The organism is Lysobacter antibioticus HS124 (assembly GCF_000336385.2).
GTDB classification, from domain to species: Bacteria; Pseudomonadota; Gammaproteobacteria; order Xanthomonadales; family Xanthomonadaceae; genus Lysobacter; species Lysobacter firmicutimachus.
The window spans coordinates 1-44,133 of sequence record NZ_HG424542.1 but is presented as its reverse complement, the minus strand read 5'-3'; the positions used below and the strand labels follow the sequence as shown (position 1 = coordinate 44,133).

Sequence of the window (44,133 nt, the reverse complement as noted above, 5' to 3'; positions counted from 1 at the left end):
TTCTTCTTCGTCAACGGCGGCGGCGGCTACATCGGCCTGCAGCCGGAACCCGCCAGCAACGGTCGCCAGCGCCTGCATGCCATTTTTTCCACTTTCGACGCAGGATCGACCGAAAACGATCCCAACTGTACCAGTGGCGCGGACGGCGATCCGGACGGAGTGAGCTGCGGCTTCAGTTTCTACGCAGAATACGGCCATCCATATGCGATGACCATTCAGATGACGGGTCCCAACACTTGGACCGGCACCGCGACAGATACCGTCACGGGCGTGGAAACCCATATCGGCACTTTCACCGAAGCGCCGGGACGGGGCAGGCTTGCCGGTAAAGGGGGCGGTTTCATCGAGCATTGGTACTCGACGGTTCCGTCCTGCCTTCAAATGCCGCGGATCGTAACGACCCTGGCCGGCCCGTTCACCACCGCAGCCGGCGGCCTGAGCGGAACCGTCCGCAATCCGAACGTCTCGGGCAGCACCTGCGCAACCAACGAAACCGGATACTCGGTCGCCCCCATCGGCAGCGGCCTGCGCATCGGCCGCGGCTGGATCAGCGAAACCGCGGTCCTCAAGGGCAAAGCCTCGGGCCGATGCGTCGACGTGCCGAATGCGAATGCCGTCGACGGCGCACGCCTGCAGATTTACGATTGCAACTTCGGAATTGCCCAGCAATTCCATATCAGCACAGCCAAAACCCTAATGGTGATGGGCAAGTGCGTCGATGTCGTCAACGGGTCCACCGCGCTCAAAGCGCCGGTGCAGATCCGTCAGTGCGACTCGTCTACGTCGCAGACTTGGGAGCTGCTCGGCAACGGATCGTTCCGCAACCCGAAGTCGGGCTATTGCCTGGACGTGGCCAACAACGGTCTGGCGAACGGCACCCAGTTGCAGCTCTACACCTGCAACGGCGGGCCATCGCAAACCTGGACTCGTCACGACTACTGATCCCATCAGCCTGCCGCCGCGGCGGCGGCAGGCTACGACCGTTGTTTTTTCCGACGCCGTTCGAAGAGGGTCCGCAGATGCGCTTCTGATCGGCGAAACGCGGCCGGCGCTCCGATCGCTCCTGTTTGACGCTGCAGCGACAGTCCCCTCGCAGGGCAGCAGACGTCTTGCCGTCGCGCGATACCGCGACGGACCAGCTACCGGGCGCAAGAACGGCACTGCCGGCCCACACCGAAGTCAAAGCGGCGCGGTTGGGCTACTGAGCGGAACCCGGCGCCGCGCAGCGAGCGCGCGCCGCGCTCACTCGCGGCGTTTGCGCGGCTTGTCGCGGACGCGCTTGCCGTTGCCGGGCGGGCGCGGCGCTTCTTCCGGCTCGATCACGCCGTCGGCATGCATGTGTTCGATCCAGGCCAGAGTGTCGACGTACGACAAGAACTGCTGCAGATACTCCGGCGAGGCCTCGCGCATCAACAACAGCGCGCGATGCACCAGTCGGCCGGAGTTGAGCGGTCCGGCGTTCTCCGGCGCCTGCTCCAACGACTGCCGCAACTGGCTTTCGGTGCGCAGCCCGGCCCACAGCCTGCGAAACCCGGCCAGCGCGCCCAACTCGGGGAACGCCGACGCCGACGCGCGGGCGCCGGCGCCGGCGCCGAGCGCGCGTTCGCGCGCGCCGGCCGCGTCGGTCATGCGCTGGGCGAGCGCCGCCAGCGACGCGTCGGCGGATGCGGGCGCGACGGCGGGCGCGGCGACGTCGGCGCGCGCCCGCAGCGCGGCGGCGAACTCTTCGGCCAGTCCGGACAGCCGCGCCTCCAGCAAGCGTCGCGCTTCGCCGTCGCGATTGCGCGCGTGCCGCGCCAAAGCCGCGATGCGATGGAAGCGCAAGGGCTGCACGCGATCGGCGCCCTGCGCCCGCCAGACGTCCAGCAGGCCGGCGATCTCGGCGACCTTATCGCGCACGGGTTGCCGCGCCGCGCTTGGAGGGCTTCGGCACCGGTGCGATTTCCACCCGGCGATTCCTGGCCCGTCCGGCCTCGTCGGCATTCGAGCCGACCGGTTGCTCGGCGCCGAACGCGGCCGCGAACAGCGACGACGACGGCACGCCCTCGGCGATCAGCGTCCGGGTCACGGTCAACGCGCGCTGCGCCGACAGTTCCCAGTTGTCGGCGAATTCGCGATTGCTTTCGCGCACCTGGCGATCGTCGGTGAAGCCGCTGACCATCAGGATCTCGTCGCGCGAACGCAGATAGCCGGCCAGCGGGCCGGCCAGGCTCTTGAGCAGTTCGCGCCCTTCCGGTTGCAGCTGATCGGAATTCAGCGCGAACAATACGTTGCCGCTGATGCCGATGCGGCCGTCGATCAGGGTGACCCGGCCCGCCGCCAGCGGTCCGGCCAGCGCCTGTTCCAGGGTCTGGCGACGCTGCGCCTCCTGCTGGCGGCGCTTGACCTCCTGATCCAGCCGGTCGGACAGCTGCAGCTGCATGCCGATCACGCCGACCAGGATCAGCACGAACACGCCCAGCAATACCGACATCAGATCGGCGTAAGCGGCCCAGACCGGCGCCGCGGTGCCGGCGTCGGCCTCGTCGAGTTCCACGCTCATGCCGCTTCGGCCCCGGCGCTGCGCTCGGCCAGCTGTTGCAGGTTCTCGATGATCTGCTTCTGCGACAACATGCTGAGGTCGATGACCTCGCGCGCCTGCGCCACGTAATAGCCCAACTGCTCGTCGCTGCGCGCCAGCGACTTCTCCAGCGCGTTCTCGACCCCTTGCAGGCGTTCGGCCAGTTGACCGTTGGATTCGCCGAACAATTGCACCGCCGCGCCGAAGGCTTCGCCGAGGCTGGCGATTTCGGCCGCGCCGGCCGATACCTGCGCAGCCATGCCGCCGAGCTTGCCGGTTTCGGCGTCGACCCGCTCGCTGAAGCGGCTGCCGACTTGCTCCAGGGCCTCGCTGGAGGCGGCCAGCAAGGCGTCCACGGCCGCGCGCTGCTCGGTCGACGCGTGGTTGACCGCATCGAGCAGGGTTTCCAGAGTCGCCAACAGACGATTGCGTTCTTCCAGCATCGCGGTGTCGCGGACCATGCTGTCGGACAGCTTCTGGCGCAATTCGGCGACCACGTCGGCCGCGGCCTTGGGCGCTTCGGCGGCGGCGTCGACCAAGCGCGAGATCTCGCCGATGGTGTCGCGGGCGTGGGCCTGGGCCTGGGCGGAGATCTGCTCGGCGGTGCGCGCCAGGGTGTCGCAGATCGCCTGCTGCCGGTCCGCGGCCTGCTCGCCGGCGTGCTCCCAGCGCTGGCTCAGATGGGCGGCCATGGTTTCGAAGGCCCCGGTCCAGGCGGCCAGGCGCTGCTCGTCGCGCGATTCCAGCACGGCCTGCAGTTCGGCATGCGACGCCTGCGCCTCGCGCACCAGTTCGGCCACGGCCTTGGGCGTCTGCGACGCCGCCTCGACCAGGCGCGACACTTCGGCCAGGGTGCCCTCGGCATGGGTACGGGCCTGGGCCGAGATCTCGTCCGCGGTCCGCGCCAGGGTGTCGCAGATGCGTTGCTGGCGCTCGGCGGCCTCCTCGCCGGCCTGCTGCCAACGCTGATCGAGCGCGGCGCGGAGGGTTTCGAAACGCTGCGACCAGTTGGCCAGGCGTTGCTCGTCGCTTGCCGCGAGGCTGGCTTGCAACCGCGCATGCGAATCGTCGGCGCCGCGCACCAGCGCCGCGGCCTGGGCCTGGAAGGCGGCCGTCGCCGCGCTCAGCGCTTCGCGGTTGCGCGCCGCCAGCTCCTCGTGCGCGGACGATTGACGCTGCAAGGCGTCGTTCCAGGCGTGCGCCGTGCGCTCGGTCTCGGCCTCCATGCGCGCCGAAACGGTTTCCAGCAGCCCGTTCGCGCCGCGCTCGAAGGTCGCGGCAACGCCGTCCAGCGTCTGGCGCAGATCGCGCACCAGCGTGTCGTTGGCGCGGCCCTGGTCGGCCAGGGCACCGCTCCAGATCCGGGTCACCGTATCGGCGGTGGCGGCGAAGCCCGCCGCCAGTCCGTCGGCCTGGCGTTGCACCGCCTGTTCGACCGAGGCGTGCAGCGCGCGGGTCTCGCCGGCGATCGCGTTCATGGTGGCGTCGACCATCGGCTGCAGCGCCGCGCTGCCGGCGCGCACGCTTTCGCCGATGCTGTCGCGCAACGACGCCTGCACCGAGGCGGCCAGACGCGTGTAAGCCGCTTCGGTCCGGTCGTGGAAGGCCTGTTGCGCCGCGGCCTGGCGCTCGTGCGCGGCCTGGCTGTGCTGCTCCAGCGCGGCCATCGCCGCCTGCAGCCGGTCGATCAGCGCCGGCATGGCGTCGGCCTGACGCTGCATCAGCTTGAACGCGTCCTCGCGCCGCTGCGCCTTCGAATAGCCGCGCAGTCCGGTAGCGATAGCGGCGTCCAGGCCCTGCACCGCCTGCGCGCGCTGGCGTCGGCACAGCGCCGACAGCAGGCCGAGCATGGCCGAGGCGGCGACGCCGGCGATCGAAGTGCCGAACGCGAAGCCCAGGCCGGCGACCGGCGCGGCGATCGAATCGCGTACCGCCTGCAGGTCGGCGGCGCTTTCCAGCGCCAGGCCGGTGCCGCGCAAGGTGACCATCATGCCCAGCAAGGTGCCGAGCATGCCCAGCAGCACCAACAGCCCGACCAGGTACGGCGTCAGCGCCGGCGCCGGCAACGCCACGCGCTCGCCTTCCACGCGCAGGCGCACGGCCTGGCGCAAGCCGGGATCCAGGCGCTCCAGCCATTCGCCCAGGGACGGGGGCGGCGCGGACAGGCCGTCGAGCGCACGCTGCAGCGACACCGTCGCCTCGCGGTAGCGGTACAGCTCGAACGCGCCGACGCAGTAACAGGCGCCGATCAGCAGCGCGACCGACAACGCCAGCGGATGATGGCCGACATAACCGGCGGCGACCCAGGCGATAGCGGCCAGACCGGCGAAAAAGATCGAAGAATGCAGCGGGTGCTTGAGCATGTTGTTTTTATGCGCGGGTGCGAAGGGCCGCGAGCAAACCCTCGGCCGGTTGAAGACGGACATCCAGTTCGGCGAGCAGCAATCCGCGCATGTCGCGGCGGAAGGCGTCCAGCCAGGTTTCGACGCGCGGCGCGGCGGCCGCATCGTCCTGCGCCGCCAGGCGCAGCCGTTCGAAGTGTTCGCCGAGCAGGGCCGGCGCCGAGCCCAGCAGAGCGCGCTCGCGCCGTGCCAGCGCGCGCTCCATCACCTGGTCCACGGCCGCCAGCCGCGCCATCTCCGGCGTGCCCAGGCTGAGCCGGTCGCGCAAGCGCTCGCGCAGGCGGCCGGCACCGGCTTCCATGGTCTGCTGCAAGGCCAGGTAACGCTGACGGAAGAATGAGTAATCGGCAGGCTCGTCGGCACGCGGCGGTGCCGCGTCGGGCGCGGCAAAGGCGCGATCGCCGACGATCGCCTGGCTCAGCGCGCTGCGGACTTTGGCGCACTCGGCCGCCTCGCTGTCGGCGCAGACGCGTTCGCCCGGTGCGGCGGCCAAGGGGGTCGCGTCGAGCGCGGTCGACAAGGTCAGCGAATGCGTCCAATCGACCCACTGGCTCAATCGGTCCGACAGCGGCTGGCTCGGCTGCGGAATATCGGCGTGGGTCAGGCGGGCGAGCAAGCGAATGAACGTCGGGCCACGGACCGTCGCCCGTCGTGAAGCTTCCATCAGTTACTGCAGGCTAAAAAAGGCGGTCATTTTACACGGCGCAGGCGACCGTTCGCTGTATGGCGGCCGGGTCGCACACTGCCAAACCCGGTCGATTCAGCGGATTCATATTGATTCGCCCGGCGTTGGGCCGGCCGGTAAATAGCCATAGGGGACCGTGCGCCCCGCCTCCGCCTGCAAGCAAAAATCACCGCCGGCCGGCCGCGATGCGGCTCGGGCGATGCCACGATAATCCTTCGCTGCGGCCGATAATGGGCAGGCACATATTCCAGGGCGCGGTCGCTGCGGCGGTGCGGATAATCCCGGCGGCATCCGCACCGGCGCGGCGGCCGGTCCGATGCCGATCGTCTCAACCCCGCACCGCCAGGCCCAGACCGACGATCGCCAACCCCGCCGTCCAGCCGTGCCGCGCGGCGGGCGTGCCGATCCGCTGCGACACGGCGGCGATCCCGCGGTCGAGGCCGGCGGCGACCGTCCCGGCGACGGCCAGCATCGCGGCCAGATGCACTCCGACCGCCAGCAGCGCCGTCGCCACGCCCCCCGCAACCGATGGGCCGGGCGCCACGCCGGTCGTGCACATCGGCGTCAACGCGGGCAGCAGCATCGTCCCGGTCCCCTGCCCGGTGGCGATCAGGCACGACCACAGCGCCAGACCGGCGTGCGCGCCGCACCGGCGGCGGTCGGTGCCGGCCGACGCGCGGCGCGCGACCGGCCCGGCGGGACCGGCCAGCCCGATATCGCGCAAGCCGCGATGGGCGGCGATCGCGATCAACAGGCCCGCTGCGCATCGACGGCTCAAGCCGGCGTCCAGGTACAGGCCGTGGGCGTAGGCGACGACGGCGAGCATCAGCGCAAGCGCATGCCCGACGGCCAAGGCCAGCAGCCCGCGCACCGCTACACGCTCCGGGCCGGGCCGGCGACCGGCCAACAGCAACCAGCCGTTGGCCGGACCGAGGCCGTGCATCGCGCCGGATGCGGCCATCAGCCACCAGGGCGACCATGCGTCCACACGTCGGCTCCGGCCGGGCTCAGTCGTGCGAGCCGCAGCAACCCGATGCCGCAAGGGACGCCGCATCCGCCGGGTAGCGATCGTGGTGGCGCACCCAGGCCATGGAGTACTCCAGGCCGTCCTCGTCGCGCCCCTTGGGGGTGAGGTCGAGCAACTGATAGGTGTGCATCATCACTTCCACGCCGCGGCCGTAGCGCGAATAGGTATGGAACACCGCACCCGACGGATCGCGGTGGAACACGCTGATGCCCGGCGCTTCCTCGTGCGGAAACGGTTGGCGCACGTAGTTGTAGTCCACCTGCCCGGCGGACAGGTCGTCGACGGCGAAGTTGACGCCGAAGTCGCGGTTGAAGGCGTTGCCGTAAGAGGAGACCCAGGCGAAGCGCCAGCCCATGCGGCGGCGGAAGCGTTCGATCTGCTCCAGCGGCGCGCGCGAGACCGCGACGAAGGCGACGTCGCGTTGCGCGAGATGGGCGATCGCGCCGTCGTTGTGATCGGCCATGTAGGAACAGCTCTTGCAGCCCTGCTCCCAACCGGGCGCGAACATGAAGTGCTGGACCAGCAATTGGCTGCGCGCGCCGAACAGTGCGCCCAGATTGCGGCGTCCCTGCGGAGTATCGAATACATAGTCCTGCTCGACCCGCCGCCACGGCAGGGCGCGGCGTTCGCGCGCGACCTGGTCGTGCAGACGGGTCAGCTCTTTTTCGCGCTCGAGCAGGCGGCGGCGCTCGGCCAGCCAGCGTTCGGCGGACACCACGGGATGTCCGGCCAGGCTCGATTCGGCGGTTGCTGCATTCATGGTGCGCTCCTCGGCCCGCGGGCCGTCGTGGGAAAGGGACCGATGCGGATCGGCGAACGCCGGACACGGCCTGCCGTTCCGGCGCGAAGGCCGGTGGCACGGGAGATGGGTGGCGCGCGGCGGCGACGCATCGTCCGTCGCCGTGCGCCCGGCTAGCCGGCGCGCGTTTTCGGCCGGCGCACCGCGCGCACCCGGCCGCTCGAACCGCCGCCGCAATAGAACAGTTCCGCGCCGTCGGATTCCAAGCCGCTGACGAAGGTGTCCGGTGGCATCGCGAGCCGCTCCAGCACCGCACCGCTGTCGGGATCGACATGGCGCAGCTCGCTGGCGTCGCCTTCCCAGGTGGCGTGCCAGAGATCGCCGTCGACCCAGGTCACGCCGGTGACGAACCGGTTGGACTCGATCGTGCGCAGCACCGCGCCGGTGGCCGGATCGATGCGATGGATCTTGCGCTCGCGGTACTGGCCGACCCACAGACTGCCTTCGGCCCAGGCCAGGCCCGAATCGCCGCCAGCGCCCGGCGCCGGGATCGAAGCCAGGACGTCGCCGGTGGCGGGATCGATCTTGTCGATGCGCGCCTCGGCGATCTGGTACAGGTAGGTGCCGTCGAACGCGGTGCCGGCATCGGCGGCGCGTTCGAGCCTGCGCTCGACCCGGTCGCTGGCGGGATCGAAGGCCAGCATCTGCGCCCCGGCGGCGGCCCAGACGCGGTGGCCGTCGTAGGTCACGCCGGCGATCTTGTCGGCGCCGTCGAACGGGCCGTATTCGCGCACGATCTGCGCCGGCAGCGGCTCCGGCGAATGGGCATTGCGGGACATGCTCCGACTCCGAGGGCGCTCGTCGCGGCGCCGTGAACCCAATCTACTCAGCCGGCAGCGCAGCGGGGAGTAACAAGATCGTCGTGAATCCCAGCAGCGGCGGCGCCAACCAGCGCTGCGCCCGGGCGCGGCCGACCGAGCGCACCCGGCCTTCGGTTTCCAGTTCCGCCAGGGCGCGCTGCACCGAGCGCTGGCTGGCGCCCAAGGCCTGCGCCAGTGCCGAGCTCGACCAGGCCGCGCCGTCGGCGAGCAAGGCCAGCAACGAGGCCGAGTCGCCGTCGATGGGCGGCGCCAGCACCGCCACCCTGCGCCCGGATCGCGGTCGCAGGACGAAACCGCCGGCGGTGGCCTCGATCCGCGCCGACGGCGCCAGCAGCGCGCGCAAGCGACCGATCTCGACCCGCAATCGCGAACGGTGGCTGTCGTCGGGATCGCGGGTGCGGAACACGCGCGCGATCAGCTCGCCGCGCTCGGCCGGTTCGGGCCAGGCTTCGGCCAGTGCGCGCAACAGGGCGAACAGCACCGGCCGGCGCGCCAGCGACCGCCAGCCATCGCCGGCCTGCCATCCGCGCCGGCAGGCGTCGACCACCAGCATGTCCGCGGCCAGCAAGGCTTCGACTTGGTCCAGGCGCAGCGGTTGCTCGTGGCCGGCGCGGATCAGCCGCGCCGCGATCCGATCCAGCGCGGCGCGCGCATCGGCCGCTTCGGCGAGCAGCGACGCCACGCCGGCGCGGCGCGCCGCTGTTTCGGCGCGGTCCAGCGCCGCGCGCGCGGACGCGGTGCGCAGCGCGCGCAGAGCCAGTTCGGCTTCGGCCAAGGCCGCCACTGCCGCCAGCGCCGGCGGCAACTCGGTACCGGCCAACGTCGCCAGGACCGCGGCGGCTTCGTCGACGCGGCCCAGCAACAGCGCACGACGCGCCGCGATCAGCTGCGCCTGCCAGGCGTTGGCGCGGTCGCCGCGCGCGGCCAACACCGCCGCGGCATCGGCCAGCGCGCGCGGCGAGCCGCCGAGGTCGCGCATCGCCAGCGCCGTTTCCGCCTCGGCGACCACGCAGCGCGCCCGCGCAATGGCCTCGCGCGCGCCGAACGCGCGCGCGGCGCGGCGCAGCAGCTCGCGCGCCCGCGGGTAGTCGCCGAGTTGGGCCATCGCGATGCCGCGCAAAGCCAGCGCCGGCGGATCCTCGCGCAGGGCCACGCGCTTGAGCGCGGCGAGCGCGTCGCCGACGGCCAAGGCGCGCCCGGCGGCGGCGATCAGCGAGTCCATCGCGACACGCTACGCCGGCGACGCGATGGCGTACAGAGACGATGCGACGGTCGCGCGAGCGACGGCTCCGGATGCCCGCGTCGGCCGGCACGGCGGTTTGCGGCTCGCCGCGAACACCGGCTCCCTCGGTCGGGCCAGGCTCGAACGAGCGCGGCGCCCTCGCCTGCATCGTTCCCGCCGCTGTGCGCGCTTGAGCCCTTCGTCCCTGCGTGGCAGGATCGCCCGCGATGAGCCCCCGCCCCACCGCAGCCGCCGCCACGGTGCACTTGCGCGATCTCGCGCGGCTGCGCCGCGTGCGCGATCGGATCGACCGCGAGTACGCGCTGCCGCTGGACGTGGAAGCCCTGGCCCGCGCCGCCGGCATGTCGGCCGGACACCTCAGCCGTCAGTTCAAGCTCGCCTACGGCGAATCGCCCTACGCTTATCTGATGACCCGCCGTATCGAGCGGGCCATGGCGCTGCTGCGCCTGGGCGAGCAAAGCGTGACCGACGTCTGCTTCGCGGTCGGCTGTTCCTCGCTCGGCACCTTCAGCACCCGCTTCGCCGAACTGGTCGGCATGCCGCCCAGCGTCTATCAGCGCCAGCATGCGGCGGCGACCGTCGGCCTGCCGCCCTGCGTGGCCAAGCAAGTGACGAGACCGATCAGGAATCGAGAAGCGCCGGTTGCCGAGCCGGCCTAGGATGACGGCTCACTCACCCGCCGAGACGGCCATGAACCTCAGCATCCACTCCAGTTTTCTCCCGCACAACGATCCGGAAGCCTCGCTGGCGTTCTACCGCGACACGCTCGGCTTCGAAGTGCGCAAGGACGTCGGCTACCAGGGCCTGCGCTGGATCACCGTCGGCCCCGGCGGCCAGCCGGCCACCTCGATCGTGCTGTATCCGCCCAACGCCAGCCCCGGCGTCACCGACGAAGAGCGCCGGGTCATCGCCGAGATGATGGCCAAGGGCACCTTCGCCATCCTGATGCTGGCCACGCCCGACCTCGACGGCGTGTTCGCCCGGCTGCAGAGCGGCGACGTGGAAATCGTGCAGGAGCCGACCGATCAGCCTTACGGCGTGCGCGACTGCGCGGTGCGCGACCCGGCCGGCAATCTGATCCGCATCCAGGCCCAGGGCTGATCCGGCGGCATCGCCGCCGGGACGTCACGCACCCGGCGGCGCCGCGCCCCTGCGCCAGCGCCGTTTCAGCCCCCCCGGCGTCGCGCCGGGGTCCCATCGGTCGTCCCGCTCAGGAGCGCTCATGAACGCGAATCAATGGATCCGGCAATTCCACCGTTGGACCTCGATCGTTTTCACCTTGACCGTCGTCGCCACCTTCATCGCCCTGGCCCAGGAGAAACCGATCGTCTGGATCTCCTACATCCCGCTGTTGCCGCTGGCGCTGCTGGTGCTGACCGGGCTGTACCTGTTCGCGCTGCCGTATCTCAACAAACGCCGCAGCGCGCGGCCCGGCGCAGGCGAATGAGGGATCAGGAGGCGTCGGCCGCGCCGTCCATCGCGGCGGCCTCCTCGCGCAACCAGCGACAGAACGCCTCGCCGGCCGGGTGCGCATCCGCGCCCGGCCGGCGCACGATCCAGAACGCATAAGCGTTGCCCAGCGACAGCGCGAACGGCCGCACCAGGCGTCCGCGCAGCAAATCTTCGGCGACCAGCGGCGCCAACCCCAGGGCGACGCCGTGACCGGCGACCGCGGCCTCTTGCGCCAGATAGATGCTGGCGAACAGCGGCCCGCGCCCGGCGTCGATCCGGCCGACGCCGGCCGCCTGCAGCCACGCGCGCCAATCGGGCACGCCGGCACGCCCGGCTGCGCCTTCGTCGTGCAACAGCGTGTGCCGGCGCAGATCCTGCGGCCGTTGCAGCGGCGCGGCGGCATCCTCGCACAGGGACGGCGCGCACACCGGAAACGCCGGCGCCTGCATCAGGGGTTCGACGCTGAGCCCGGGATACGCGCCGGCGCCGTACCGGATCGCCACGTCGATGCCGTCGCGGACGAAATCGGCGTGTTCGTTGCCGGTTTCGATGCGCAGCTTGAGTTCGGGATGCGCGCGGTGAAAACGGTGCAGGCGCGGCGCCAGCCATTTGGCCGCGAACGATTCCATCGTGCTCACCCGCAAGTCCGCCGCGGCCGGCGCGGCGACCCGGTCCAGGGCCAGGTCGAGCAGGCCGAACAATTCGCCCAGGGAGGCGGCCAGATTCGCGCCCTCGCCGGTCAGTTCGATCGAGCGGTGGCCGCGATGGAACAGCCTGACCCCGAGGTAGGCTTCCAGGCGCTTGACCTGATGGCTGACCGCGGCCGGGGTCACGAACAGCTGCGCCGCCGCGTCTTGGAAGCTGCGGCAGCGCGCCGCCGCCTCGAAGGCGCGCAAGGCGTTGAGCGGAACGGGATGGCGCGGCTTCACGATCGCCTCGGGCGCTGGACTCGTGCGCGGGAGCCGGCATCGTATCAAGTTAGTTTTTCTAATGTTGGCGCGAAAACATCTCGTTTGTCGCCGCCGCAGCGGCTGGCCACCATGGCCGCCTCGCCATCGCAGGCCCGGACCATGAAAGTCGAACCGCTGCACCCGGACGTGGTGATGTTCGTCGGCGACGAATACGAGTCGGTCGCCACCGCCTTCTTCGACGGCGACGACGCCCTGCTGGTCGACGCACTCGCCGGCGAAGAGGATGCGCGCCAACTGCGCGAGGTGTTGTGCGGGCAGTTGGGCAAGAACGTGCGAGCGGTGGTGTCCACTCATCGCATGAGCGACCACATGGCCGGCCTGACGCTGTTTCCGCAGGCCCTGAGCATCGCCCAGCGCCATCACCGGCACACGTTCTTGTCGCAGAACCGGCGCGTGGACGCGTACTACCGCGAACCCAAGCTGGTGTTCGACGGCGCCCTAAGCCTGCGCTGGGGCCGGCACGAACTGCATTTGCTGCACAACCCCGGCAAGACCCTGGACCACGTCAGCGTCGACGCGCCCGTCGCCGACCTGGTCTGCGTCGGCGACAACATCGTCGGCCGCATCGTCTACCTCTCCAAGGCCGATCCCGCGCAGTTGCGCGGCGCGATCGACCGGATCAAACAGCTCGGCCGCGGCACGGTGATCGGCGGGCATATGGGCCGATTCCCCGCGGCCGTGCTCGACCAAGCCCTGCACTATCTCGACCGCTTGCGCGAAACCGTGGTGCGGATACGCAGCCAAGCGCCGCCCGCGCTGACCGAGCGGCGCATCCGCGCGATCGCGATCGAGGACTGCGTTGCCGCGGGGGTGGAACCCACGCCGTTCGAGCGCGAATGGCACGGGCACAACCTGGACGTCGTCGTCGGCCAGTCGGTGTTCGCCCTCGACGCCGCGTTGGCTGCACGCGAGGCACGAGCATGAGCATCGACCGCGCCCCGTTCGCACACCGCTCGCACCGACGCCGCTTCCTGCTCGGCTGCGCCGGGCTCGCCGGTGCCGCACTCGTCGCCAGTCGCGCCGCGTTCGCCGCCGGCGAAGACCTGCGCATACAACGCCTGGCCTGGGCCGGCCTCCGCCTGCAACTGCCGGGCGCGGACCTGTTCGTCGATCCGCTGATCAATCCCGAAGAATGGGGCAAGGCGCTGGCCGACCCGCTGATCCCGGTCGAGGCCGGCGGCGATGCTTACGTCCTGGTCACTCACGCCCACGGCGATCATTTCGATGCCAAGGCCGTCGCGCAGGCCTTGCGCAACGACGGCGTGCTCGCACACCCGGCCGGAACCAACCCATTGCCGATCCCCGCCGGCGCGCGCACCCGACCGAGCACGCCGTGGGAGCCGCAATTGCTCGGCGACTTCACCGCCACCGCCGTGCCGGCTTCGGACGGCTACGGCGATCCGCAGGCCTCGTGGGTGATCTCGGCCGGTGGGCGGCGCATCTTCCACGGCGGCGACACCCTCTGGCACGGGCACTGGTGGCGCATCGGCCGTCAGTTCGGCCCTTTCGACGCGGCGTTCCTGCCGGTCAACGGCGCCCGCTTCGGCTGGCGCAAACCGGTCAGCGGCCAGCCCGGCGTGCTGACCCCGGAACAGGCGGTGGCCGCGGCGACCATCCTCGGCGCCAAACGCCTGGTGCCGATCCATTACGGCGTGTCGGGCATCGCCGAGTACATCGAAGTCGAGGACCCGATCGGCCGGTTGCGCGCCGCCGCGCGCGACAAACCGGTCGAGATCCGGGTACTCGCGCCCGGACAGTGGCTGGATTGGGGCTAAGCCCCCCTGGATCGGCGCAAGCCTACTGCAAAAGCGGCGCGTCTCGGCGGCCCTGACGTCGCTGGGGCGGGCGACCTGCCTGGCTGTCGCAGGACCGCACTCACGCGGCCCTCAAGCGGCCGTTCAGAACGGTATCGGCCCCCCGGTCCGCTACTCGTCGAGCGAAGCCGTGTCCTCGAGCTATCCGGCGCTGGATCGCGCCATCACTGACTCCCTTTCCGCGCTTCCGGCCGACGACGAGGCAACCAGGCAGCGCCTGACCGCGTTGAGGGAAAGCATCTACCGCATCGTCGCAGCGCCCCCCCACGACGGAACGCCCCAGCCGATCCTGGCCCAGCAACTGGAAGCCGCGGTTCAAGCGCGCCGGCTGGCCCGGTTCGAACTTGAAAACAACCCGGCGTCCCCGAGTCCACTCGGACGTTTTCGTCCGCCCAACCGCTTCGTCGTTCCGGCCGCCCAGATCGGCGACGACGACGCACTGCATGCGACCCTGGCAATGCTCGACTGCGCCAGCCGACTGTGCGCGAGCGAAGCAGGCCGGACGATGCACGAACCGTTCCAGGACGTGATCGCGGCGAGTCCGCCGATCGTTGCGCTGATTCGCGGATGCCTGCGCTCAGGCAAGCTTCTGGCCATCGCAGCGCGGCCCGTCGCGACGCCCGTCTTCGACTACCACGAAGACTCCGCAACGCTCGTCGTTGCGATCGGGACAACGGCCAAGGACGCAGCCGCCCATTCGGCGATCCGCGACCGCCTGGCCGCGGGACTGCTCTGCTGCACCCTGCCGTTGACCGCGCAGGGCAGGCAGACGGCGATGCGGAGAATCATGCTGACCCTCCGCCTGTCACCGAAGCTCCTCGGCGGGGTCGCAGGCGCCGTCGTACGCGGCACGCTGAAAACGCTCGGCGAGCTGCGCTCCCGTCCGGGCACGATCGCGCTGTATTCCCCGCAACTCGAAGCCATCCACCTGGACATCTCCGCCATCGCCAAGCACCGCAGCGGCTCCGGCGATGTTCCGCTCGAAACGCTGGTGCGAATCGCCCAAAACTTGGGGCATGAGGCCCAGCACGCCCTCAACATCTGCGTATACCGCCAGGCCCGCCAATCCTATTACGAGCGATACGCACAACATCCGACGCTGACGGCGGGCGCGCTGCCGGACTATACGGAGTGGGTCCATGCCTACCTCAGCCTGCATCGCTGGGACGAGGCCCACGCGGAAATAGCCGGCTGGAACGCGGGCATCGGTTTGGCGCAGCGGCAACTGCGCGACCGCGACAAAGCGCTGAATCTGTGCTACCGCTGCGCGCTTCCCCTGGCCCGACGATACTTCCAGCAGCCCGCGTCGGGCCCAGCCCCCATCGCGTCGGTCCCGCCCCCCAGAGAGGGGCTGCAATTCGACGCGAACTACCAGTTTGCCCCGCACAAGGACAACGTCGAGGCCATGGGCCGCTACTTCTACGACGAATCGGCCGCAGCGCCCGGCCGCTTGCCCTACTACCCCAACCTGTACGCCCATTACGCTCTATTCGAAGCGATCGACCACTGCCGCCGCGTGACGCGCACGAGCACGCCGCGCCTGCGCATAGACTTCAAGCGGCTGCGCCTGGACCCGCGGCGATGCGTCGTGGAAGAACCGACCTTGCCCAGCCAGGTCAACGAAGTCGAAATCGAAGACCGTAGCGGCCGCGACACGAAGCGTTGGCGGTTTTATCGGCACGGCGGCGACGTCGTCGTGGAGGAAATCCGGCAGGAACAGATAGACCTGGCGCAGATATTCGGCGTCGATTTTGCGCGTCAGAAGCGAAAGCGCTCGTCCGACCGGGACTGATCGACCCGGGTCGTCGCGTCCGCCACGCGTCGATCGGGCCGCGGACACGACGAGCCCCCGGCCGAAACCGGGAGCCCGTCGCCGAAGCGACTCCTTGATCCGTTGCCGTCGGGCCCGCCCGACACCGCGCCCGGACGGACGACGTGAACGGCCGCGGCACGGCCGTCGCGGGATCGGCGCGGCGGACTTACTGCGCGGTCACGCCGACCTGGGCGAAGGCATCGATCACGTCGGCGGTGCTATAGCCCAGATCGCTGGCGGCCTGGCGCACGCCGACGCCGCCCTGGTTGAAGGTCGTGCTCGGGGTCCAGTAGTCCTTGTTGGCCTTGGCGAAGGCCTTGAACGCCTTGACCGTGCCCCAGTTCGGCTTGTTCGCCAGCAGATAGAACGCCTTGTTGAACACGCCCGAGGAGTAGTGCACGTCCAGGCCGGCGCGGTAGTCGCGGGCGTGGCCGATCGAGCGGCCGTCCTGCGGCGGGTTGGCGAAGTAGCGCAAGGCGCGGCCGCTGGCCTTGAAGATGTCGGCGCCGACCAGGAAGTCGTTGCGGCCGCGGTGGTAGAACTCGGCCGCCTCGCCGGCGATGTCGGAGAACGACTCGTTGATGCCGCCGGACTGGCCGGAATAGATCAGGCCCGACTGCTGCTCGGTGAAACCGTGCGAAGCCTCGTGCGCGACCACGTCGAGCGAGACCAGCGGATGGAAGGTGGTGCGGCCGTCGCCGAAGGTCAGGGTGCGGCCGTCCCAAAAGGCGTTCTCGTAGTTGTTGCTGTAGTGCACGCGCAGGTTGAGCTGGAAGTTCAGCGGCGACACCCCGACATAGGCTTGGTAGGTGTCGAACACCACCTTGCCGAAGAAATGGGCGTCGTTGAGCGGCGAGTAGGCGCCGTTGATCGGCTTCACCGTGTTGCGCGGGCCGGTGTAGGAGTACGCGGTCGATCCGCTGGTGCCGTGGTTGAGATTGATGGTTTTGACGTTCGGCGTGTTGAAAGTGTAGGTGCTGCCGCTGCGGGTGACGTCAATGAAGCGGCGGCCGCCGCTGCCGTACTCGTACTGGCCGATCTTCTGGTTGCCGCCGGGACCGGTGCCGATCTCGGCATGGTTCAGCCCCTCCCACTGCTTGAGCACCTGGCCGCTGACGGCGTCGACGATCGCGAACGGCCGGGTCGGCTCGCCGCCCTTGGGGGCGTCGGCGAAGAAGTCCACCGCATACGCCAGATGGGCGCGGTCGGCATCGTCGAGGTAGATCACCTTGCGGCTGTTCTGCTGGCCGACGCGCAACGACGCCGCCCGCTTGCCCAAGGTCGCGCTCTTCGCCAGGCCCAGGGCCTGAGCGCCGTCGAGCTTGGCCTGCACGCTGGGCAGGTCGGCGGCGACGCCTGAGACCGAGCGGCCGAACAGCGCGCGCACGTTGCCTTGGGCGTCCTCGCGCACGATCACGTGCTCGCCGAACACCGGAATGCCGCGATAGCTCTGTTGATAGCGATAGTTGCGCGAGCCGTCGGCGTCCTGGCTGCTATTGAGCTCGGCCAGGCTGGATTGAGCGTCGAGCGCGATCAGTTCGGCGTGGCGCACCGGCGCCTTGGCGATGGCGCCGGCTTTGGCCGTGGCGGCCTGGTACTGGCGGTTGAGTTTGGCCACGTCGACGCTGTGCAGGTCGATGCGTTGCGCGGCGCCGGCGCCGCCGGCGGCGAGGACCAGGGAGACGGCGAAGCTGAGGACCGATACGTTGCGGTTCATTGGAATACCCCGAAGGTCGACGATGGAGGGACGGCCGCGGGCGCGGCCGCGGTGCGGCGTTCCGCTTCGGCTCCGGGCAGTGCGCACGCGCGTCGGAACATCCGATCTCCGGCGGGATTACGCGACTGCCGCGGACGACCACTGCGGCGGAATCGACGCTAGGGGGCGAGCGAAAAACGAAGCAAACCCGATTGCCGCGATCACGTCGCGGATGAGACGGCGATTTTCCCGATCCCCGGGGGCATAGGACGAAATTCCTTGGCCGTCCGACACTTCGGAATTTCCCTTGTTTTCGCACCGAAAAACACGCGCGCCGCTGGCGACCCAGATCTATGTTGCAGCGCAACATGATCCGGGCGCGACGCTTGCGCCGATTCCGTTCGATCGGCACGACTGCGACGTGATCGAGTGGGTAATTCGAGTCGGCCGAAGATCGGCGGCGTCGGCGGCAAGATCCGCTCCCAGCCAAGGTTCATCGCGTCGCCGATCCGTCAACCCAACTTCGTGACCGACGTTGCCGCGCGACTGCGATATATTCGAACACTAATCGAAATCGGCGGCCGCCATAACGTTTCGTCATGGCAGGGGCATAAGCACCGCTACCGTTCGACGGCGGTCCCGACCGATGCGCCGCACACTCACCCGATCGCCGCTTGATCGGCTCACCGCAATCGCCGATATCCGTTCCCAATGAAACACCCCGACGAGAAGACTCTGCTAAGCCACGTCCTCGCCGAGTTGGATGGTAAGGCCAAGCACCCCAGCCGGTCCGCGCACGTCCTGACTACGCTCTCCCTTTGGCTGCTGACGTTCTCGGTCGCCATGCTCTACTTCCGCTACGGACAGTCCGCGCACTGGACCGACGCCCTACTGGCGGCAGTCGGCGTCTGGCTCACTCACGACCAGTACCGCAACACCTCGCGCCGGCAATGGCCGCAACTGGCGCCATACATCGATCGTGCCAAGCTGGAGCAGCGCTTGCGGCGGCTCGATATGCCGGAGACGGAAGGCCCGGCCCCGACTCGCCCCTCACCCGACGACAAGACGCCGCCATGACCCGAAAACGACTGCAAGCCATCCTCGTCGCGCTGTTTTCAGCCGGCTGGCTGATCCCGCTCGCGTTGGGGGTCGATATCTGGCTAAACTTCTGGCAACTCGAAGCTTGGCCGTTGTTGTCCGGCGTCCCACGCGGTAATTCCTTTCCCTTCATCGACGCGGCCAAGGACTGCCTGCGCTGGGCCTTGCTCTGGCTCGGCGCCGTGATCGCATTCTGGTCCTATCGAGCTTTTACAGCGACTGCGCGGACTGGCGCCCCATGAAGCCGGCGCCGGCTCGGCCGCGGGCCAGGCCGCTCATTACGCATGCCCAAGGGCTCGCCCCGATCGCAGCGCTGTCAGCCGCGCTATCGTGCGCGGCGACGCCCAGCCTGCCTGCATGTCCAACCTCGCTAGCCCCGACGTCTACCCTCGCACCATAGCTGCCGGCCCGACTGCATAACGAATTCGAAGGCGTCGCCAGCGTCGTCCTGACGGTGCAGCCCTCTGGTCGGGTTGGCACGATTCGGATCCTCGCAACGCAGTGGAAGCCGACAGGCCGTGCCTCTGGCCGACCGGTCGGCTATGGGGATGCGATACGCGCGGCCGTATCCCAATGGCGCTATCGACCACGGCGACAGGCTTGCGTTCACAAGACGCGGATCGATTTGCGCCACGACGTAGCGCGCTGACGGGGCCGTGCTGCAGGCAATCTGCGCTCCGCCGCGCATCAAAACGCACACATCCACCCAAGTCCCGGCACCCGCCGCATCGAACATGACCGAACCCGAGTTTTTCGACATACCCAGCCACAGCCGGTTTCTGGATGGCTACCTGGATGCCGTAGGCCGCTCGCTGACGACCGGCGTCGAATCCGTCCAGATCTGGCTTGCGCCGGATCCCTACGTGGACTCGGCCGCGGATGCCGGCGAGGAATGGACCGAAGTCCGCAGTTGGAGCGCCGAGTTCGGCGCCTTCGTGGAAGGATTCCTGCGGATCGACCAACGCTCCAGTCTGGGCTTCTATCTGATCGATTACCTGTGTTGGTACCGGGAGTTCACCGAAGCTGCGCTCTGCTTCCGCAGCAGCATCGGCACGGCCATATACGACATTACGTATCGGATCGAATGGCCCGATGGAACGCGGGTGCTGCTGATGGCCAGGCGGTCGCTCCTCGATCACGCGAACTGCGGGCCGACCCCGGCCCAGGCCCGCTGAGCCGCTAGTCCGCCGCTGCGTCAGCAGCCGACGGATGCAGATGCACCGCCAGCCACAACGCCCCCTGCGAGACCCGCCGTACGATGTGCGGCGTCCCGGCGGGCAGGAACAAGTGATCGCCGGACCGCAGCTCGAAGGATTCTCCGGCCACCTCCAGCGTCGCCTCGCCCTGCAGCAGCGCCACCCATTCGTCCTGGGGCTGCACGTACTCCACCGGTTCGATCGCCGCCGAGCTGAGAATTCGCTCCACCACCAGATTGCGGTGACTGAGCAGAGGCTCGAAGCGCTCGCCCGCGGCGGGCGCTTGCGATCCGTCGAACAAGTTCCCGATCTTCATCTCTTCCGCTCCCGTCGCACCGCCCGTCATTGCATTCGGTCTAACCGCAACAGGCGAATTCCGCTATCGCGCAGCAGCGCATTTTCTTCGAATCCGGGCATTTTGCCGGATTTTTCCGAAACGGATAACGCGGTCACAGCGTGCGATCGGGGACAGGAAGCTGGCGGCGAACTGTGATGCCGCCAAAGGAAAACTTCCGTGGCGCAGCATTAGATTCCATCCATACCGGTCGTCATGCCCACCCGATTCGCCAGGCGCACCGCCCGGTGCGCGAAGCGCGCGGAGCCGACGCCCGGTCGATCCGTTGCAGCGAAACCCACGCTGGCCGAACGGCCGCCGCCGCGGGTCCGCAGCGAGTGCGGGCCGACGCCCGTTGCGCCTGGCGCAGCGGGACACGCTGCCGGCGGGACGCTCGGACATGCGACATCCACCGCCAGAAGAGGCTGCGATTCACCCATGAGCACGCGGGCGCCGATCGCCATCTTCACCATCGGGACGCAAGGCGACATCCGTCCGTTGGTCGCATTGGGCCAGGGCCTGCGCAGCGCCGGCTATCCGGTGCGCATCGTCACCAGCGGCCACTTCTCCGAACTGGTACGCGGCGCGGGCCTGGAGCACTACCCGCTGGCCAGCGACTTCCACGCCATGCTTCACGCCGACCGCAGCATCGCCGACCGCGGCCTGAACATGCGCGAGATGGCGCGCGTGTTCCGCCGCCAGTACGCGCAATGGGCGCGCAGCTGGGTCGCCGAAGGGCGGGCCGCCATCGAAGGCGCCGGCCTGCTGATGGGCGTCGGCAACAGCACGCTGCTGGCCAAGTCGCTGGCCGAGGCTCACGGGATTCCATTCGTCGCGGCGCAACTGCAACCACTGACGCCATCGCGGCTGATGCCGCCGGTGGTGCTGGCCGGCAAGAAGCGGAATCTGCCGCCGCTGCTCAACGTCGCCAGTTACCACGTGCTGCGCCACCTGGTCTGGCACGTGATGAAGCCGGCCCTCAACGATATCGTGCGGCCGCAACTCGGGCTGAAGAAGTATCCCTGGTACGGGCCCTACTACAAGAACGCCGGCACCCGCGTCGTGTACGGCTTCAGTCGCCATGTGGTGCCGCGGCCGGCCGACTGGCCGCAGAACGTCCAGATCGCCGGCTACTGGTTCCTCGACGAGGCCCAATGGCAGCCTTCCGATGCCTTGCGCGCGTTCCTCGCTGCCGGCCCGAAACCGGTCTACATCGGCTTCGGCAGCATGGTCTCCAGCGACGCGACCGGATTCACCGCGACCGTGATCGAGGCCGTGCGCAAGAGCGGACGGCGCGCGCTGCTGGCGACCGGCTGGGGCGGACTGGACCATCCCGACGGCGCCCTGGACGAGCAGATATTCTTCATACGCCAGGCCCCGCACGACCGCCTGTTCCCCTTGATGTCGGCCGCCGTCCACCACGGCGGCGCCGGCACCGCCGCAGCGGCGGCGCGGGCCGGCATCCCGTCCGTCATCGTGCCGTTCTACGGCGATCAGCCGTTCTGGGCGCACTCGCTCAACCGCATCGGCGCCGGGCCCGCCGCGCTGGACCGCACTCAACTCAGCGCCGAGGCGCTGGCCGACGCGTTGGAACAGGCGCACACGCCGTCGATGCAGCAGGCCGCCGCCGACCTGGGCCGGCGCATCCGCGCCGAAGACGGCGTCGCCGAAGCGATCCGCCATCTGCGCGGCTGGGGCCTGTTGGAGCAGGCGCCGGAGGAACGCGGCAACGCGTCGCTGCAATGGCTGGGACAGAGCGCATGACCGGCGTCGTCGCCGTGGCCACTGCCGCCCTCGGCGCGACCCTGAAGCGCCCGCTGAGTTTGTTCGAACGCGGCATGTACCTGGACGGCCAGGTGCCGGTCGCCATCGTGATCCCCGCGCGCATCGAAGGCAGGATCGCCGAAGCGCGCCTGCGCCAGGCCCTGGCCCGCCTCCAGCAAAAGCATCCGGTGCTGCGCAGCGTGGTGGTCGCGATCGACGGGCGGCCCTGGTTCGAAGAGCGGCACCCGGCGCCGCCGATCCCGCTGCGTATCGTCGAGCGCGACGACGACCGGCGCTGGGAACGCGAAAGCGAGCGCGAACGCGGCCAATTGTTCGATGCCGGGTGCGAACCGCTGATCCGCGCCACCCTGGTGCGGGGCGCGGAACTCAGCGAACTGTTGCTGACCTGCCACCACTGCGTCTGCGACGGCGTGTCGGTACTGACCCTGTTGCGCGAATTGTTGCTGCTGTGCGACGACCCGGAGCGCGACATCGGCCGCCACGAGGCCATGCCGGAGGTCGACGCGCTGCTGCCGGAAGCCGTGCTCGGCGACGGCGCGATCCGGCGGCGGCTGCGCTGGAAGACCGCCTTGTTCAAGCTGTGGGTGCGCACGCGCCGGATCGGCCCCGCGGTCGGCTACGGCACGGTCTATACCCTCCGCTGGCAGCTACCGACGGACGACTACCGGGCCTTGGCGCAGCGCTGCCGGCAGGAGCGGGTGACGGTGTTCAACATCGTCGGCCTGGCCTTGATGCTGAGCTTCCGCGACACCCTCGGCAAAGGCGCGATCGAACAATTCTCCCTGCCGGTCGATGTGCGCCGGTTTCTGCCCAAGCTCGGCGCCGACGCCCTGTTCGCGATGGCGCCGACCATTCAGTTGTCGCCGGCGATCGTGAAGAGCTTCGGCGGCGACGAAGGCGAGTACTGGACCGTGGCCCGCGGCATGCGCAAGGACATCGACGCCAAGATCGGCGAGCTCGGCCCGCAGGTGCACGAGAACCTGCTCGGCATGGAGCGGGTGCACCCGCTGTTCGACCGGCTGATCGCCTATTCGCGTTCGCGCCGCAGCGGTCGCGGCGTGACCCTGTCCTACCTCGGCAAGCTCGACCTGGCACGCGAGTACGGCGATTTCCGGCTCAAGGCGGTGCTCAGCCCTACGGCCGCACTCGCGCCGACGCCGGCCAACCTGGTCACTATCGTCGGCGACGAAGAAGCGCTCGATTTCGCCCTGACGTCGGACGATCAGTCGCTGCCCCGCGCCCAGGCCGACGCCATCCGCGACCTGACTCTGCAACGGCTGCGCATGCTGGCGCGGCAAGGCAGCCCATCATGAGCGAGCTCCAGCACGAGTCCGCGGCGCTTGCGCGCACCGCGCCGCAGACCCCCTCCCCGATCCCGGACGAGGGCGCCGACGAAGCCGTCGCGTTCGGCCTGATCTTCGTGCTCTACCAGCCCACCGCCGAATTCCTGCACAACCTCGACAAGGCGCGGGCGCAATGCCGGCATGTGGTCGCGGTGGACAATTCTCCGCAGATCGACCCGCAACTGCACGAGGCGCTGCAGCGCGGCGGCACCACGGTGATCGCCAACCACAACCGCGGCGGCCTGGCCGGCGCCTACAATCGCGGCACCGAAGCGCTGCTGGCGCGAGGCTGCGAGATCGTGTTCCTGCTCGACCAGGACTCGGACATCGCCGACGGGTTTTTCGCCGACATGCTGCGCGCCTGCGCCGAGACCGGCAGCCCCACCTTCCTGGTCGGGCCGAAGATCTACGAAATCAACCTCGGCAAGTGCATGCCCTCGATCCCGCCGGGCCGGCGATTCCCCAAGCCGCGGCGCATCGACGACGAGCCACGCGGCCTGTTTCCGTCGCTGTTCGTGATCTCGTCCGGCTCGGCGTTCTCGGCCGAGACTTTCCGCCGGCTGGGCGCGTTCCGCGAAGACTACTTCATCGAGTACATCGATATCGAGTACGGCCTGCGCGCGTCCGACCATGGCATTCCCGTGTACATGAACGCCGGCGTGACCATGCGCCAGACCACCGGCGCGATCAAGCGTCACGGCAAGATGTTCACCACCCATCACGTCGCCTGGCGCCGCTACTACGGCGCCCGCAACGCGGTGCATGCGCTGGGCCTGTACCGGCGCAAGTGGGCGCTGCATTGGCTGCCGGGTTTGTTGGCCGTGCACCAATCGGTCTGCGTGCTGCTGTTCGAGCCGCGAAAGCTGGCCAAGGTCGCGGCGATCTGGTGCGGCTATGTCGACGGCCTGTTGGGACGCCTGGGCACGTTCGAAAGCCGTCACCCGCGCATCCACGCCTATTGCACCCGGCGCTGAGCCGCCGGATCGCAGTTCCACCCGCGAGGACGACGATGAAGCGCAAGATGTCCACGATCGAACGCATGATCGACGGCAACGTCGTGTTCGCGCTCAGCCTGGCCGGCGAGTTGGACGAGCCGCGATTGCGCGCCGCGCTCGATCGCGTCCAGGGCAAGCACCCGGCGCTGCGCATGCTGATCCGCGAGCAAGCCGGCGAACTGCTGTACGAGATGGACTGCGCGCCGCCGGTGCCGATCCGCATCGTCGAAGGCGCCGACCACGACACCCTGGCCCGCGAGTGGCGGCACGAGGCCTACACGCCCTTCGTCCACGACCTGCCGCAGCTGCGCCTGACCTGGCTGCGCTCGGACGAGGAGCACGAACTGCTGGTCGCAGCGACCCACCGCATCTGCGACGGCATGAGCCAGCTGACCATCGTGCGCGAGTTGCTCGACGGCCTGCATTCCGAGCAGGCGCTGGTGCCTTACCAGGCCATCGCTCCGGCCGACGTGATCGGCGACTTCGACGACGGCAAGCGCTGGAAGCGCCGTGCCGCCGCCTGGCTGGTCAATGCCGTGTTCGCCCTGCTTCCGCCGACGCGGCGTCCGGTGGACAAGCACGAGATCCACATCCATTGGAGTCTCGGCACGGAGTTCACCGAGGGACTGCGCCAGCGCTGCAAGGCCGAAAGCGTGTCGCTGCACACCGCGCTGTTGCTGGCGCTGAGCCAGGCCCAGCAGGCCACCTTGCAGCGCAAGATGCCGGACTGGATCGAAAGCCCGATCGACGCCCGCCGCGAACGCCTGTCCATGCTCAAGAGCGACATGCTGTTTTTCGGCGGCGGCAGCTTCAAAGTGCCGGCGCGGCAGAGCGTCGCTCCGGATTTCTGGACCGCCGCGCGCGAACTCAACCGGACCATCCTGGCCCAGGTCGCTCAGGGCATCGACGACATCCCGGGCAAGTATCAGTTCTGCGAGATGATCCGCCCGCCCTCGGCGGCCAAGATCCGCTCCCTGGTCCGCCTCGGCGATGCGATCAGCCGCAACCGCAACTGGAACCTGTTCTCCTTCTCCAATCTCGGCAACATCCGGTTGCTGCAGGCCGATTCGCCGCTGCGCGTGCGCCGGCTGCGGATCTACGTGCATTCCTTCGCCAGCCGTGTGCTCGGGGTGATCGCTTACACCTTGAACGACGAACTGAACTTCATCTACACCGGCGACGACCAATGCCTGAGCCGCGCCGAAGCCGACGCCTTGCGCGTGGCGTTCATGGCCGAACTCGCGGCCTGCCTCAGCCGGACCGATGCGGTCCTGCCGGCCGCGACCACGCTGGATGCCGAAGTCGCCTGAGCCGGCCGTCGCCTCGGCGACGGCCGAGGCTTGCGGCGGCGCGGTCAGGGACGCTCGCCGCCGGAAGCGGACGGGCGCAGATGCCTCTTGAAGAAATCGACATAGCCGGCGAATGCGGCGCCCGGATCGCCCTGGTAGCGCGAATCGGCATCGTAGGTGCAGCGCGCGCTATTGCCGAATGCCTGTGCGTAGGTCGTGCACAGCGCCGGCCCGAAGTCCGGATAGTGGATCGGGTCGCGCTGGCTGATCTGCTCCAGGGTCAGCAGCCGCCCGACCTCGGGACTGTCGTAGATCAACCGCAGCGGCGGGTCCGGTTTCTGGCCGGCGCTGACGCTGGCGATGGCGCTGCCGAACTGGGCGTGCTTGGGATGCTGGCGGTTGAACGCGGCCACGAATTTCGCCCGGTCGGCAGGCACGATGAAGCGCTCGGCGAACTCCGCGCCGGAGTAGGTCGTCTGCGCGTTCACCGCATAGACCGCGTTGACGCGGGTGGACTGCCGCGCGACCGGGTCGGTGCTGTCCGGGTCGCGCAAGTCGTCCTGCAGCGCCGTCCACACCGCCAGGGTGCCGCGCGACTGTCCGACCAGGAACACGTTGCGCTTGTCGATGTTCAGCGCCTCGGCGTTGGCGCGGATGAATTGCAGTGCGTAGGCCAGGTCGTAGTGCGGCACGCGCGGGTCGACATCGCTGTTCGCCAGCGCCTCGTTGGTCACCGGGTGGCGGAATTCGACCGAGGCGAACGAGAATCCGGCCCGCAGCGCCGGGGCCACCAGCGCCTGATGCATCGGCGAGTTTGCCGGCAAGGCCTTGCTCATGCCGTTCGGATGCGCCCAGACGATCAGCGGGGTCGGCGTCGTGGCCGGCGCCCGATAGAAGTCGAACTGTTGCTGCAACTCGCGTCCGCCCAGGGTCGGCTCCGACCAGGTTCGATCTGCGTAGCACAGGTCCGGCCCCTGTGCGCCCATCGGCAGCGGCGTCGGCGTGCACGCGCCGGCGGGCGCAGCGAACAAGACCAGCGCCGCGGCGGCGCACAGCAGGCCGATGCGCAGGCGGCAACGCGCCGCAGGCATGGCTTCATCCTTTCCGAGCATCGTCGTTGAACTCCTGGTTGAGTCGTCGGCGCACGGTGCGCGGGCGACGCCGATGCCAACGCGCCGGCATGCGTCCGGTTGACGGTTCTCGGCTGTTTTATGCCGCGCCGGCGGCGGATCGGATCGAAGTGTGATCGGGTGGATGGTTCGCCCGCGATTACGGCGAACGGTTGCGATGCCATTCGAAGCGCGGCTGAGCCGCGATGCGCCGGCTCAGCCGATTCGCACGCGCTCCAGCGCCGCTCGCAGTTCGTCCGGCAGCGGCACCGGTCGCCGGGTCTGCGGCGATATCGCGACCTGGGTGATCGTGCCGCGGAAGGTGGTCCGGCCTTCGGCGTTGACGGCCGCGATCGCCAGGGTGAAGGAATGCTCGCCCACCCGCTCCACCGTCACGTCGATATCGATCGCCTCATCCCAGGTCATCGGATGCAGGAACTCGATCGAAAGCGCTCGCGCCGGCGGCAGGATGCCGAACGAGAACAAACGGCGTTCCGCCGGCGCGCCCAATGCGTGCGAGAGGAACGCCAGCCCCGCTTCCACCACGAAATGGGCGATGCGCGGCGTATAGACCACGCCGCCCGGATCGCAATCGCCGAACAGGATCGCCCGACGGGTTCGAAACTGCATGTCGCCTCCTCCTGCTGCCTCGTGGACCGGCGACGGCCGCACTCGCCGGCTCGCGAATTCCATCGGATCGACGACGACGCGCCGCCGGTCCGAGCTCGTCCCATGATGCGACGCATCATGTGCTAGCGTCGCGCTTTCCCGCCGCCGGGGCCGCCGCCGCTTCCGGAAAACGGGAGACGCGTCGCGTTGCGCCGCCGTTCGTGCGCGCGATCGCGGTTTGGCCGGGACACCCACCACGGCGGCGTTCAATGGAGGAAACCGCATGAAGGGATGGATTGCAAAAGCCGCCGCGCTCGCCGTTTTCGCCGCGGCCCTCGGTTCGGCCGCGCCGGCCGCCGCGGAACCGACTTACGCCTGCACCGCGGCGACCGAAGGGCATCTGTTTCAGGTCGCCTACGATCATCCCTACGATCCGGGCTCGTTCTACCAATGCCGCGCGGGCGCCTGGCGCCTGATCGGCGTCTGCACGCCCGAGCGCGGCTGCCCGCCGCCGCCGGACCCGAACGGGCCGATCGTGGAGATGTAACGAACCACCGGCGCCGGGCGCGACATCGCGCCCGGCGCCGGCGTTCATGCGCTCGGCGCGGACGCAGCCTGCGCGGCGGCGCGCACGCCTTCCATCGCGGCCAGGTACGGGCCGGGGCCGTAGCTCACCCGGGCCACGCCGGCCCGGGCCAGGGCCGGCAGTTCCGGCAGGCCCGGGCCGACCATGACGTTGACCGGCAGTTCGACCGTTTCGCACAAGGCCGCGATCGCGCGGGCATCGACCAGCCCGGGCACGAACAATCCCGAAGCGCCCGCGGCGGCATACGCCTTGGCCCGCTCCCGCGCCTCCTCCAGCCCGTCCATCGGCGCCAGATCCGGATCGAAGAACAGATCGGTGCGCGCGTTGATGAACAAGTCGACGCCGCGCGCGCGGGCCACGCCGCGAATCGCCGCAATGCGTTCGGCCTGCGCCTGGATCGCGTGCAGACCGTGGCCGGCAACGATGCGGTCCTCGAAGTTGATCCCGACCACGCCGGCATCCAGCAGGCGCGCGACGTTCGCCGCGGCGGTCGCGGGGTCGTCGCTATAGCCGCCTTCGAAGTCCACGGTCACCGGTACGTCGACCGCGGCGGCGATGCGGCCGACGATGTGTTCGACCAGCGACAGCGGAATCGCTTCGCCGTCTTCGTAGCCCTGCGCGGCGGCGACCGCCCAGCTGCTGGTCGCGACCACCGGCGCGCCGGCGCCGGCAATCGCCTTGGCGCTGCCGGCGTCCCAGGCGTTGTAGAGCCGCAGGGGGTCGCCCTTGACGTGGAGAGCGGCCAAGCGTTGAGCGAGTTCATTGCGTTGCATGAGCGGGGTTCCTTTGGAGTAGGACGAACGGAAGCGCGTCGGATCAGACCGGGTCGAATGCCGTCGCGAGATGAGTGGGCGTCAGGGCGCGCAGAAAGTCGCGAGCGTCGAACGCTTCGCCCAGCGCGAGCGCGCCGGAGCGCGGGTAAGCAGGATCGAGCAAACGGACGACGGCTTCTGCGATCAAGGGCGCCGATACCGCGTAAATGTCCTGCCCGCGGGCGACGGCGCGGCGCGTTCCAGCCGGCCCGGCGACGACCACTTCCATCGCGAAGCGTTGCGCGGAGCGCCCTAGCGCGTCGCGCGCGCTCGGCGCGGGCGTATCGGCGTCGCGTACGTCCGCCAGCGCGCTCGCGCTCAGGTAGCTGCGCAGGCTGCGGACGCGCAGGTGCCGCGACAGGGTGACGATTTCGCTGAACGGCATCTCGACCACGGTCTGCGCGCCGTGCGGCGCGTCGAAACGCCAGTCGATGCTCGCCGCGGGCAAGCCCATCGGCACCAGCCGACCGTCTTCCACCACCACGCGCGGCACGCGGTTGCGCTCGCCGGTGCGGCGGGTTCCTTCGGTCGGCCACCAACGATCCAACGCGACCGCGGTGGTGATGCGCTCGACCGGCTCGGCACCGGCCAGGGCGCTGGCGAGCAAGTCGGCGAGTCCGCCGTAGAAGCCCGCCGCGGGAATGACCGCGACGCCGGCCGCGCGCGCCGGGCCGTCGTAGGCCTGGAAGGTCGCCTGGGCGCTGGCCTGTTCGGCGGTCACGTCGAGATAGGAGCAACCGGCGCGCACCGCCGCTTCCACGACCGGCGCGGCGGTGTCGAGGAACGGTCCGGCGCAATTGACCACCACGGCGCAGCCGGCGAAAGCCCGATCCAGCGCCACCGGATCGTCGATCGCGGCCTCGCGGCCGGGCACGCCGGCGGGCAGGCGAGAGGCGTCCCGGCCCACCGCCACCACGGGAATAGCGCGCCGGCGCAGCTCGGCGACGACGAACTTGCCGGTGTGTCCACCGGCGCCGTACACCGCAACGGCGGGGATCTGCTGGTCGTTCATGAGCCCTCCCAAGGGCGATACAGACCGGTCTGTAGCTCAAAAACTACAGACCGGTCTGTATCATGTCAACACCCGATTCGACCGGAGCGCTGCCATGGCGACCCACGCCCCTACCCCGCCTCCTGCTCCCGCCCCTCCGAACCGTCGCCGCGCGCGCGGCGCCCAGCCGCAGGACCTGCGCGAGCACCTCTTGCGGACCGCCTCCGCGCTGTTCTACGCACGCGGCGTGCGCGCCGTGGGCGTCGACCTGGTAATCCAGGAAGCCGGGGTCGCCAAGACCAGCCTCTACCGCCATTTCCCGACCAAGGACGACCTGATCGTCGCCTTCCTGGAACGCGAGGACGTGGAGTTCTGGGGCTCGTGGGACACCGTGACCGCGCAGCATGCGGGCGACCCGATGGGCGAACTCGAAGCGCATATGCGCTGGATCGGCGAGCGGCTGGCGCGCTCGAACTACCGCGGTTGCCCGCAGATCAACGTGGCCGCGGAATTCGCCGAACCCGATCACCCGGCGCGGCATGTGTCGCGCAAGCACATGCGGGCCTTGCGTGCGCGCCTGGAAGCGCTGGCGCGCGGGCTGAACGTGGCGCGACCGCAAGAACTGGGCGCGCAATTGGCGCTGTTGGTCAACGGCGCCTTCGTCAGTTCCGGCCTGCTCGCGCCCGAGGAAGCGACCGATGTGCTGCTCGCTTCGGCCAGAGCGCTATGCCGGGCCGCAGGCGTTTCCGGCTGAAGGCGCGGCGCGCGGGCGGTCGACGCCGGCCGGCTGCGCTGCGCCGAAACCGCTTCATCGCAGCACTCGCCGCACCATGACGGCCTCCAAAGCGCCGTCGTCGCCTCCGCGGCCCGCAACGACGAATGCCCGCCGACGGCCCATGCCGCCGGCGGGGTAATGCACCACCTCGGGCCGGGCGACGGCGACCGGCCTCGCGCCGATCGCCGCCGGCCTGCGCCTTCGATCAGTGCGCGACGGCCACCGTGTCGGCGGCGCAACCGCCCCACCAGCAAGGCACCGTATCCCGGTACGGCAGCACCGCGCTCCACTTCGGACTTTCCGCCGCGGTCTTGAACAGGCTTTCGCGCAGGCCCCAGGCGCCGTACTTGCTGTAGGCGCCGGCGAAATTGAACTGCACGAACACCTGCCCCTGGCTCGCAGTCCAATGCTCCATCGTCCGTGCATAGGCCAGGCCCATGCGCGGGTCGCGATTGGCGCGCAACCACAAGGCCTGCCACTTGGCCTGGAACTCGGCCTCCACCTCGGCGCAGTCCGGCGGGTCCTTGCTCTTGCACTGGTACGGGCCGCCGTTGATCAGATGCTGACCGCCCTCGTAGGCGTAGATCGGCTTGGCGTAGGCACCGCGCGCGATGTCGTCGCGATAGTTGCGCATCCAGATGTCGGACTGGGCCAGGGCGCCGCCGACCGCGTCGGGCTGGCGCGCCGCTGCGATGTCGCTCAGCGGCGTCTTGGCCAGCGGCTGGCCGTTCTTGTCGCGGGCCAGGATCTCTTCGAACAGCTTGTCCAGGCCGCCGTCGGGCTGAGTGAACCAAGTCTTGACGATGCGGTCGCGGTAGGCGTGCTCGGACATGTAGACGCCGAAATAGGGCGCGATCGCCATGGCATCGAAGCTGTCGGCGCAGGGCTTGCCCAGGATCGCCGCCGCCTTCGGGCACGGCAACAGCACATGCCGGGCAGTCCAGGTCGTCGCCGCCTGCGCGTTGACCACGCATTCCACCCGGCCGGCTTCGGCGCCGAACTCGGCCTTGACGATGTCGCACAACTGCGCGGCGCGCATCGCGTGCCAGTTCTGCTGCCAGTCGAAGGCCGTGGTGTTCGGGTCGTCGTCCGTCTCCGGGTCGCCCCACAGACCGACCGCCTGCCGGTACTGCCATTTGTAATTGTCGTCGAAGCCGCCGTTCCAGGGCTCATTGGTGTATTCGAGGATCAGCTTGGCCTTGGGGTGCAAAGCGGCCTTGGCGGTGCGCGCGAACCGCTGCGCGTAATCGTCGTTGGCCTGGGTCGGCAGGTTGATCCAGGCATCGGCCTTCAGCGTATTGGCCAGGTCGATCATCACCCCCACCGGCACGCCGTAAGGCCCGGTCCAGGTGGCGTCGGTCTTCAGCGGCCGGTGCGTCCACTCCGCCAGTTGCGAACTGTTGGTGCGGCCCCAGTCCATGAAGCGCAGCGTGCGCATGCCGCTGAGATCGGCCAGGAACGTGGGGAACCACACCTGGGTCTTGGACAGCGTTTCCAGGGAAACGTAGTCGCCGCTGCAGTTCGCCTCGCCCGCCACGTAGACGTTCTTGGCCGAGGCGCATACGCCGCCGGGCGGAATCACGCGGATGTTGCGGATGTGGTCGCCGACCGTGGTCGACTTGATCCTGAGCAGGAAGCCGCCGCCCTCGTCCTGGCCCGAATTGGTGATGCGCACCAGGTCGCGACCCTTGGACGCCGACACCAGCCGGCCGATGCCGTCGTACTCGATGGTTCCGCTGCCGTCGTACAACACGGTGTAGACGCCGGCCGGGTGATCGCCGCGATCGCCCTGAAACATGTCGGCGACGACGTACCGATACTTGACGTCGTTGTCGCCGGCCGCGGGCAGGCGCTTGACCCAGCCGTTCTCGTCCAGCTCCAGCTGGCTTTCTTCGCCGGTATCCCAAACGCCGTCCTTGGAAGTGATCCAGGGGCTCGCGCGCTTGAACTGATCGATGGTCGGAAAATCGTTCGACCAATAATCGAATCCGGACAGGTTCACGCCCATCCCACCGTAATGTCTTTGTCCCGGCAGCGCCGCGACCCTGCCTGCGGCCACATCGCGCGGACTTACCACGGCCGGGGCGGCCGATACGGCCTCGCCGGGGCTCCCGCCCGCGACCTCGGCGACGTCACCGCCGCCGCAAGCCTGCAAGGCGCCGGTCATCGCCGCCAGACACAGCCATTGCCGCCCCGGCACCCGCCATGCGGGTCCGACGCGGGACTTCGACTTCGACATGTCTTCTTCTCCATAAGAAATAAGCGGAAGCGGCATCGCGCTTCCGACGATCGCCCGCACGCGCGGCGCGACCCGATGAACGAGGCAACCGGCTTCGATCGGCTGCGCATTGAAGCCACGCCGTCGTGCGGTGCGCCGAGAGCATACGGCAGCGTTCGAAGCGCTCGGCGCGCTCGATGCCGGCTGCCGCATGCGGATCTTCAAAGCTGGGAGCCGGCGCCCGTTCGCCGGCTACGACCGGCATGCCGGGTGTCGCAATGTCGCGCTCGCCACGCAGGGACCTTCGAATGCATCGAAGCGCGACGCGCTTTCCGTTCGTCGCGATCCGGCAGCCGCTCGTCGCGACGACAAAATTCCGCTGCGACGGTGTCAACCCGATCCGAGGCAAGGCGTTCTAGCGGTCGTTCGGATGGACTCGCGCGTGCAAGCGCCTACGCCGAGCGCCTACGCAACGTCCGCCGCGCAACGCCGTCGAGCCGCAGGGGATTTCGGTAACCGCCTGTTGCACGCAAGGGCCCCCGCCCTTCGCTCGACCAAGACCTGGAACGACCAGACAAGGACGCACACATGAAGCCCGAGCCGACGCCACTCCCTCGCGCCGACACCGCTCCCGCCGTAACCACCGCTCTCGTTTCTCCGAATGGGCCGGACCGGACGCCGTTGCCAACGACGCTCGGCGTCCCGGCCCGCGCCGTGCACGAGCCGTCCGCGCACCGTGCGCGATCGCGTCGCCGCCCGCCGCCCACGAGCGACGGCGCGCGCCGCACTTAGCGCCGGACCGGCACGCGGCGCCGACCGCGTTCGCGGCCGACACGCCGCACGCCGACGCATCCACGACATCGCTTTCCGGCTACGAACCGCCGGCGGACCGGTCGTGCGCGCGAGACCGCGCCGCGGCGGCGACTGCCGGACTTCCGACCGCCCCACCCCGAGTCTCCCATGGCCTCCTCCCACCTCCGCGAAGGCATCGGTACGCGCCGCTCCCGCATCCTGCGCACCGCGCTCGAGTGCTTCCTGAATTTCGGCTACCAAAAATCGTCGATCGACGACATCGCCCGCCGCTCCGGCATCGCACGCACTCTGGTCTATCGGATTTTCCGCAACAAAGAAGATGTCTTCGCCGCCGTGTTCGAGCAGTGGATCGCATCGCGCCATCCGGCCGCGCGCGCGGTCGCCGCGTCCGGCGCAAGCGCGGGCGAACGCCTGAGCGCGGTGATGGAGCTGCTGGTGATCGCGCCCTGGCGAGACATGGCCGGCGCACCGATGGCCGGACAGTATTACGAAGTCTGCCGACGGCTGATTCCGGAACACCTGGACAACCATCGCCACGTCCTGCGCCGATGCACGCAGACCGTGCTCGGCGACGAACTGGCCGCCGACGTCTTTCTGCTGTCGCTCGACGGACTGTTCGCGAACGCACCCACGGCGGACGCGGTCCAGGCGCGGGTCAAGCTGTTGATCGATCGTTTCACCGCTCCGCCCGCACTGCGTTTCGGATCGCCCGGTGCGATGCCGGAACGATTCCCCGACCGGCGCGGAACCACGCCGATACCGCCGGGCGGGCCGCGCAGCCAAGGCCTGCCGCGGCCGCTGCACCGACCCTAGCCGTTCAGCCCACGCGCCGCCGCCGGGATCGCGCCGGCGCCCACGACACCACACCAAGGGGAACTCCATGTTGATCGAACGCATCCGCACCGGTGCGCCGGGCTGCGCCGCCATGGCGCTGCTGACGCTCGCCCTGACCGCCTGCGAAAGGCCCGCGCCGACGCCGCCGGGCGCGCGGAAATCGCAGCTTGCCACCCCGCCCCTCGCGGCCACCTCCCAAACCCGGGCGGTATCGGCCACGGCGGTCGAATCCGATGCCGCAGCGGCCCGTTTCCTGGCCCAGGCCACGTTCGGCCCGACCCTGGAAGACATCGCCCACCTGCGCAGTCTGGGCAGCTACGAACGCTGGATCGACGAACAGTTCGCGCAGCCGCCGTCCTCGCACGCGCGGTACCTGCACGTGCTGCAGCCTGACCCGCCCGACACCGGCCTCAGCGACGACCAGCGCCTGGAGGGCTGGCTGCAGATGGCGATGGGCGGGCCGGACGGACTCACCCCGGGCCTGCACCACAAGGACCAACTGCGCCAGCGCGTCGCCTTCGCGCTCAGCGAAATCCTGGTGATTTCCGCCGCCGGCATGCAGCAGCGCGCCGGCTTCTCGACCAGCAGCTACTACGACGTCCTGGTCGAGGACGGCCTGGGCAACTACCGGACCTTGCTCGAGCGGGTGACGTTGCACCCGGCGATGGGCAAGTACTTGTCGATGCTGGGCAACGAGAAGCCCGATCCGCTGCTCAACATCCGCCCCGACGAAAACTACGCACGCGAAGTGATGCAGTTGTTCAGTGTCGGCCTGGTCCGGCTGAATCCGAACGGCACGCCGATCCGGGTCGACGGCAAGACCGTGCCCACCTACGGCCAGGACACGATCCAGGGCTTCGCGCACGTGTTCACCGGCTGGTCCTACCGCGATTGTGTCCGTTTCCGACACTGCAAGGCCAGCCGCGTGGATCCGGTGCGCGAGCAACCGATGGCGGCCTACCCGGAGTTCCACGCCAGCGCCCAATCCAAGCAGTTGCTCCAGTATCCCGGCGTGGCTTTGCCCGGCGGCGTGCTGGCGGCCGGCGGCACGCCCGAGAGCGATCTGCGCGCGGCCCTGGACAACATTTTCCATCACCCCAACGTCGGCCCGTTCATCGGCCGCCAACTGATCCAGCGCCTGGTGACCAGCAATCCCAGCCGTCCCTATGTCGCGCGCGTCGCGGCCAAGTTCGACGACAACGGCGCCGGCGTGCGCGGCGACATGAAGGCCGTGGTCAAGGCCATCCTGCTCGATCCGGAAGCGCGCACCGCGCAGGCGCCGGAGCACTTCGGCAAAGTGCGCGAGCCGATGCTGCGCCTGACCCATCTGTGGCGAGCGATGAACGCGCGCAGCCGCAGCGGCCGCTACGTCGCGCGCAGCCCCGACTACTACCAGCGCAATCTCGGCCAGTACCCGCTCGGTTCGCCGTCGGTGTTCAACTTCTTCCGCCCCGACTTCGTGCCGATGGGCGAGATGAGCGAACTGCGCCTGGCCGCCCCGGAGCTGTCGCTGGCCAACGATTCGCTGATGCCGGCCACCAACAACCTGTGGTGGTCGCTGTTGCGGTCGTTCCATACCGGCAACCCCGACCAGCCCGACCACGCGATCCTGATGGATTACCGCCGCGATCTGCCGCTGGCGGCCGACCCGGGCGCCCTGTTGGACCGCTACGACCTGTTGTTCCTGTCCGGACAGATGTCGCCGGCGATGCGCGACGTGCTGCTCCGCCGGCTCGAAGACACGCGCAACGACGATGGCGGCCTGGCCCGGGTGCAGCTCGCGCTGTACCTGATTCTCAACTCGCCCGAATACAACGTCCAAAAGTGAGGTCCGCCATGGATAGACGCACATTCCTCGGTCAGTCGCTGCTGGCCGCTGCCGGCGGCGCCGCCGCCTACGCGGTCCCGTCGGGCCTGAGCCGCCTCGGCGCGGCGGTCCATCGTTACGGCCCCGGCCGCTTCGACGACTATAAAGCGCTGGTGATGGTGTTCCTCAACGGCGGCAACGACGGCTTCAACACCGTGGTGCCGTTGGAAGGCGCCCATTACGAGCGCTACGCCGCGGCGCGCGCCACGCTGGCGCTGCCCGCCTCGGCCTTGCTGCCGTTGCAGCCGTTGCCGGGCGGCGGCGCCTCCGACGGCGCGCGCTACGGCCTGCAGTCGGCGCTGAGCGACGACGACGCCCTCGGCACCACCGGCTTGCAGCGCCTGTTCGGCAACGGCGCCGCCGCGGTGCTGGGCAATGTCGGCACCCTGATCCGGCCGACCGACAAGGACGCTTACCTGGGCAACCGGGTCCCGTTGCCGCCGCAACTGTTCTCCCACTTCGACCAGGCCCAGTACTGGCAGATCTCGCGCGACGACGACAGCCGCCGGCTCGGCTGGGGCGGCCGCATCGCCGATCTGATGACCCCGCTCGACAGCGGCGCCGCGGTTCCGATGCTGATCTCGATCAATGCGGCCGCGACCTGGGCGCGCGCCGCCGAACTGGACCAGTACGTGCTGCACCAGACCGGCCCCATGCCGATGAACCCGACCGATGCCGAGGTGCGCCAGGCCATGCAGGAACTGGTCGCGCCGGACCTGCAGGCGCACGCGATGGAGCGCAGCTACGCCGGCTCGTACCGGCGCGCCCGCGACGTCGGCCAGTCGGTGGCCGAAGCCCTGGCCAGCGTGGCGCCGCCGAGCACGCCGTTCCCGGCCACCGGCCTGGGCGGCGCGTTGCGGATGGTCGCCCACGCGATCGCCGCTCGCAACGCGCTGGGCCATCGCCGACAGATCTACAGCGTCTCTTTGGGCGGTTTCGATACGCACGACGACCAGTTGCTGGAACATCCGCTCCTGCTCAGCACGCTGTCGCAGGCGATGACCGCGTTCTACGACGCCACCGTCGAACTCGGCATCGACCGCGGCGTCACCGCGTTCACCGCTTCGGACTTCGGCCGCACGCTGTCCTCCAACGGCGACGGCTCCGATCACGGCTGGGGCTCGCACCATTTCGTCGTCGGCGGCGCCGTGCGCGGCGGCCGCTACTACGGGCGCATGCCGGATCTCAGCGTCGACGGCCCCGACGACGGCGGCCAGGGCCGGATCATTCCGACCACCTCGGTCGATCAGTACGCCGCCACCCTGGCGCGCTGGTTCGGCGTGGAGGAAGGCGACCTCGACGCGATCCTGCCGAACCTGCGCAACTTCCCCACGCGCGACCTCGGCTTCCTGGGCTGAGCGCTGCGCCCCTCGCGGTCCGCCCTACGGCCGCGAGGGGCCGGCAAGGCGGCGGGAATCGGTCCCTTCGGCCCGGTCGGATCGTTTCGCCGCCCGATTCCTTCGATTCGGCCCAAACGCCTTGAGGACCGCGGCTCGCGCGCCTAGGCTCGTGCGCAGGACGGGTCGCATACGACCGCCCGCGCAAGCGCCAGCCCAGCCAGCCGATCAAGGACGACAGCGTGCAGAATCGAAAGCCCGTTCAAGTACGCATCGCTGTCGGTTTGTTCTATCTGTCGCTGGCGCTGTCCCTGGTCAAGCCCTTCATCGAGCTCGGGCCCACGCTGCGTCCACCCGCCAGCCTGGTCCTGACCGTCTCGATCGCGGCCTTGGTGACGGTGTTCCTGATCGAGTTCATATCGATCGGACGCAACTGGGCCCGCATCGCCTATCTGGTGCTGAGCCTGCTCTCGCTGCCGTTCACCGTCTACGCGCTCGCAAGGGGGCTGACCGGTTCCTACATCGGCACCGGCTCCGTCATCGTGCAACTGCTGTTGCACGCCGTCGGCCTGTACCTGTTGTTCGCGACGCCCGGCAAGCGCTGGTTCGCGCCGCGGCGCTGAAGCCGCCGACAATACGCGCACCGCCGCCGTCGCAAGACGCGGCGGACGCCTGCCGATTTCGCGACCATCCCGGAGTGTCGCTGCTCCAGTCGGCACGGACGATGGCTACGCCTGCATCACGGCCCGCCCGTACTCGCCCCGGCACGCATCGCCTGCCTCACCGTATGAACCGGCGTTCACCGCGCGTCGCCGATCGCGGCCTCGGCCGTTGGCGTGTGTGACTGCGTTGGGCCAGGGTTGATCCCGCTACGCCGACAATCCGCTCGGCGTCGGACGGTTGCAGAACAAGGCATCGCCGCCCGAATCCTGCACGCTGGACCGCGCGGGGTCCCGGCGGTGCGCCGATCGTCGACGAACCGTGGCGGACCGGGTTCCTGCGATTCGACCTGCCCCTGTCGCCGCGGACAGCGCTCCACGCTGCGGCCAGGCGCGCGCCCGGACACCCGGCCAAGAAGATCCAACGCCGTGCGCTCGCAGTCGCCGCTGTCCGCTCCTGCCTGCACTCCCATGGTTTTCCCGCTCGAAACAGGCTCGATGACCGGTTCCAACGTTGCGCTGCCCAACCCCGCCCCCGCCGCAGGCCGGCCGGGCACCTCGGAAATCGTGCCGGCCGTTTTGGGGCGGGCCGCTGCGGCGCTGATCGCGGTTGCGACATCGGCGCTCATCGGCTGGCTGCTTTTCCGCCCAACCACCGTTGCCCCGCGATCGCCGGAACTGCTGCTGGTCTTGATCCAATCCCCCTATGTCGCCGAATCGACGCCCGCGGGTCGCGCGCCACACGCCCCACGCGCCCCGGTCTCGCCGCCGCGCAGTTCTGGTCGGCCCAGCGCGCATCGGGTGCCGATCGTCCCGGCAAGGGCCGACCGTTCGCCGGAAAGCGGCGGCGGCGCGCGCATGCCGAGCCGCAATGCGGCGTCTGCGTTCTCCGACATCGGGCAACACCGCCTTTACAAAGGCGACGGCCGAGTCATCCTCCCCGCCGGGACGGCGATAGATCCGCTCAAGCCGGCCCCTCGCAGTTCCGGCGACCCGGACGATCGCGCTCGCCGTTACACGGAAAAGCTGCGTTCCCACGACGACCCGATGGACTATCGTCCGGCGCGATTCGACAAGTACTGGCAGCAGAGCGAAGCCGGCGGCGCTTTGGCGAAGCGCATCGGCGCCGCCTCGCGACGGATCGCAGACGTTCTGTACGGCGAAGACATCCAGCAAGCCATCGCTCGGCCCCCCGCCGCAGGCGCCGTTCAAACCCCATTTGCACGAGAACCCGTCCGACTTGAGCAGCGAGGAAGCCTACAAGACGGTATCGATCTCCGACGAGCCCATCCCAGGCTTCGACGGCGAAGCCAGCAGGCGCGTTCGCGAGGCGAAGGCGGCGATCCACCGGATCTATGCGGGTTGCGGCAAAGCGGTCGTCGACCTTAGGTTGAAACCGCTGCATAAGCATGCCATCGATCTGGAGAACATCGAATTCGCTCTCGCCTACGCCGCCGGATCGGCCGCAGAACGGGACAAGTCGCGGCGCGCCGCGCAGACGGCCTACGACGAGTCCCGGCGCGCCATCGCCTATGCCGACCGCGAGCTGTCCGCGTGCGCGAAATGAACGCCCCGTGCTCGGTCGAAACGGCGACCGCGCCAGCGACCGGCCCTTCGCCGTGCACGAGCATCTGCCTCGGCCGTTAAGTTCCCGATAGCCGCGTCGCCGGCGCTGAATGCAGCGCCCACCGAATCACGCTCATCGCCATCGTCGATGCGGAACCGTTCCGGATCGATCTGCGTCTGTCGCGAACTTGGTCGGCCGCAACCGACCGCCATCGCAAATCAAGACGGAAAAATGGCTGAGCACGGAAAAGCGAACTCGATGGCGAAAACCACCAACCCCACCGTCCAGCAACCCAGCATCGCCAGGAAGCCGAGCACGGTGTACAGCGCATGCGACCGAACGCTCTTGTCGCTGCCGAGCTTCTCCGCGATCTCGAGCATCCATGCGCCCATCGCGCCGGACACGCCGAGAACCACCCAGCCCAAAGCCGTGAACCACAACGGCTGCGGACTGTCTGCGTTCGCACAATGGTCGCCGGCCCCCACCACGCCGCAATGGAGCGCCCATGCCAACACGGCGCCCATGCCTTTGTGGCGCTCGCCTGGAATTTTCATCGTCTCGAGTGCCCGTATTCTTATCGATCGCCAGTCCGCCCCAGCCGCCCGACCCGCATCGCGCGTGCCTTGAAGACCGCCTGCGGTGCGATGCCCGGTCGGCTGCGAGTCGCCGCTTCGTCTTCATGCCTGCGACGCAAGGACACAGGGCATCGCGCGTCTCGATCCGCGGCGCCCTCGGGCGATGGGAAAATCGAAGATCGGCTTCGACCGCGGACGCCGCCAACGATAGCGGCCGGGCATTGAACGCTGCGCAACACTGTCACGCTTGCATCGCCGGTCCCTGCCGGGGAGCCCCGGCGATCGCCCGTCGCCGCACCGGCCGCAGGGGGCAGGGGGAAAGAGGGCCGAATCGGCCGAAGCCGGCGGAGCTTGCGGTGCGACTACGGGTCCAGCCACCCGGCGCCGGCACCGCGCATGCCGGTACGCGCGACCAGGGCTTCGCGCTGCGCGGCGTCGCAGTCGTTTTGTATGGCGCCGGCCGGCAGCAGGCGGTGGACTTGCAGTTCCGTCGCCACGTCGCCAAAACGCCGGGCCTGCTGGTGCAGCTTGGCGGCGGCGACCGCGGCCCCGGCCAGGTCGCCGCGTTCGCGTGCGTCCCAGGCCTCGAGCAGATCCAAACGACTGCGCAGCGACCAGGCGTCGCCAGGGATCAGCTGGTGCGCCTCCGCGGCGTGCACCCGGCTTTGCGCCCAATCGCCGCGCGTCGCTGCGCTTTCGGCCTGGCCGACGCGCGCCGACGCGATCAACACCGCGTACCCGGTCGGCTGCAACTGAGGCCGCAGTTGCGCATAAATGCGCTCAGCGCGGTCGCCGTCGCCCAGGCGCGTCGCGATCTCGGCGATGCCGATCAGGTGCGTCCACTTGCCTATAGCGCCCATGACCGGAGCCTTCTCCGCCTCATCCAGCAAGGCGACGGCGCGTGCGCGATCGCCGGAGAGCCATTCCAGGCGGCTTTCGCCGAGCGTCGCGGTCGCCCCGGCGAAGCGGTAATTGGCTTTCGCGCAGCGCGCCAGGCTTTGCCGCGCCTCCGGCAGGCGCCCCAACGAGAGCAGGACATCGGCTCGGAGGCAGCTCAGGCTCGCCCGCATGCCCGTGTCCGCCGGTCCCGCCGCGTCCGACTGCAGCTTCTCCGCATCGTCGAGCGCGGATATCGCCTCCCGGTAGCGCCCGCGCAGAGAGGCCAGCCTCGCGACATGCTGTCCGTAGAGGTACACGGCGCCCGTCTGCAGGTCCGCGTCGCGCAGCCGGGCGATGCTGGCATCGGCTTCGGCGAACCGGCCCGACTGGATCAATCCGCTCAGCAGTATGACGCTGATCTGGCGCATCGAATGCACGTCGCCGGCGGCCTCGGCCACGGCATAGGCCTGCTGCAGCCTGGCCCGATGAGTGACTACGTCGCCCCTGCCGGAGGCCCGGGTCGCGCTGGCCATCAGCGCGATGAGCTCCAACCGGCGGTAGCCGCCCGCGCGCGCCCGCGCCAGCAGTTCGTCCATGCCGGCGTCGCTGCCCGGTTGGGGCAGCGCGGTCATTTGCGCAAGGAACCGCGAATGCAGGGCCCGGGTCGAATTGCCCGCCTGGTCGTAGAGTTCGGCCGCTTTCGAGTACCACGGCGACGCGCCGCGTTCGGGATGCTGATACGTATCGGCGATCGCCAGGGTCAACAGGGTGTCCGCACGCTCCAGCGTCCAACCGGGGCCCAGGTCGCGGGTGATCTTCTCCGCCGCGGTGGCCACCGCTCTCGACCGGTCCAGCTCGCCCATCATTCGGTAAGCATCGGCGCGGAGTTGATCCTTGGCGATCCGCACGCTGACCGGCTCACGGACATTGGGCATCGCCGCCAACCGCACCTGCGCGTCCTTCGGCCGGCCTGCCGAGAGCAGCAGGCCGATATGCTCCAGTTGATAGGCCGTCTTGCGCGGATACCGTTCGACCAGCGCCGAATAGGCTTCCAGCGCGTTCCTCTCGCTGAACGGATCGATGGCGAGGCGTTGCGCCTGCAGTTGCGCCGCAACGTCGGCCGGCACCGGCGCCAACAACCGCACCGCCGCCTGCATCTGTTCGTTCGCCGCCGCCGAGTTGTACAACTCGGCCTGCGCTTCGGCGAGCTGCAAGCGCGCCAGACCGAAGCGCGGCGCCATCTCGACGACCTCCGCCCCGTTTTTCGCCACCGCCATCCAGTCCCGCTGGCGACGCGCCTCCGCCATCCGGGCGTAGCGCTCGGCCGCCTGCGCGCTGAGTTGCAACACCGGCCAGGGCTGCTTGTGTTCCGGCACCAGCCGGGCCATGACTTGGCGCGACAGCGAATCGACCAGCGCCGGAACGTCGGACCGATCGCCCTCGACCTCGAAACGCCGCTCCTTGCCGTCCTGCAACACCCGCGCATAGACGGCGATCCGGCCGGCTTCGTCCGGCATCCGCTCCGACGACAGGAAAACCACGTCGACCGCCCCAGGCCCACCGCCGGCCGCCAGATCGCTTTCGGTCAACAGGTTCACTTCCGGCAGGCTGTCCAGCTTCCACGACAGCCATTGCTCGAGCAACGTGGCCGCCCACGGCGTCGCCGCACTCGGGTCGCGCATCGCCACCACCGCCACCGATCGCTCCGTGCGGCCCGCCGCTCCCTGCCAGGGCCGCCCCAGCAGCAGTGCGGCGACGACGCAAAGCAGAGCCAGCCCGGCGGCGCCCGCCCCCCACCGGTAACGGCGTTTCAGCGACTGTGCCGAAGCCGAAGGCGTCGTATCCGACTGTACGGATTCGTGCAACACGATCCGGTCGGGCGCGGTCGGTTCGCGCGCAATCACCGCCGGGACCGCCTGCACATCGGCGCTCTCCAGCGGGATCTGCGGCGCGCCGGCCCGTTCCGCAACGACGGACGCGGCGTCGCCCGCAGCGGCGTCGCCCGCCGCCGACGGCAGCTGCTGGAACCAGCGCAGCGGCCCGGGCGGCTCGAACACGTAACCGCTCTTGGCGACCGTGCGGATCCAGTTCTTGCGCGACTCGCCCAAGGCCCTGCGCAGCAGCCAGACGTTCTGCGAAAGATTGGTGTCTTCCACTATCGTGCCGGACCACAGCCGCTCGAACAGTCCGGAGCGGCTGTGCAGCTTGTGCGGCTCGCTGAGAAACAGCAGGAACAGGTCGAACACCCGCTGCGGCACTTCCACGCTCTGATCGGGGCCGATCAGACGCCGGTATCGCAGGTCGACGATCAAGTCGTCCTGCTGCAGATAACAGGCATCGGCAGGCCACGGTGTGGTCATCGAATTCACCTTGCTGGCGCGGCAGCAAGGGGCAGGGCCGGCGCAGTCGGGAACTCCGCACTGCGGCGCGATTCGACCTTGCCTCTCGTTTCCTCACCGACCGCCCGCCAGCCGGGCTGGCGGCGCCATCATGCGTCCGCATCTGAGTCCAGGCAAGCGATTCTCGGCGGGGCGACGAGCGAAAAAAGCGCCGGACCGGACGACCGTGACCGGTCCGGCGAAAACGAACGCGTCCGGCCTTGGGGGGAGAGGGCCGAACGCGATCGGAACTCGTCGTGCAGGGGCACGGCGTCGAACCCGACCAGGCGGGCGCCGGCCGGCGACGATCAGCCCGTCGACAGCAGGCCCCAGCGCTTGGCGATCTCGACATCCAGCTCGCCGGCGTCGCCCGGCTCGCGCTCATGGGACGCCACGCGTCCGCGCCTGCGCCGCCAGAGATTGTTGGCCCGATAGCGCTCCACGCGCTCGCGCAACCCGCGCGCGAGCGGGCTGTCCAGCCCCAGGGCGCGCTCCACCGCGATCCAGTGCTCGTCCTTGACCCAGCGCAGGAAGCGTACGTAAACCGCCCGCCAGGAACCGAACCCGCCCGGAATGCTGGTCCAGGGAGCGTTGTTGTGCACCACCCACAACACCGCCTCGATGAAGGCGCGGTAGTCGCCGGTGTTGTTGAGGATCCGCGCCTGGTATTGACGCGGAAGATACGAAGCCACGATTCGCCACTGCTGGTCGTCGAGCTGGAACGGCCGCGGCTTGATCGGATCGGACGGCATGGTCACGTCGGATTACTCCCTTGCATGGTATCGACCGGCATCGAAGCGG

General features: G+C 69.4%; 40 protein-coding genes. 21 read left to right on the top strand and 19 right to left on the bottom strand.

The genetic code is table 11. The features are described 5' to 3' along the window. The coding region (locus TX83_RS17175) for an RICIN domain-containing protein (RefSeq protein WP_064749201.1) at window positions 1–942 on the top strand (942 nt) is incomplete at its 5' end. Window positions 943–1,242: 300 nt separating this feature from the next. Here TX83_RS17175 and TX83_RS17170 read toward each other — a convergent pair. The 8 genes from TX83_RS17170 to TX83_RS17135 all read right to left on the bottom strand — a co-directional run bounded on the left by TX83_RS17170 (window position 1,243) and on the right by TX83_RS17135 (window position 9,516). After that, the gene (locus TX83_RS17170; protein WP_064749200.1) at window positions 1,243–1,899 is read right to left on the bottom strand and encodes a DUF2894 domain-containing protein; all 657 of its coding nucleotides are present in this window, start codon (window positions 1,897–1,899) and stop codon (window positions 1,243–1,245) included. Beyond that, window positions 1,889–2,542, bottom strand: coding sequence for an OmpA family protein (locus TX83_RS17165; protein WP_064749199.1), 654 nt, complete (start codon window positions 2,540–2,542; stop codon window positions 1,889–1,891). The genes TX83_RS17170 and TX83_RS17165 overlap by 11 nt, the downstream gene beginning before the upstream one ends. Continuing rightward, window positions 2,539–4,923 carry a DUF802 domain-containing protein gene (locus TX83_RS17160; RefSeq protein ID WP_064749198.1) on the bottom strand — a complete coding sequence of 795 codons (2,385 nt, stop codon included), beginning with the start codon at window positions 4,921–4,923 and terminating at the stop codon, window positions 2,539–2,541. The genes TX83_RS17165 and TX83_RS17160 overlap by 4 nt, the downstream gene beginning before the upstream one ends. A gap of 7 nt (window positions 4,924–4,930) precedes the next feature. Further along, window positions 4,931–5,626, bottom strand: coding sequence for a DUF3348 domain-containing protein (locus TX83_RS17155; RefSeq protein WP_222423785.1), 696 nt, complete (start codon window positions 5,624–5,626; stop codon window positions 4,931–4,933). Window positions 5,627–5,975: 349 nt separating this feature from the next. Then, a complete protein-coding gene (locus tag TX83_RS17150; protein WP_064749196.1) occupies window positions 5,976–6,608 on the bottom strand; it encodes a hypothetical protein in 633 nt (210 codons plus the stop codon). A gap of 46 nt (window positions 6,609–6,654) precedes the next feature. Then, window positions 6,655–7,434: a DUF899 domain-containing protein gene (locus tag TX83_RS17145; RefSeq protein WP_064749195.1), complete on the bottom strand. Its 780-nt coding sequence runs from the start codon at window positions 7,432–7,434 to the stop codon at window positions 6,655–6,657. Between the two features lie 152 nt (window positions 7,435–7,586). Next, on the bottom strand, window positions 7,587–8,252 hold the full coding sequence (locus TX83_RS17140) for a glutaminyl-peptide cyclotransferase (protein WP_064749194.1): 666 nt from the start codon (window positions 8,250–8,252) through the stop codon (window positions 7,587–7,589). A gap of 43 nt (window positions 8,253–8,295) precedes the next feature. After that, window positions 8,296–9,516: a hypothetical protein gene (locus TX83_RS17135; protein ID WP_064749193.1), complete on the bottom strand. Its 1,221-nt coding sequence runs from the start codon at window positions 9,514–9,516 to the stop codon at window positions 8,296–8,298. 227 nt (window positions 9,517–9,743) lie between these two features. On the opposite strand from TX83_RS17135, the gene TX83_RS17130 reads away from it, so the two are divergent. The 3 genes from TX83_RS17130 (at window position 9,744) to TX83_RS17120 (ending at window position 10,984) form a co-directional block, all read left to right on the top strand. Continuing rightward, entirely contained in the window at window positions 9,744–10,196 is a 453-nt protein-coding gene (locus TX83_RS17130; RefSeq protein WP_064749192.1) for a helix-turn-helix transcriptional regulator, read from the top strand. Window positions 10,197–10,227: 31 nt separating this feature from the next. Further along, a complete protein-coding gene (locus TX83_RS17125) occupies window positions 10,228–10,638 on the top strand; it encodes a VOC family protein (RefSeq protein WP_064749191.1) in 411 nt (136 codons plus the stop codon). Window positions 10,639–10,759: 121 nt separating this feature from the next. Further along, window positions 10,760–10,984, top strand: a complete 225-nt coding sequence (locus TX83_RS17120; RefSeq protein ID WP_064749190.1) for a hypothetical protein — start codon at window positions 10,760–10,762, stop codon at window positions 10,982–10,984. Window positions 10,985–10,988: 4 nt separating this feature from the next. Here the strand turns inward: TX83_RS17120 and gcvA are convergent, their stop codons facing one another. Next, window positions 10,989–11,918: a transcriptional regulator GcvA gene (gene gcvA / locus TX83_RS23435; protein WP_075575222.1), complete on the bottom strand. Its 930-nt coding sequence runs from the start codon at window positions 11,916–11,918 to the stop codon at window positions 10,989–10,991. Between the two features lie 141 nt (window positions 11,919–12,059). Between gcvA and TX83_RS23430 the strand changes: the two genes are divergently transcribed. The 3 genes from TX83_RS23430 (at window position 12,060) to TX83_RS17100 (ending at window position 15,566) form a co-directional block, all read left to right on the top strand. Continuing rightward, on the top strand, window positions 12,060–12,884 hold the full coding sequence (locus TX83_RS23430; protein WP_064749188.1) for an MBL fold metallo-hydrolase: 825 nt from the start codon (window positions 12,060–12,062) through the stop codon (window positions 12,882–12,884). Next, entirely contained in the window at window positions 12,881–13,735 is an 855-nt protein-coding gene (locus TX83_RS17105) for an MBL fold metallo-hydrolase (RefSeq protein ID WP_064749187.1), read from the top strand. Before TX83_RS23430 ends, TX83_RS17105 begins: the two co-directional genes overlap by 4 nt. A 169-nt stretch (window positions 13,736–13,904) precedes the next feature. Further along, complete coding sequence (locus TX83_RS17100) at window positions 13,905–15,566, top strand: hypothetical protein (protein ID WP_064749186.1); 1,662 nt, start codon at window positions 13,905–13,907, stop codon at window positions 15,564–15,566. Between the two features lie 187 nt (window positions 15,567–15,753). On the opposite strand, the gene TX83_RS17095 is transcribed toward TX83_RS17100, so the two are convergent. Beyond that, complete coding sequence (locus TX83_RS17095; protein WP_064749185.1) at window positions 15,754–17,304, bottom strand: M4 family metallopeptidase; 1,551 nt, start codon at window positions 17,302–17,304, stop codon at window positions 15,754–15,756. A gap of 690 nt (window positions 17,305–17,994) precedes the next feature. Between TX83_RS17095 and TX83_RS17090 the strand changes: the two genes are divergently transcribed. The 3 genes from TX83_RS17090 to TX83_RS17085 all read left to right on the top strand — a co-directional run bounded on the left by TX83_RS17090 (window position 17,995) and on the right by TX83_RS17085 (window position 19,556). Then, the gene (locus TX83_RS17090) at window positions 17,995–18,360 is read left to right on the top strand and encodes a hypothetical protein (protein WP_064749184.1); all 366 of its coding nucleotides are present in this window, start codon (window positions 17,995–17,997) and stop codon (window positions 18,358–18,360) included. Beyond that, window positions 18,357–18,623 carry a hypothetical protein gene (locus tag TX83_RS22890; protein WP_075575221.1) on the top strand — a complete coding sequence of 89 codons (267 nt, stop codon included), beginning with the start codon at window positions 18,357–18,359 and terminating at the stop codon, window positions 18,621–18,623. Before TX83_RS17090 ends, TX83_RS22890 begins: the two co-directional genes overlap by 4 nt. Before the next feature lie 492 nt (window positions 18,624–19,115). Continuing rightward, the gene (locus TX83_RS17085) at window positions 19,116–19,556 is read left to right on the top strand and encodes a hypothetical protein (protein ID WP_064749183.1); all 441 of its coding nucleotides are present in this window, start codon (window positions 19,116–19,118) and stop codon (window positions 19,554–19,556) included. Window positions 19,557–19,560: 4 nt separating this feature from the next. Here the strand turns inward: TX83_RS17085 and TX83_RS17080 are convergent, their stop codons facing one another. Further along, window positions 19,561–19,893, bottom strand: coding sequence for a cupin domain-containing protein (locus TX83_RS17080; protein WP_064749182.1), 333 nt, complete (start codon window positions 19,891–19,893; stop codon window positions 19,561–19,563). 456 nt (window positions 19,894–20,349) lie between these two features. Here TX83_RS17080 and TX83_RS17075 point away from each other — a divergent pair, with 456 nt between their 5' ends. Genes TX83_RS17075 through TX83_RS17060 form a run of 4 tightly spaced genes read left to right on the top strand, consistent with a single transcriptional unit; the run spans window position 20,350 to window position 25,344 of the window. Further along, window positions 20,350–21,675: a glycosyltransferase gene (locus TX83_RS17075; protein ID WP_064749181.1), complete on the top strand. Its 1,326-nt coding sequence runs from the start codon at window positions 20,350–20,352 to the stop codon at window positions 21,673–21,675. Beyond that, window positions 21,672–23,009, top strand: a complete 1,338-nt coding sequence (locus TX83_RS17070; protein WP_064749180.1) for a condensation domain-containing protein — start codon at window positions 21,672–21,674, stop codon at window positions 23,007–23,009. The genes TX83_RS17075 and TX83_RS17070 overlap by 4 nt, the downstream gene beginning before the upstream one ends. Further along, the gene (locus TX83_RS17065; protein ID WP_064749179.1) at window positions 23,006–24,013 is read left to right on the top strand and encodes a glycosyltransferase family 2 protein; all 1,008 of its coding nucleotides are present in this window, start codon (window positions 23,006–23,008) and stop codon (window positions 24,011–24,013) included. The genes TX83_RS17070 and TX83_RS17065 overlap by 4 nt, the downstream gene beginning before the upstream one ends. 47 nt (window positions 24,014–24,060) lie before the next feature. After that, window positions 24,061–25,344 carry a condensation domain-containing protein gene (locus tag TX83_RS17060; RefSeq protein WP_186442628.1) on the top strand — a complete coding sequence of 428 codons (1,284 nt, stop codon included), beginning with the start codon at window positions 24,061–24,063 and terminating at the stop codon, window positions 25,342–25,344. 44 nt (window positions 25,345–25,388) lie between these two features. On the opposite strand, the gene TX83_RS17055 is transcribed toward TX83_RS17060, so the two are convergent. Together TX83_RS17055 and TX83_RS23705 are read right to left on the bottom strand one after the other, a co-directional pair. Beyond that, the gene (locus TX83_RS17055; RefSeq protein WP_064749177.1) at window positions 25,389–26,414 is read right to left on the bottom strand and encodes a carboxylesterase family protein; all 1,026 of its coding nucleotides are present in this window, start codon (window positions 26,412–26,414) and stop codon (window positions 25,389–25,391) included. Window positions 26,415–26,648: 234 nt separating this feature from the next. After that, window positions 26,649–27,311: an acyl-CoA thioesterase gene (locus TX83_RS23705; RefSeq protein WP_222423784.1), complete on the bottom strand. Its 663-nt coding sequence runs from the start codon at window positions 27,309–27,311 to the stop codon at window positions 26,649–26,651. Window positions 27,312–27,324: 13 nt separating this feature from the next. Here TX83_RS23705 and TX83_RS17045 point away from each other — a divergent pair, with 13 nt between their 5' ends. Further along, on the top strand, window positions 27,325–27,588 hold the full coding sequence (locus tag TX83_RS17045; RefSeq protein WP_064749175.1) for a hypothetical protein: 264 nt from the start codon (window positions 27,325–27,327) through the stop codon (window positions 27,586–27,588). Window positions 27,589–27,632: 44 nt separating this feature from the next. Here the strand turns inward: TX83_RS17045 and TX83_RS17040 are convergent, their stop codons facing one another. Beyond that, the gene (locus TX83_RS17040) at window positions 27,633–28,400 is read right to left on the bottom strand and encodes an isocitrate lyase/PEP mutase family protein (protein ID WP_064749174.1); all 768 of its coding nucleotides are present in this window, start codon (window positions 28,398–28,400) and stop codon (window positions 27,633–27,635) included. 43 nt (window positions 28,401–28,443) lie between these two features. Further along, entirely contained in the window at window positions 28,444–29,451 is a 1,008-nt protein-coding gene (locus tag TX83_RS17035; RefSeq protein WP_064749173.1) for a saccharopine dehydrogenase NADP-binding domain-containing protein, read from the bottom strand. Between the two features lie 190 nt (window positions 29,452–29,641). On the opposite strand from TX83_RS17035, the gene TX83_RS17030 reads away from it, so the two are divergent. After that, window positions 29,642–30,184, top strand: coding sequence for a TetR/AcrR family transcriptional regulator (locus TX83_RS17030; RefSeq protein ID WP_222423783.1), 543 nt, complete (start codon window positions 29,642–29,644; stop codon window positions 30,182–30,184). 226 nt (window positions 30,185–30,410) lie between these two features. Here the strand turns inward: TX83_RS17030 and TX83_RS17025 are convergent, their stop codons facing one another. Beyond that, window positions 30,411–32,207: a hypothetical protein gene (locus TX83_RS17025; protein WP_141233544.1), complete on the bottom strand. Its 1,797-nt coding sequence runs from the start codon at window positions 32,205–32,207 to the stop codon at window positions 30,411–30,413. A 1,176-nt stretch (window positions 32,208–33,383) separates the two neighbouring features. Here TX83_RS17025 and TX83_RS17020 point away from each other — a divergent pair. From TX83_RS17020 to TX83_RS17000, 5 genes are all read left to right on the top strand, one after another. Continuing rightward, the gene (locus TX83_RS17020; protein WP_075575220.1) at window positions 33,384–34,049 is read left to right on the top strand and encodes a TetR/AcrR family transcriptional regulator; all 666 of its coding nucleotides are present in this window, start codon (window positions 33,384–33,386) and stop codon (window positions 34,047–34,049) included. 67 nt (window positions 34,050–34,116) lie between these two features. Further along, window positions 34,117–35,898 (top strand): DUF1800 domain-containing protein, encoded by a 1,782-nt coding sequence (locus TX83_RS17015; RefSeq protein WP_064749170.1) that lies wholly within the window; start codon window positions 34,117–34,119, stop codon window positions 35,896–35,898. 8 nt (window positions 35,899–35,906) lie between these two features. After that, window positions 35,907–37,295, top strand: coding sequence for a DUF1501 domain-containing protein (locus TX83_RS17010; protein WP_064749169.1), 1,389 nt, complete (start codon window positions 35,907–35,909; stop codon window positions 37,293–37,295). 221 nt (window positions 37,296–37,516) lie between these two features. Then, the gene (locus TX83_RS17005) at window positions 37,517–37,897 is read left to right on the top strand and encodes a hypothetical protein (RefSeq protein ID WP_141233543.1); all 381 of its coding nucleotides are present in this window, start codon (window positions 37,517–37,519) and stop codon (window positions 37,895–37,897) included. Window positions 37,898–39,173: 1,276 nt separating this feature from the next. Continuing rightward, complete coding sequence (locus TX83_RS17000) at window positions 39,174–39,500, top strand: hypothetical protein (protein WP_064749167.1); 327 nt, start codon at window positions 39,174–39,176, stop codon at window positions 39,498–39,500. Window positions 39,501–39,718: 218 nt separating this feature from the next. Here TX83_RS17000 and TX83_RS16995 read toward each other — a convergent pair whose 3' ends face one another. From TX83_RS16995 to TX83_RS16985, 3 genes are all read right to left on the bottom strand, one after another. Continuing rightward, window positions 39,719–40,054 carry a hypothetical protein gene (locus TX83_RS16995; RefSeq protein ID WP_141233542.1) on the bottom strand — a complete coding sequence of 112 codons (336 nt, stop codon included), beginning with the start codon at window positions 40,052–40,054 and terminating at the stop codon, window positions 39,719–39,721. Window positions 40,055–40,437: 383 nt separating this feature from the next. After that, entirely contained in the window at window positions 40,438–43,314 is a 2,877-nt protein-coding gene (locus tag TX83_RS16990; protein ID WP_064749165.1) for a winged helix-turn-helix domain-containing protein, read from the bottom strand. Between the two features lie 326 nt (window positions 43,315–43,640). Then, window positions 43,641–44,084 carry a transposase gene (locus tag TX83_RS16985; RefSeq protein ID WP_064749164.1) on the bottom strand — a complete coding sequence of 148 codons (444 nt, stop codon included), beginning with the start codon at window positions 44,082–44,084 and terminating at the stop codon, window positions 43,641–43,643. Between the last annotated feature and the right edge of the window lie 49 nt (window positions 44,085–44,133).

Coding starts and splice junctions, on each gene's coding strand:
- TX83_RS16995 (WP_141233542.1), bottom strand. CDS start 40,054: ATGAAAATTCCAGGCGAGCGCCACAAAGGCATGGGCGCCGTGTTGGCA.
- TX83_RS17045 (WP_064749175.1), top strand. CDS start 27,325: ATGAAGGGATGGATTGCAAAAGCCGCCGCGCTCGCCGTTTTCGCCGCG.
- TX83_RS17135 (WP_064749193.1), bottom strand. CDS start 9,516: ATGGACTCGCTGATCGCCGCCGCCGGGCGCGCCTTGGCCGTCGGCGAC.
- TX83_RS17140 (WP_064749194.1), bottom strand. CDS start 8,252: ATGTCCCGCAATGCCCATTCGCCGGAGCCGCTGCCGGCGCAGATCGTG.
- TX83_RS17145 (WP_064749195.1), bottom strand. CDS start 7,434: ATGAATGCAGCAACCGCCGAATCGAGCCTGGCCGGACATCCCGTGGTG.
- TX83_RS17015 (WP_064749170.1), top strand. CDS start 34,117: ATGTTGATCGAACGCATCCGCACCGGTGCGCCGGGCTGCGCCGCCATG.
- TX83_RS17060 (WP_186442628.1), top strand. CDS start 24,061: ATGTCCACGATCGAACGCATGATCGACGGCAACGTCGTGTTCGCGCTC.
- TX83_RS17020 (WP_075575220.1), top strand. CDS start 33,384: ATGGCCTCCTCCCACCTCCGCGAAGGCATCGGTACGCGCCGCTCCCGC.
- TX83_RS17130 (WP_064749192.1), top strand. CDS start 9,744: ATGAGCCCCCGCCCCACCGCAGCCGCCGCCACGGTGCACTTGCGCGAT.
- TX83_RS17085 (WP_064749183.1), top strand. CDS start 19,116: ATGACCGAACCCGAGTTTTTCGACATACCCAGCCACAGCCGGTTTCTG.
- TX83_RS17090 (WP_064749184.1), top strand. CDS start 17,995: ATGAAACACCCCGACGAGAAGACTCTGCTAAGCCACGTCCTCGCCGAG.
- TX83_RS17165 (WP_064749199.1), bottom strand. CDS start 2,542: ATGAGCGTGGAACTCGACGAGGCCGACGCCGGCACCGCGGCGCCGGTC.
- TX83_RS17160 (WP_064749198.1), bottom strand. CDS start 4,923: ATGCTCAAGCACCCGCTGCATTCTTCGATCTTTTTCGCCGGTCTGGCC.
- TX83_RS17120 (WP_064749190.1), top strand. CDS start 10,760: ATGAACGCGAATCAATGGATCCGGCAATTCCACCGTTGGACCTCGATC.
- TX83_RS17040 (WP_064749174.1), bottom strand. CDS start 28,400: ATGCAACGCAATGAACTCGCTCAACGCTTGGCCGCTCTCCACGTCAAG.
- TX83_RS17095 (WP_064749185.1), bottom strand. CDS start 17,304: ATGAACCGCAACGTATCGGTCCTCAGCTTCGCCGTCTCCCTGGTCCTC.
- TX83_RS22890 (WP_075575221.1), top strand. CDS start 18,357: ATGACCCGAAAACGACTGCAAGCCATCCTCGTCGCGCTGTTTTCAGCC.
- TX83_RS17035 (WP_064749173.1), bottom strand. CDS start 29,451: ATGAACGACCAGCAGATCCCCGCCGTTGCGGTGTACGGCGCCGGTGGA.
- TX83_RS17075 (WP_064749181.1), top strand. CDS start 20,350: ATGAGCACGCGGGCGCCGATCGCCATCTTCACCATCGGGACGCAAGGC.
- TX83_RS17125 (WP_064749191.1), top strand. CDS start 10,228: ATGAACCTCAGCATCCACTCCAGTTTTCTCCCGCACAACGATCCGGAA.
- TX83_RS17150 (WP_064749196.1), bottom strand. CDS start 6,608: ATGGCCGCATCCGGCGCGATGCACGGCCTCGGTCCGGCCAACGGCTGG.
- TX83_RS16990 (WP_064749165.1), bottom strand. CDS start 43,314: ATGACCACACCGTGGCCTGCCGATGCCTGTTATCTGCAGCAGGACGAC.
- TX83_RS23430 (WP_064749188.1), top strand. CDS start 12,060: ATGAAAGTCGAACCGCTGCACCCGGACGTGGTGATGTTCGTCGGCGAC.
- TX83_RS17010 (WP_064749169.1), top strand. CDS start 35,907: ATGGATAGACGCACATTCCTCGGTCAGTCGCTGCTGGCCGCTGCCGGC.
- TX83_RS17155 (WP_222423785.1), bottom strand. CDS start 5,626: ATGGAAGCTTCACGACGGGCGACGGTCCGTGGCCCGACGTTCATTCGC.
- TX83_RS17105 (WP_064749187.1), top strand. CDS start 12,881: ATGAGCATCGACCGCGCCCCGTTCGCACACCGCTCGCACCGACGCCGC.
- TX83_RS17065 (WP_064749179.1), top strand. CDS start 23,006: ATGAGCGAGCTCCAGCACGAGTCCGCGGCGCTTGCGCGCACCGCGCCG.
- TX83_RS17080 (WP_064749182.1), bottom strand. CDS start 19,893: ATGAAGATCGGGAACTTGTTCGACGGATCGCAAGCGCCCGCCGCGGGC.
- TX83_RS17070 (WP_064749180.1), top strand. CDS start 21,672: ATGACCGGCGTCGTCGCCGTGGCCACTGCCGCCCTCGGCGCGACCCTG.
- TX83_RS17055 (WP_064749177.1), bottom strand. CDS start 26,414: ATGCCTGCGGCGCGTTGCCGCCTGCGCATCGGCCTGCTGTGCGCCGCC.
- TX83_RS16985 (WP_064749164.1), bottom strand. CDS start 44,084: ATGCCGTCCGATCCGATCAAGCCGCGGCCGTTCCAGCTCGACGACCAG.